Here is a 57671-nt window from a genome sequence, read left to right as displayed (position 1 = left end):
GGCGCGCAGGACGCGCGGGGTGCCCGGCGTACCGGCGGTTCCTGCCATGCGTGTCCACACCTGCCTCTCGACCGCTCAGCTTTTCAGGGGCGGTGGGACAAGTCCACCGCGTGGATCACGGGAAACGTTCCGGCGGACGCCTGTCAGGTGCGTCTGTTAGGAAAGTTTCCTGTTGGCTGGAGAACGTAGGCCCGCCCGCAAGGAGCCGTCAAGAGACCGCCCCCGAGGCAACGCAGTCGTTACCTCGGGGGCGGGAAGCGCACCGGGCGCGGGTTACTTGCTGGTGCTGGGCGGTGGAATGGGGGACGCCGCCATCGACTGCGGCGACACGGAGCTCGCGTACGCCGACGGCGCGGCGACGCCCGCCGCGGGGTCGGCGGCGGCCGGAGCGCCCTCCAGCGGGACGGTGGCGCCGCCGACGATCGCGATGCCGGCCGCGTCGAAGGCCCGCTTGATGCGCCAGCGCAGCTCGCGCTCGACGGTGAGCGACTTGCCGGGCATGGTCTTCGCGGACACCCGCACCACCATCGAGTCCAGCAGGACGGAATCCAGGCCGAGGGTCTCGATCGGCCCCCAGAGCATCTCGTTCCAGGGCTCTTCCTTGCTCATCCGCTCGCCGACCGCGGAGAGGGTCTCCTTCACCCTGTCCAGGTCCTCGTCGGAGCGGACGGTCACGTCCACGCCGGCCGTGGACCAGCCCTGGGAGAGGTTGCCGATGCGCTTGACCTCGCCGTTGCGGACGTACCAGATCTCGCCGTCGACGCCGCGCAGCTTGGTCACCCGCAGCCCGACCTCGATGACCTCGCCGGAGGCCACGCCCGCGTCGATGCTGTCGCCGACGCCGTACTGGTCCTCCAGGATCATGAAGACGCCGGACAGGAAGTCGGTGACCAGGTTGCGGGCGCCGAAGCCGATGGCGACGCCGGCGACACCGGCCGAGGCCAGCAGCGGGGCCAGGTTGATCTGGAAGGTGCCGAGCACCATCAGGGCCGCGGTGCCGAGGATGAGGAAGCTGGCCACCGAGCGCAGCACGGACCCGATGGCCTCGGAGCGCTGGCGGCGCCGCTCGGCGTTGACCAGCAGCCCGCTCAGCGCGGTGCCGGTCGACGAGCCGGTCCTGCGGTTCATCCGCTCTATGAGCTTGGTGATCGCCCGCCGCACCACGGCGCGCAGCACCAGCGCGATCACCACGATCAGCAGCACCCGGAGCCCGATCGCGAGCCACGTCGACCAGTTCTCCTCGACCCAGCCCGCGGCGTTGGTCGCGCTCTCGTGGGCCTCCTTCAGCGAGGGCACGGTCGGCGCCGTCGGGGACGGCGAGGGCGAGGGACCGGCGGCCAGCAGGGGCAGGACGGCGGCGGACAGGGACACGGCGGAAACCTCCAGGTGCGGCGGCCCGTCCTGCGCGGTCCGGTCCGAGGTCCGGTCCAAGGTCACGGAAAGGTCACCGGACGGGCAGATGCACCACACTAACGGGGCACCGGACGCGGTTCGGCCCGAAATGGGCGGGCGAGACACTGCTCACCCACGCCTGAACTGGTCACGCCCGCGACCACGGGCTCCGTGTGGTCGAAAACACTCCCAGCCCGTTACCGGGACATGGTGGCGCTACGACCAGGCATGAGGGGAGACTGAACCAGATCGTCCCGGCGCGAGCCACGCGCCGCCGACGCCCAAGGAGGCACCCGTGCCGCATGTCCTGGTCCTCAACGCGTCGTACGAGCCGCTCGGCGTCGTACCGCTCCGCCGCGCGCTCGTCCTCGTCCTGGAGAACAAGGCCGTGTGCCTCGAGGAGTCCGGCGCCTACCTGCACAGCGCGACCGTCACCGTGCCCGCACCCAGCGTGGTCCGGCTCAAGCGGTTCGTGCGGGTGCCCTACCGGGGCCCCGTCCCGCTCACCCGCCGTGCCCTGTTCGCCCGCGACGGAGGCCGCTGCATGTACTGCGGCGCCGTCGCCACCAGCGTCGACCACGTCATCCCGCGCAGTCGCGGGGGCCTGCACGCGTGGGACAACGTGGTGGCGTCCTGCCGCCGCTGCAACCACGTCAAGGCCGACCGCCACCTGGTCGAGCTGGGCTGGCGCCTGCGCCACAAACCGGCCCCGCCCACCGGTCTGGCCTGGCGCATCATCGGCACCGGCCATCGGGACCCGCGCTGGTTGCCGTACTTGCAGCCGTACGGCGCGGAGGACGCCATGGCCCGGATCGACGGCATTTCCGCCTGACGGTCCGGGCCTCCGCTTGCCCCCTGCGCCGGCTCCGGCTCAGCGCACCCAGTTCTTCAGCGGCTCGGTGGCCAGGGCGATCCCGACCGGCTCGGGCAGCGCGACCCCCTTGCCGAACGGCAGCGTCTGCACGGTCTCGTACCGGCCCCCGTCCGGACGGCTGTGCACCTTGACCTCACAGGTGTCCCGGTCGATCAGCAGATACACCGGGATCCCCGTCGCGGCGTAGGCCCGGGGCTTGTCGCCCTCAGCGTAGGGGGATCCGGCCCGTCAGGGGCGGCGCCAGGTGAGGGTGTAGCGCCAGAAGAGGCGTCGGCGCAGTCGGGCGCCGGGCAGCACCGTGCGGGCCGCCTCGGCGATGTCGGCGAACGGCATGTCGGCCGGGCGGGTCCGGGCGGTCATCGAGGTGGGCGGGGCGGCGGCCCGGCCCCTGTTCTTGAGCCACCCGAGGGCGGCATTGGGGAGGACGGCGGCCGCGCCGAGCAAGTGGTCCGTGGCGGTCCGCGGCCGATAGAGGCCGACGACGACCAGGGTGCCGCCGGGGGCCAGGTGCCCACGGAAGGTGTCGAGGGCCTCGGTGAACGGCAGGTGGTGGAGGGTGGCGACGCAGGTGATGACGTCGTGGGGTCCGGCGGGGAGGTCCGTCAGGGCGTCGGCGACGGTGAAGGAGGCCGCCGTCGACGTGGTGGTCAGGGCGCGTGCCCGTGCGGTGATCGCCGGATCCGAATCGACGCCGCGGACCTCGTCGGCCCGGGTGGCGAGCAGGCGGGCCAGGTCACCGGCGCCGGAACCGACGTCCAGCGCGCTGCCGAACCGGCGGGGGAGCTGCCGCAGGAGCCAGCGGTGGTAGTGGGCGTTGTGGTCCCAGGGGTGAGCGGCGTTGAACCGGTCGAGCGCCTGGAGGAGCCGATGCGGCAGTGACGTCATGTGTTCCTTCGACGATTCGTCCCCCGGGCACAGTTCCCGGGGTTGTGAATGCCCGTGCGTGGCCGGGCCCGGTGACCGGTTTGGGTGATCCGTGCCCGGGTTACGTGTTTTTTTGGCCGGGTCTGTAGGTATTCGGGAGGGGGTGGATGTGACCAGGGCCACGTTGGCGGTATTGGGGCGTCTGTCCTCGCGGGGACTGGGTAGGGGCTGCCGTAACTCGCCACAAGCGTGCTTGACACAACGCCCGACCCGGGGCCCGATGACGGGCCCGTTCCACCGTCCGACCCAGAGCCTGATCCAAAGGAGACCCCCGTGGCTGCACTGGCGCCCCTTCTGCTGCCGGCCCCCTCCAAACCCGTGGCGGAGCCGTCCACTCCCTGGGCGGAGCCCTCCGCCGCCTCCGAGACCCCGCACTACTGCGTCTTCGGCGCCACCGGCAGCTGCGCCGAGACCCCGCTGACCAGCGAACCGCCGCTGCCCGACGCCGAGCCCCTCACCAGTGAGTCGCCGTTCGCCGACGCCGTACCGCTGACCAGCGAGTCCTCGCCCGAACTCACGGCCGACGTGCCGGAGCAGGGCGGCCCCTCCTTCGCCGTCCCCGTTCCGGAACCCACGAGGTCGTAGAGGAAGCAGATGCCCGCAGCCCAGCCGGCCGAGCCGCCCACCGAGGACCTTCCCGAGGATCTGACCAGGCTCGCCGCCCTGCACGGCGTCGCCACCTCCTACCGCCCCTCCCCGGACCGCACCGTCCCGGCCTCGGCCACCGCCGTCACCCTCGCGCTGGCCGCCCTCGGCGTGGACGCGAGCACCCCCGGGGCCGTACGGGCCGCGCTCGCCGCCCGCGAGACCGAGCTGCGCGAACGGCTGCTGCCGCCCACCGTCGTCCGCTGGGGCGGCGGCACCCCGGCCGCGCTGGCCGCCCTGCCCTCCGGCACCCGGCTGCGCGTCGACACCGAGCAGGGCGAGCGCCGCGAGGGAGTCGAGGGGCTTGCGTACGGGGTCCACCGGCTGACCGCCAGCGCGCCCGACGGGCGCACCGCCGAGGCGCACCTGGTCGTCGCGCCCGCCCGGCTGCCCGCTCCCGCCGCCCGCTCCCACGGGCTTCTCGTCCAGCTCTACTCCCTCCTCTCCCGCCGCTCCTGGGGCATGGGCGACCTCGGCGACCTCGGTGAACTGGCCGCCTGGGCCGGTCGCTCCCTCGGCGCCGGATTCGTGCAGGTCAACCCGTTGCACGCGGCCGTACCCGGCGCCCCCACCGACCCGTCGCCGTACCGGCCGTCCTCGCGCCGCTTCCCCGACCCGGTGCACCTGCGGATCGAGGACGTGCCCGAGTTCGCGTACGTCACCGACCCCGAGCGCGCCCGGACGCTGCGGGAGCGGGCCGGGCGGCTGCGCGAGGGCGTCCTGGAAAAGGACGCCCTGATCGACCGGGACGCCGTGTGGGAGCTGAAGCGCGAGGCCCTGGGACTGCTCAACGAGGTCCCCCTGGGCCCCGGCCGCCGCGCCGCCTACTGCGACTACCTCGCCGAACAGGGCACCGCCCTGGAGGATCACGCCACCTGGTGCGCGCTCGCCGAGGTCCACGGCTCCGACTGGCACCGCTGGCCCGAGGGCCTGCGCGACCCCCGCTCGGCCGACACCGACCGGGCCCGCCGCGAGCTGATGGACCGCGTCGACTTCCACTCCCGGCTCACCTGGCTCACCGACACCCAGCTCACCGCCGCCCAGCGCACCGCCCGCGAGGCGGGCATGCCGGTCGGGATCGTCCACGACCTCGCCGTCGGCGTGCACCCGCGCGGCGCCGACTCCTGGGCCCAGCAGGAGTACTTCGCCGCCGGGATGTCGGTGGGAGCGCCGCCCGACGCCTTCAACTCCCGCGGCCAGGACTGGGGGCTGCCGCCCTGGCGCCCGGACCGCCTCGCCGCGTCCGGGTACGCGCCGTTCCGGGGGCTGCTGCGCGGCCTGTTCCGGTACGCCGGGGCCCTGCGCGTCGACCACGTCATGGGCCTGTCCCGGCTCTGGTGGGTGCCCGAGGGGCGGCCGCCCACCGAGGGCACCTACGTCCACCACGACGCCGAGGCCATGCTCGCCGTCCTGGTCCTGGAGGCCCACCGGGCCGGTGCCGTCGTCATCGGCGAGGACCTGGGCACCGTGGAGCCCGGGGTGCGCGAGGCGCTGCGCGAGCGCGGGGTGCTGGGCACCTCGGTGCTCTGGTTCGAACGGGACTGGACCGGTGACGGCCGCCCCCTGCCGCCCGAACGGTGGCGCGCCGACTGCCTGGCCACCGCCACCACCCACGACCTGCCGTCCACCGCCGCCCGCCTCACCGGCGAACACGTCGAACTGCGCGACCGGCTCGGCCTGCTCACCCGCCCCCTGGAGGAGGAGCGCGCCGGGGCCGCGGCGGACACCGCGGAGTGGCTCGACGTACTGACCCGGCTCGGGCTGCTGCACGGCACCGGCGGCGACACCGGAACGCCCGCCGAGGAGGCGGAGATCCAGGCCGTGCACCGCTTCCTGCTGCGCACCCCCGCCCGCATGGTCGGCCTCTGGCTTCCGGACGCCGTCGGCGACCGCCGCCCGCAGAACCTGCCCGGCACCTGGGACCAGTACCCGAACTGGCGGCTGCCCGTCGCCGACGCCGAGGGCCGCCCGGTGACGCTGGAGGACCTGGCCGCCTCGCCCCGGCTGCACGCCCTGATCGACGTCGTACGCGATGCCGCACGAGATGCAGTAGGAGATGGCGTACGGCAACGCGGTGGCGACCGGGACGGCTGAACGGGGGCGCGCCGGGCGCCCGCGGGCCCCGTACGGGCACCCCGGGCGCGCGGGCGCCCGGACCGTTCGCTAACTTTGCACCGTGGACAAGAAGAACGCCCTGCGCGCCGGCGCCCTGGCAGCCGGTACGACGCTGATGATGCTGCTCATGTCGTCCCCCGCGCTCGCGCTGACGCGCGACGACGGCGACGACCCCGGCACCGGCCTGAGCGTCGTCGAGACGCTGGGTCTCTACGTCCTGGCCCCGATCGCGCTGTTCGCGATCATCGCGGGTCTGGTCATGGTCCTGGACCGGTCCCACCCGGACCACCGGGTGTCGACTCCCGGTACGAAGAGCAAGGCCAAGGCCAAGGGCAAGGTCGCCGCGAAGGCCTGACCTCCCGCACCCCGCTTCACCGAGGGCGCCGCCCCCACCGCACGTACGCGGAGGGGACGGCGCCCTTCGGCGTGCGCGGGCGCCCCTACTTCTCCGTACCGGCGAGGAGGTCCCGCAGCAGGCCGGCCAGCTGACCGGCCCGTTCCGCGTCGAGGGAGGCCAGCGCCTCGGTCTGGGCGGCGAGGCCCGCGCCGACCGCCTCGTCGATCAGCTCGAGGCCCCGTTCGGTGAGCGTGACCTGCAGCCCCCGGCGGTCGTGCGGGTCGGGGGAGCGGCGCAGCAGTCCCGCCCGTTCCAGCTTGTCCAGCCGGCCGGTCATGCCGCCGGTGGTGAGCATCAGCGTGGCCGAGAGCTGACGGGGCGAGAGCGTGTACGGCTCGCCGGAGCGGCGCAGGGTGGCCAGGGCGTCGAACTCGCCGCGCGAGATGCCGAAGCGCGCGTACGCCTGCTCCATCCGGTCGCCCATGGCGCGCGCCAGCCGGAAGACCCGGCCGAAGACCTCCATGCCGGCCGTGTCCAGGTCGGGCCGGACCGCCGCCCACTGGCCGATGATCACGTCGACGGGGTCCTTGCGAGGTCCGGGCTGTGGGGGACGTTCAGTCATGGGACGAGTATCGAGGCGATTCCGCTCGGCCGCAAGAAAGTGGCTTGGCGAAAACTTGCTTAGAAGTAAGCTACTTTCCAACGAGCTTCATTCGTCTCCGAAGGGTGCCCTCATGGCCGCCACCCGCCCCGCCGTCATCGCGCTCACCGCCCTCGCCCCCGTCTCCTGGGGCAGCACCTACGCCGTGACCACCGAGCTCCTGCCGCCCGACCGGCCCCTGTTCACCGGGCTGATGCGCGCCCTGCCCGCCGGTCTGGTGCTGCTCGCCCTCGCCCGGGTGCTGCCGCGCGGCGCCTGGTGGGGGAAGGCCGCGGTGCTGGGCGTGCTGAACATCGGGGCCTTCTTCCCGCTGCTGTTCCTCGCCGCCTACCGGATGCCGGGCGGGATGGCCGCCGTCGTCGGCTCGCTCGGCCCGCTCCTCGTCGTCGGCCTCTCGGCCCTCCTGCTCGGGCAGCGGCCCACCGCCCGGTCCGTGCTCACCGGCGTCGTCGCCGCGTTCGGCGTGAGCCTGGTGGTGCTGGAGGCAGCCGGGGGACTGGACCCGCTCGGCGTGCTGGCGGCCGTCGCCTCCACCGCGTCCATGTCCACCGGCACCGTGCTCGCGGGGCGCTGGGGCCGCCCCGACGGAGTCGGCCCGCTCGCCCTCACCGCCTGGCAGCTGACCGCCGGCGGCCTGCTCCTCGCGCCGCTCGCCCTCCTGGTCGAGGGCGCCCCGCCCGCCCTGGACGGCCCGGCCGTCGGCGGCTACCTCTACCTGGCGCTGGCCAACACGGCGCTGGCGTACTGGCTCTGGTTCCGCGGCATCGGCCGGCTCTCCGCCACCCAGGTCACCTTCCTCGGCCCGCTCTCGCCGCTGACCGCCGCCGTGATCGGCTGGGCGGCCCTCGGCGAGGCACTCGGTCCGGTGCAGCTGATGGGCATGGCGCTGGCGTTCGGCGCGACCCTCGCGGGGCAGCGGGCGCCGCGCGGGCGGACGGTCGCGGCAGCCGAACCGTTCGGTTCTGCTTCAAAGAACGGTCGAAAAGATTCGATGGACCTGATGAGTCCGGCCCTGCGACGGTAGGCCCGCCAGACCCCCGACCAGGAAAGGACCTTCGTGGCCACAGCCGCCCACCGGAACCCGACCCAGAGCGTCACCTCCCGAGATACCACCCCGACGCGGCCGACGGCGCCCGTCGCCCTCGGGCTCGCGCTCGCCGTGCTCGCCACCCTCGTCTGGTCCGGCAGCTTCGTCACCTCGCGGGCCCTGGGTGACAGCGTGCCGCCCGTCCAGCACGCGTTCTGGCGCTGGGTGGTTGCCCTCGCCGTGGTCGCCCCCTTCGGCGCCCGGCGAGCCTGGCGGCAGCGCGCACTGATCCGGCGCCACCTCGGCTTCGTGGCCCTCGCCTCCCTGCTCGGCGTCACCGTCTACAACACCCTCGTCAACCAGGCCGGCGTCACCACCCCCGCCGCCAACATGGGCATGATCATGGCGGCGTCCCCGGTGCTCATGGCCCTCTACGAGCGGGCGGGCGGGGTGCGCCTCGGCGTCCGCCGGGTCGCCGGGCTGGCCGTCGCCTGCGCGGGCGTCCTGCTGCTCGTCGGAGGGGACGGCGCCTCCTTCTCGGCCGGCGACCTGTGGATGATCGCCGCGGCCTGCTGCTTCGGCTCGTACAGCGCGCTGCTGCGCCGCAGGCCCGAGGGGCTGGACGGCGCGGGCTTCCTGTTCACCACATTTCTCGTCGGCACCGTCCTGCTGCTGCCCGCGCAGGGCGTCAGCCTCGCCGTGCAGGGCGGCTTCCAGCCGACACCGGGTACCGTCTGGCCGCTCCTGTACGTCGGCGTCGCCTCCTCCGCCGTCGCCTTCTTCGCCTGGAACAAGGCGATCTCCCTGATCGGACCGTCCCGCGCCGGGGTCGTCTACTACCTCCAGCCGGTGTGCGTCGCCCTGCTGTCCTGGGCCCTGCTCGCCGAGCCGACCGGCTGGCCGCAGGCGGGCTGCATGGCGCTGATCCTCGGCGGCGTCGTCCTGGGCGCGGGGGCGCGCCGGTAGGTCGCGGGGCCCGCCGGTAGGTTGCCGCCATGGCCGACTGGGACATCCGCAAGCTGCAGATCCTGCGGACGCTGCGCGAGCGGGGCACGGTGACCGCGACGGCCGAGGCGCTGCACATGACACCGTCCGCCGTGTCCCAGCAGCTGACGAACCTCTCCAAACAGCTCGGCGTGGAGCTGCTCCAGGCGCACGGCAGAAGGGTCCGGCTGACGGACGCGGCCCGGCTGGTGCTGCGGCACGCCGAGGCGGTGTTCGAGCAACTGGAGCGCGCCGACGCCGAGTTGGCGTCCCACATCCGCGGAGAGGCGGGCGAGGTCCGGGTCGGCGCCTTCTCCACCGCAGTACCCGCCCTCGTCGTACCGGCCGTCACCGCGCTGCGCGCCACGCGCCCCGGCATCGCGGTGCGGGTGCGGGAGGCCGAGGCGCAGGAGGCGTACGAACTGCTGGCCGCCGGGGAAGTGGACCTCGCGCTGTCGCTGGCCGCGCAGGCGCCCAGCGCCGTCGACCCGCGCTTCACCCGCGTCCCGCTGCTCGCCGACCCGCTGGACGTCGCGCTGCCCGGGGACCACCCGCTGGCCCGCGCGGAGGGACTGCGGCTGGCCGACCTCGCCGCCGAGCCGTGGATCTTCGGCGGCAGCGGGCCCTGGTCCGACATCACGCGCGGCGCCTGCGAGGCGGCGGGGTTCCGGCCGCACCAGGGGCACGCGGCGGCCGGCTGGCCGGCGATCCTCGCCATGGTCGGGGCGGGCATGGGCGTCGCCCTGGTCCCCCGCATGGCGGCCGTGCCCCGGGACGGCGTGGTGATGCGCGAACTGCGCGCGGACCGCCCTGTCCGGCACGTGGTCGCGGCCGTGCGCAAGGGCGCGGAGGAGGGCGCCGCCGTCGCCACCGTACTCACGGCCCTGCGCACGGCGGCGGACGGACGCCCTTGAACACCGCCCCTGAACGTCTGCTCCTGATTCCCCCGCCCGAGCGCACGCGGGGGGCGCCCGGTGCGACACCGGGCGCCCCCTCGTCCGTACTGGACGTACTGACCGTACTGACCGCCTACTCGGCCGCCGCCGCGTCCGCCGCCTGGGCGCGCAGCGCGCGCTCGACGCCCGAGCGGGACTCCGAGACCAGCCGGCGCAGGGCCGCGTTCGGCTCGGCGGAGGACAGCCACGCATCTGTGCGGTCCAGGGTCTCCTCGGACACCTGCACCGCCGGGTACAGGCCGACCGCGATCTGCTGGGCCATCTCGTGCGAACGGGACTCCCAGACACCCTTCAGCGCCTCGAAGTACCGCTCCGTGTACGACGCCAGCAGCTCGCGCTGGTCGGTCTGGACGAAACCGGCGATGACCGCCTCCTGGACGGCGTTCGGCAGCTTGTCGGACTCCACGACCGACTCCCATGCCTCCGCCTTGGCCGCCTCGGTCGGGCGGGCGGCCCGCGCCGTGGCCGCGTGGCGCTCACCGGCGGCGGTCTTGTCCCGCTCGTACTCGGCCGCGATCTCCGACCCGCCGAACCGGCCCACGGCCGCCAGCCGCTGCACGAACGCCCAGCGCAGCTCGGTGTCGACGGCCAGGCCCTCGATCGTCTGCGTGCCGTCCAGCAGCGCGTCCAGCAGGTCCAGCTGCTCCGGCGTCCGCGCCGTCGCCGCGAACGCCCGCGCCCACGCCAGCTGGTGGTCGCTGCCCGCCTCGGCCGCCCGCAGGTGGGCCAGCGTGGCCTCGGTCCAGCGGGTCAGCAGCGCCTCGCGGGCGGTCGGGGCGGCGTACTGGTCGATGGCCAGCTTCACCTGGCGGTGCAGCGACTGCACGACACCGATGTCCGACTCCTTGCCGATGCCGGACAGCACCAGCGACAGGTAGTCCCGGGTCGCCAGCTCCGCGTCCCGGGTCATGTCCCACGCCGACGCCCAGCACAGGGCGCGGGGGAGGGACTCCGTGAAGTCGCCCAGGTGCTCGGTGACCACGGCGAGCGACTGCTCGTCCAGGCGGACCTTCGCGTACGACAGGTCGTCGTCGTTCAGCAGCAGCACCGCCGGGCGGGCCTTGCCGACCAGCTGCGGCACGGCCGTCAGCTCGCCGTCCACGTCCAGCTCGACGCGCTCCCCGCGCACCAGCTTGCCGGCGCCGTCGAGGCCGTAGGCGCCGATCGCGATGCGGTGCGGGCGCAGCGTCGGCTCGCCCTTGGCGCCGGCGGGCAGGGCCGGGGCCTCCTGGCGGATGGCGAAGGAGGTGATGACACCGTCGGCGTCGGTCTCGATCTCCGGGCGGAGCACGTTGATGCCGGCCGTCTCCAGCCACGCCTTCGACCAGGTCTTCAGGTCGCGCCCCGAGGTCTCCTCCAGCGCGCCCAGCAGGTCGGACAGGCGGGTGTTGCCGAACGCGTGCCGCTTGAAGTACGCCTGCACGCCCTGGAAGAACGCGTCCTCACCGACGTACGCGACCAGCTGCTTGAGGACGCTGGCGCCCTTGGCGTACGTGATGCCGTCGAAGTTGACGAGCACGTCGTCCAGGTCGCTGATGTCCGCCATGATCGGGTGCGTGGACGGCAGCTGGTCCTGCCGGTACGCCCAGGTCTTCATCTGGTTGGCGAACGTCGTCCACGAGTGCGGCCACTTCGAGCCCGGCGCGGCGGCCTGGCAGGCGGCCTCGGCGTAGGTGGCGAACGACTCGTTCAGCCACAGGTCGTTCCACCACTCCATGGTGACCAGGTCGCCGAACCACATGTGCGCCAGCTCGTGCAGGATCGTCGCCGCCCGCACCTCGTACGCGGCGTCCGTCACCTTCGAGCGGAAGACGTACTGGTCGCGGATGGTCACCGCGCCCGCGTTCTCCATCGCGCCCGCGTTGAACTCCGGCACGAAGAGCTGGTCGTACTTCTTGAACGGGTACCGGTAGTCGAACTTCTCCTGGAACCAGTCGAAGCCCTGCCGGGTGACCTCGAAGATGGCGTCCGCGTCCAGGTGCTCGGCCAGCGAGGGACGGCAGTAGATGCCGAGCGGGACGGACTGGCCGTCCTTCTCGTACGCGCTGTGCACCGAGTGGTACGGGCCGACGATCAGCGCCGTGATGTACGACGAGATGCGCGGGGTCGGCTCGAACTCCCAGACGTTGTCCTTCGGTTCGGGCGACGGCGAGTTGGAGACGACCGTCCAGCCCTCGGGGGCCTTCACGGTGAACTGGAACGTCGCCTTCAGGTCCGGCTGCTCGAAGCTCGCGAAGACGCGGCGCGCGTCCGGCACCTCGAACTGCGTGTACAGGTACGCCTGGTCGTCCACCGGGTCGACGAACCGGTGCAGACCCTCGCCGGTGTTGGTGTAGGCGCAGTCGGCGGCCACGCGCAGGATGTTGCGTCCCGGCAGCAGGCCCGGCAGGGCGATGCGGGAGTCCTGGAACACCTCGGCGGCGTCGAGGGCGTCGCCGTTCAGCGTCACCTCGTGGACCGTCGGCGCGACCAGGTCGATGAAGGACTCGCCGCCGCCCTCGGCGACGTCGAAGCGCACCGTGGTCACGGACCGGTAGGTGCCGCCCTCCTGCGCGCCGGTGAGGTCGAGATCGATCTCGTACGAGTCAACGGTCAGCAGCGTCGCCCGCTGCCGCGCCTCTTCGCGAGTCAGGTTTGTGCCAGGCACGCGGTCATCTCCTCGTTATGTGTGGGTTGCGCCATCCTTCCACGTGGCCGGGACGGAACGCGATGTCCATTTCCCGCCGGTGCGCGGCGCGCCCGCGCGCGAGCCTGGACCCATGAACGGCCACACCGCACACCCCATCCCGCCGGGCGTCCTCGAGGAACTGCGCACCACCGACGACGCGGGCCGCGTCCCCGCTCCCGTGACCGACGACGAGGGCGGCGCCCCGCTGCGCTGCTGCCTGCGCCGCAGCCGCGCCGGTGAGCACATCGCGCTGGTCTCCTACGCCCCGCTGCGCCGCTGGGCGGCGGCGACGGGCGCCGACCCGGGCGCCTACGACGAGCAGGGGCCGGTCTTCGTCCACGCCGAGAAGTGCGCGGGGCCGGAGACGGACGGCCTCCCCTTCACCAACTCGCACCGCACCCTGCGCCGCTACTCGTCCGGCGGGCGGATCCTGGGCGGGCGGCTGGTCGAGGGCGCCGACGCCTTCGCTCCCGCCCTCCGAGAAGCGTTCGACGACCCGGCCGTGGCGTTCGTCCACGTCCGGGCCGTCGAGTACGGCTGCTTTCTCTACGAGGTGCGCCGAAACTGAGCCCCGCCGGCTCAGCCGCCCACCCCGAGCCGCCAGGGGCCGTCGGCCTCGATCCGCAGGAGGCCGGGCGCCCGGACGGGGGCCAGGACGTCGAGGCGGCCGACCTCGTTGACGAGGAGGTCCTCCTCGTCTCCCTGCCACTCGGGGTCGTCCGAGGCGAAGTAGTGCCAGACGACGAAGTTGCTCCGGCCCTGGTGGGCGAAGGACAGCACGCCCGGCGGCCCGTCGTACACCAGCAGGTCCGGACCCCGCCCGTCGAGGCTGTGCTCCAGGCGCCGGGCGTGGGCGAGCGGCAGCACCCGCAGCGTCCAGGGCGTGTCGGCGCGCACCACCAGGGACAGCGGGCGGTCCTGGGGGACGGTGGCGAACGTACGGGCGTACACCTCGTCCTCGTACGTGGACAGCAGGTCCTGGTCGGCGCGGCCGTACGCGTCGCAGGAGTCGATGTTCACCGAGATGCTGTCCCTGCACTCGATCTCGACCACCACACGGGCGCCGGGCGGCAGGTTCGGCGGGCAGGTGACGCGCTCCTTGCCCGCGGCGCGGTGCGTGAACGGCGGGAAGGAGAGCGCCAGCTCCGCCGCCAGGCGGTCGGCGGGCGGGAAGACGGAGGCGGGCGGGGCTACGGCTGCGAGCGGCAGGGGAGCAGGGGGCGGCGGGGCCGGGGCCGCGGGCACCGGCTGCGGTTCCTCGGCGACCGAGATGCCGAAGTCCGTGGCGAGCCCGGCGAGACCCGAGGCGTACCCCTGCCCCACCGCGCGGAACTTCCAGCCGCCGTTCCTGCGGTAGAACTCGCCGAAGACGAAGGCGGTCTCCGTCGAGGCGTCCCCGATCGTGAAGGACGCGACCTGCCGCCCGTCCGGCAGCGCGACCCGGACGTCCAGGGAGGGCACCTGCCCGAACGTTCCGCCGTCGGCGGACGCGGCCACCACGACCCGGTCCGTGCCGGGCGCGACGGCCGCGAGGTCCAGCCACAGCCAGTCGGCGCCGGTGCCGTCGGCCCCCTGGCCCTTGCCCAGGTGGCGCACGGCGCCCGACGGGTGGGCCGGCTGGTTGTAGAAGACGAGGTCGGCGTCCGAGCGGACCCGGCTCGTCGCGTCGAGCAGCAGGGCCGAAACGTCCACGTCCGGTACGTGAACGCCCTGCCGCCAGGTCACCGCCACCTGGAGGGCGGCCCCGGGAACGGGCAGGTTGCCGCCCTTCGTCATCTGCGTCATGGCGTGATCTTCACACGATCAGCACGACTGGTGGGGCGGATTGTCACACTCCGCATCGAGCGGGCGGGACACCTGAGGGGCGGCCACCCGTACCGGGTGACCGCCCCTGGAAAGCGGTGGACTACTTGGCGGCGGACAGCTCCGCCGCCACCAGCTCCGCGATCTGCACCGCGTTCAGGGCCGCGCCCTTGCGCAGGTTGTCGTTGGAGACGAACAGGGCGAGGCCGTTGTCCACGGTCTCGTCCCGGCGGATCCGGCCCACGTACGACGGGTCCTGGCCGGCCGCCTCCAGCGGCGTCGGCACCTCGGTGAGCGCCACGCCGGGGGCGCCGGCCAGCAGCTCCTTGGCCCGCTCCACGCTGATCGGGCGGGCGAAACGGGCGTTGATCTGCAGGGAGTGGCCGCTGAAGACGGGCACGCGCACGCAGGTGCCGGACACCTTCAGCTCCGGGATCTCCAGGATCTTGCGGGACTCGTTGCGGAGCTTCTGCTCCTCGTCCGTCTCGTGCAGGCCGTCGTCCACGATGGAACCGGCCAGCGGCAGCACGTTGTACGCGATGGGCGCCACGTACTTGTCCGGCTTCGGGAACTCGACCGCCGAACCGTCGTGGGTCAGCTTGGGGGCGTCCGAGCCGACCTTCTGGACCTGCTCGAACAGCTCGTCCACGCCGGCCAGGCCGGAGCCGGACACCGCCTGGTAGGTAGCGACGACGACGGCCTCCAGGCCCGCCTCCGCGTGCAGCGGACGCAGCACCGGCATCGCGGCCATCGTGGTGCAGTTCGGGTTGGCGATGATGCCCTTGGGACGGTCGGTGATCGCGTGCGGGTTCACCTCGGACACCACCAGCGGCACCTCGGGGTCGCGGCGCCAGGCGGAGGAGTTGTCGATCACGACGGGGCCCTGCGAGGCGACCTTTTCGGCCAGCGCCTTCGAGGTCGCGCCGCCCGCCGAGAACAGCACGATGTCGAGCCCGGAGTAGTCGGCGGTGGCCGCGTCCTCCACCGTCACGCCGTCCAGCTCCTTGCCGGCGCTGCGCGCCGAGGCGAACAGGCGCAGCTCGGTGACCGGGAAGTCGCGCTCCGTGAGGATCCTGCGCATGACCGTGCCCACCTGACCGGTGGCTCCGACGATTCCGACCCTCACGGTGACTCCTTCTCCGTTCGTGCGCGTGTCTTCACGCGCGCTTTGCTCGGCCGAGACTTTTCCATCATGGGGCGAAGCCCGGCCCGCCTGTCCAATCCTTTGCGCGATGTGCCCGCGCCTTGGGACGCCGAGGCTCGGTCCGCCCCTGCCCATCCCTTCCCGCCCCACACGACGATGTGACGTATGCCTCGCGCCGAAAGGCGACCGGGCGGGCGAACGTTTCGGGCGCCTCGTGCGTCCTAGGGGAAACGTGGCCGGGGGAGGAAATGGCTTTGCTGCGCAGAAGGGCCCGCCGCGGCCAGGGGGACGACGTACGCGACGACCCCCTGGACGCGGCACAGGAACGCCGGGTGCGGGCGGTGCTCGCGCTGGGCGGGGTGCCGCAGGCGGACCTGCCGGACGGGGTGCAGCAGGTCCGGCTGCGGCTGCTGGAACGGACGGCCAGTGGCCACGAGGCGCCGCGCGACGTGTCCGCCTGGGCGGCGGTCGTCGCCTCCAACCTGGCCATGGACTGGCACCGGGCCAGGCGCCGCCAGGACCGGCTCGGGGAACGCCTGGCCGCGCTGCGCCAGACGGAGCACCCCGGCGACGAGGACGCCAGCGTGCTGTCCCTCGCCGTCGCGCAGGGCCTGGACGAGCTGCCGGACGCCCAGCGCCAGGTCCTCGTCCTGCGCTTCTACGCCGACCTGCCGGTTCGCGGCATCGCCGAGGAGCTGGGCATCCCCGAGGGCACGGTCAAGAGCAGGCTGCACACGGCGGTACGGGCCCTGCGCGCCCGCCTGCACGAGGACGAGGTGGTGTGAGATGGCCGCCGAACAGCACCCCGGTGGGTACGACGGCGGGTACGACGCGCTGATGGCCGCGATCAGCGGTGAGCCGCTGGCGCCGGACGCGGGGCCGGACGCCCGCGGCGAGTACCGGTCGGCGACGGCCGACGTGGCGCTGCTGCGGGAGCAGCTGCACCTGCTCGGCGACGCCCTGGGCGAGCCCGTCGTGCGAGAGCGCCCGAAACCGGCGGCGGCACCACCACCCCGGCGCCGCCGCCCCTTCCGCCTCGCCGTGGGCGTCCTCGCGGCGGCCTGCGCGGGGGTGCTGGTCACGGGCCTGGGCTGGCTGGTCGTGCAGGGCGGCAGCGGTGCCTCCGACGACGCGGCGAGCGGCAGCGCGGCCGACAAGTCCGCGGTGCGGCCGGAGAGCCCGGCCGCGGGCCAGGAGGCCGCCGTGGTCTTCGGCACCCCCCGCTACCTCGCCTGCGCCCGGCTGGTCGCCGAGGGCACGGTGACCGCCGCCGATCGGGTGCCGGGCGCCGCACGGCACCGGATCACGCTCCGCGTGACGCGGGCCTACGCGCCGGAGGAGAGCACCGGGACGGCGACGACGTTCGTCCTGGACGACACCCTCGCCCGCCTCGCCCCCGGCGACCGGGTGCTGGTCGGTGCCCTGCGGGACCGGCCCACCGCGGACACGGTGATCACCGGCGAGCGGAACATCGCCACCGCCCGCACCTGGATCACCGCCTCCCTCCCGGAGTCCCGCACCCTCACCTGCGACTGACGTCCGGCCGGGGGAACGCGAAAGGGCGGGCGCCCGAACCGGCGCGCCCGCCCCGGGGCCTGCGGCAGGCCCCGCCCGTACCGCACCGGACTACGGCACGACCTTCCCGATCCGTACGCTGCCCAGGCCCGCGACCGTGCCGTGGGCGTTGACCAGCTGGACCCGGCCGAAGAACTCGCGGCCCTCGGGCGCGGCGGCCAGGGCCGTGACGCTGCCGGAGACCGTCGCCGAGTCGCCCGTGCCGAGCTTCACCGGCGCCGAGCCGTCCACGGTGACCGAGCCGAGGGTGTCGGCGAAGTACACGTCCCGGTAGTCGTACTCCGTGCTGCCCGAGGGCACCGAGTAGCCCGCGACCTCGACGGTGTACGTACCGGCGGCCGGCTTCGCGAGGGAGACCGACTCCTCGGAGTCGCCGTCGGCGGACTGGGCGACGACGGCGCCGTCCTCGCCGTAGACCGTCAGGTCCAGGTCGGCGGCCGCGTCGGAGACGCCCCCGATGGCGACGTCCAGCGACTCGGCGCCCTCGGGCACCTCGACCGTGGAGGTGGCCGTCTCGCCCTGCTTGATCGTCGGGCGGGAGGTCTCGGACGAGCCGAGCGGGCCGCCGACCAGCTTGCCTTCCAGGGCGGCGTACTGGTTGGTCACCGTCCAGGAGGCGTCGGCCGGGGTGCCGGCCTTCGCCTCGGGCACGGTGACGACCTCCGGGTCGAAGGCCGCGCCGAGCACGGTGACGTCCAGCTCGTAGGGGTTGTCGAGCAGCGGCGAGGTGCGCCGGGCCTCGACCTCGACCTCCCAGACGCCGGGCTGCGGGTCGGCGTACGCGCGCACGTCGGGGCGGCAGCCGTTGCCGTCGAGGTAGTTGTTGTAGCAGTACGGCGTGGAGGTGTTGTCGGACGGGACGCCGTACGGGTGGATGGAGATGAACCGGGTCTGGCTCTCGCCCTTGAGCCCGCCGATCGCCACCTCCAGCGACTTCGCGCCCTCGGGGACGGTCACGAAGTACGACGTGGTGTCGTTGCGCTGCACCGAGCCCTTCGCGGAGAAGTCGTACTTCAGCGGGGCGGAGACGACGACCGTGGTCAGGACCTGCTGGTCGACGCCCTCGGTGCGCGGGTCGTCGACCTCCAGGATCGCGCTCTTGAGACCGGCGGAACCGGGCCGCGCCTCGACCTTGACGGTGACCGGCTCGTTCAGCGGCAGGTACACCTCGTCCCGTCCGACGATCCGGAAGGTGTGCCCCGCGTTGTTCTCGAAGTCCAGCTCGTGCCGGACCGGCCGGTCGGCGCCGGTGGTGCGGGTGAGCGTGATCTCGTACGTCTTCTTCTGCCCGGCCTTCAGACCGCCCTCGCGGTCGTAGAGGCCGGTGCCGTAGCCCGGGGTCTCGAGGAACTGGTCGATCGCGGTGTCGACCGGTGCCTTCACCGTGTACTCGTGTGCGGTGGCGCCGCGCCGGATCGACTTCCAGGCGTCGGGGATGTCGATCAGGCCCGCGCCCTCCTCGTACGCCTGCACGCCCTTGATGTGGTCGGCGGTGGAGGTCAGCGCGGTGCGCAGCTTCGCCGGGGTGAGGTCGATGCGGGCCTGCTTGGCCGCCGACAGGAGCAGCGCGGAGGCGCCGGCGGCCTGCGGGGACGCCATCGAGGTGCCCTGGAGCATGCCGTAGCCGGCGGGCAGGTCGTAGCCCGCCTCGGGGACCGGCGCGCCCGGCATCCAGGTCTGGATGGAGTTGACCGCGGCGCCGGGCGCGGTCAGCGTCGGCGTGAAGCCGCCGTCCTCACGCGGGCCGCGCGAGGAGAACGGCATCATCTGGTACTTGGTCTTCACCGCGGAGCCGTAGTTGGCGGCCCAGGTCTCGCGGGAGATGGAGGCGCCGACCGAGATCACCTTGTCGGCGAGGCCGGGGTCGCCGATGGTGTTGGCGCCGGGGCCGGAGTTGCCCGCGGAGATGACCAGCTGGACGCCGTAGGTGTCGATGAGGCGGGTGTACAGCTCGGCGCGGGCGTTGTTGCCGTCGTTGAGGGCGGGCAGACCGCCGATCGACATGTTGACGATGTCGACGCCGCGGTTGACCACGAGGTCGATCATGCCCTCGGTGAGCGCGACGTTGGTGCAGCCGCCGCTCCACGTGCACGCACGGGACGACACGATCTTCGCGCCGGGCGCGGCACCGTCCATCCGCCCGCCGAACAGCCCGTTGGCGGCCGCGAGTCCGGCGACGTGCGTGCCGTGCTCGGACTCGATGACGCCGATGTTGACGAAGTCCGTCTTGGCGCCCGCGGAGTTGTAGACGACGTCCTTGCGGATCTCGACGACGAAGGGCTGGCGCTCGGCCACGTCCGTCTTCGGGTCGTCGGTGCCGAAGTACCCGACCTGGAAGCCGTCCTTGTAGGGCTTCATCGGGGTGTCGTCGGAGAAGTCGTGGTTGTTGTTCAGGTCGACGCGGACCGTGCCGGCCTCGGCGTCGTACAGGACGCCCCAGGAGTCGGTGGTGTCGCCGTCCCGGTTGGCGTCGCCCGCCGCGTCACCGCCGGTGGTGTACGACTCCAGGAAGGTGCTGACCCGGTACGAGCCCGCGGGTGCGGTCCAGGTCTCGCCGCCGTAGGTGAAGGTGGGGCCGGAGACCGAGGCGGTCATCGGGCGCCAGGTGCGGTCGCCGTCGACGACCGGGTCGGTGGCGGTGACCCAGTCGACGATCTTGCGTTCGCCGGTGGTGGTCTTCTGCAGTGCCGGGTGGCCGAGGTCGACGCCGGAGTCGAGGATGCCGATGGTGACGCCGCGGCCGTCCGACCTCGGGTACTTCTTCACGAAGTCGACGGCGCCCGTCTCGAAGGACGGGTTGTACGGGTTCTCGGCCGGGGTCCAGCGGTTCGGCGCCGGGTAGGAACGGCCCTTGTGCGCGGCGCCCTTGGCCATGTCGGCGCTCGGCGTCGGGTCGTCCAGTGGAATCTCGTCGCGCAGGTCGATGCCGTGCACGGAGGAGAGCTTCGCGGCGGCCGCGATCGCCGAGTCCGCCTTGGCGGTGGGGACGGTGGCGCGTACGTAGCCCAGCTCGTCGTAGGTGCGGCCGACGGTGCCGCCGGCGATCCCGTCCAGCTCCTTCGCCACCTGCTCGGTCCGGCCCGGCGCGGTGGCGACCATCATCGTGACGTTCTTCTCGCCGTCGGCCTTCGCCTGGGCGAGCAGGTCCGCGTCGTCGGAACCGAGCTTGTCGTGGGCGGACTTGACCGAGGCGTCGACGGGAGGCGCGGTTGTCGCGGGTCCGTCGGCGGCGAGGGCCGCGGGCACCGGCCCGACCGCGGCGAGCGCGGCGGCGAGGCCCGTGGCCACGGCCAGGCGGGCCGCGCGTCTCGCGCCCGGTATCGGTTCACGCTGGGGGCTGTTGGTCATCGGCATCCCTTGGGGTGAAGGAACGAGCGGTAACGGCCAAGACCGATCGGCCCTGGCCGAGACAGTCCGGAATCCGATCCCGGACGACCGCTCAGCTTTACTCAAGGGATCATTGATTGGGGAGAGTTGTCCGGGGCGGGAAGAAGGCATGGCGTACTTCCGCCATACGCCATCGGGGACACAAGGGGCGGCCCGGGACAATCCCGCGGACCCCGCGGCACCACCCGCACGACACTGCCCGGCACCCCACGGCACCGGTGCGGGTGAAAAGGGGCCGAAACACGTTCAACCGTCCCGGACCACGGCAACCCTCTTGCGGTCGGTGCGGTCTCTCCCGGGACCGAGCAGTACCGAGGATGGGGGAAGACATGACCGTACGTGTACGAGCCGCCCTGCTCGCGGCCACCGCCGTGGCCCTGTCGGCGGCCGTCGCGGGGCCCGCCGTGGCCGTGCCCGCCGCCACCGGCGGCCACGACGCGACCCGCCGGGCTCTCCGGGCGGCCGTCGAGGACGGCGTGCCCGGAGTCACGGCGACCGCCCGCGACCGGCGCGGCACCTGGTCCGCAACCGCCGGAGTGGGCGATCTGCGCACCGGCGAGCCGCGCTCCGAGCAGGACCGCTACCGGGTCGGCAGCATCACCAAGACCTTCGTCGCCACCGTACTGCTCCAACTGGAGGCCGAGGGACGGCTCTCCCTCGACGACACGGTGGACCAGTGGCTGCCGGGGGTGGTCACGGGCCACGGCCACGACGGCGCCCGGATCACCCTGCGCCAGCTCCTCAACCACACCAGCGGCGTCCACAACTACACGGAGGACGACGGATTCGCCCGCGACTACTTCCTCAAGGACGGCTTCTTCGAGCACCGCTACGACGCGGTGACCCCGCGCGAGCTGGTCGCCATCGCCATGACCCACGAACCGTACTTCGCGCCCGGCGCCTCCTGGGCCTACTCCAACACCAACTACGTCCTGGCCGGCCTGGTGATCGAGGAGGCCACCGGCCGCCCGTACGGAGAGGAGGTGCGCCGCCGGATCATCGAGCCGCTGCAGCTGCGCGCCACCTCCTTCCCCGGCACCCGCACCTCCCTGCCCCGCCCCAGCAGCCGGGCCTACTCCAAGCTGGCCGCGACGGCGACCGGCCCGACGTACGACGTCACCCGGCTCAACCCGGCCATCGCCGGCGCGTCGGGCGAGGCGGTCTCCAGCTCTGCCGACCTGAACCGCTTCTACACCGCCCTGCTCCGCGGCAGGCTGCTGCCCGCGAAGCAGCTGACCGAGATGACGACCACCGTCTCCGCGCGGGACGGCGCCGAGTACGGCCTCGGACTGATCAAGCGGGAACTGGACTGCGGGGTGACGGTCTGGGGGCACGCCGGCGGCATCCACGGCTCCTCCTCGGAGGCGGTGGCGACCCGGGACGGCCGGCACGCGCTCGCCTTCAACTTCAACGGCGACTGGTCCGGCGACGGCGAGGCGGTCATCGAGGCCGAGTTCTGCACCGGGCGACCGTGATCTAGCGGGGCAGCACCACGACGTACGCCGCGGGCTCCCGGTCCCCGGCCGCCATCAGTGCCGTGCGCACGACGGTCGCCTGGTGGTCCGGGCAGTCCCGCAGCTTGCGGGGCGTGACGTGCACGACGGTGATCCCCAGCCGCTCCAGGTGCTCGCGCTTGCGGGCGTGCTCCGCCCAGTCGGCGTCGTCCTCCTGCTGCCGGTGCGCCCGGGTGTCCAGCTCCAGCGCCACCGCGTGCTCGGGCCAGAAGGCGTCCACGCCGCCCAGGTGGGGGCCGCCGGGCAGACGCAGGTCGACGTTCCAGACCGGCTCCGGCAGACCGTGCTCGCGCACCATCCGGTACAGCCGCTGCTCGGCCAGCGCCCGCCCCTCGGCGACCAGCGAGTCCACGGCGTCCACCACGTGCGGGCGGCTGAGCAGCCGGGCCCGGTTCAGCTCCCGCACCACCGCGGCCGGTTCGCAGTGCCCGCCGCGCACCGCCTCCGTCAGCAGCCGGCGGACCGTGGCCGGGTCGGTCAACTCCGCCACCGCGTCCGCCAGGGCCCGCGCCACCGGCGCCACCGGAACCCCGGTCACCTCCACCGCGGTCGGCAGCGCGGCCGTGCGGACGACGCGCGCACAACCCGTCGTGCGCAGCCGGCGCAGCCGCGGGACCAGGACGTCGATGAGGTCCAGGGACGACAGCGGGGGAGCGGCGGAGAAGCCGTGCAGCGTCAGCGCGGCCAGGCCGGTGATCATCGCCTCCGCGTACGCGGGCACCGGTGGCTGCTCCCCGCCCGGCTGGAGGGGCACGGAGGCACTCACGCCGGGTGCCGTGCCGGAGGTGCGATCCCGTGCCGCGTAGAGCAGCACCGCGTGCAGCCGCTCGTCGCTGGTCGGTGGGCCGGGGTGCAGCAGGACGACGTTCGGCAGGAGCTGCTGCCAGGAGCCGCCGGGCCGGCACTGCTCGTTGGTCTCCGCGGCGGAGACACCGTGTGCCCGCAGCTGGCCTGACGTCATCAGCCGGCGTCGGCCGTCGGCCAGTTCGTGGAGCGGGCGGGGGCGGGGGGAGAGCGGGGTGTTGTGCGTCATGACCGGCAATTTCCCGCGCCCGATCCGCCCCTTAACCCCTGTTACACGCCCATCGCCGAACCGGGACAAGGCCGAACTAAAGGACGGGTGTTCGGATGCCGAAACCCCTGGTCCGAAAGGGTGGGACCAGGGGTTACGGCTGCTATTGCCCGAATTCCGTAACGACGACGGAACGCTCAATCATTGGCCAGGACTCATCGATGCGGGGCAGGACAACGCCCCAAGGGGCGCGGGGAACTGCGCGACAAGCCACAGCGCACCCGCACCCGGCGAACAACTGAACCCGAGAACTCACCGACCGCCGGAGGCCCTGTCGCAAGCCTGCGCCCGCAGAGCCCGCGCCAGATCGTCCCGCGCCTCCAGCACCAGCCGGCGCAGCGCCGGCGCCGCGTCCTCGTGCGCCGCCAGCCACGCGTCGGTCGCGTCCAGGGTGTCCTGGGAGTCCCGCAGCGACGGGAACAGGCCCCGGACCACGTCCATCCCGATCTGGATGGACCGCTCGGCCCACACCCGCTCGATCGCCGCGAAGTACTTCTCGGTGTACGGCGCGAGCAGGTCCCGCCGCGAGGGCTGCGCGAACCCGGCGATGGTCGCCTCCACCAGCGCGTTCGACAACGCGTCGGACTCCACGACCTGCGCCCACGCCTGCGCCTTCACCGCGGCCGACGGACGCGAGGCCAGGCAGCGCACCTGGTGGCGCTTGCCGGAGGCCGTGTCGTCACGGGCCAGCTCGGCGGCCAGGACGCCCTCGTCGGCCTCGCCGTGGGCCGCCAGCGGGGCGAGGAAGACCCAGCGCAGCTCCTGGTCCACGTCCAGGCCGTCGATCTTCTCGGTGCCCTCCAGCAGCCCCCGGAGCAGCGCCAGGTCCGCCCGGTCGGACGCCACCGACGCGAAGAACCGCGCCCACGCCAGCTGCTGCTCGCTGCCCGGCGCCGCGTCCCGCAGCTCGCGCAGCGCGCCCTCGCCGAGCAGCCGGCCGCCGGTCTCCCGCCAGTCGGGCGCCGCGTAGTGCACCAGCGCCGAGTCGGTCCAGGCGTGCAGCATCTGCAGGACGCCGATGTCGGACTCGCGCCCCGCGAACCGCAGCACCAGCTGAGCGAAGTCCCGGGTGGGCAGCAGCGCGTCCCGCGTCATGTTCCACAGCGCCGACCAGCACAGGGCACGGGCCAGCGGGTCGGTCAGGGACCCCAGGTGCTCGCGCAGCGTCGCCAGCGAGGTGGCGTCGAACCGCGTCTTGCAGTACGTGAGGTCGTCGTCGTTGACCAGGACCAGCTCGGGCGCCTCGGCACCGGCCAGCTCCGCCACCACCGTGCGCGGCCCCTCGACGTCCACCTCGGCGCGCGCGTACCGCTCGAGCGCGCCCTCGGCCGTACGCCGGTACAGGCCCACGGCGACGCGGTGCGGGCGAAGTTCGGGGTGGGACTCCGCCGCCTCCTGCACCACGGCCAGCTCGTCGACGGTGCCCGCCGCGCTCAGCAGCACCTGCGGGGTGAGCGAGTTGACGCCGGCCGTCTGCAGCCAGGAGCGCGCCCAGGCCGCCATGTCCCGCCCGCTGGTCTCCTCCAGGACCGACAGCAGATCGCCCAGCCGCGTGTTGCCGTACGCGTGCCGCTTGAAGTAGCGCCTGGCACCCTCCATGAAGGCGTCCTGCCCGACGTACGCCACCAGCTGCTTGAGCACCGAGGCGCCCTTGGCGTAGGTGATGCCGTCGAAGTTGAGCTTGGCGTCCTCCAGGTCACGGATGTCGGCCGTGATCGGGTGCGTGGAGGGGAGCTGGTCGGCGCGGTAGGCCCACGCCTTGCGGCGGTTGGCGAAGGTGATCCAGGCGTCCTTGAAGCGGGTCGCGCCGACGTTCGCGAACGCGCCCATGAAGTCGGCGAAGGACTCCTTCAGCCACAGGTCGTCCCACCACTCCATGGTGACCAGGTCGCCGAACCACATGTGCGCCATCTCGTGCAGGATCGTGTTGGCGCGGCCCTCGTACGACGCCCGCGTCACCTTCCCGCGGAAGATGTACTCCTCCCGGAAGGTCACCATCCCCGGGTTCTCCATCGCGCCGAGGTTGTACTCGGGCACGAACGCCTGGTCGTACTTCCCGAAGGGGTACGGGTAGTCGAAGTGGTCGTGGAAGAAGTCCAGCCCCTGCTTGGTGATCAGGAAGACGTCGTCCGCGTCGAAGTGCGGGGCGAGCCCCTTGCGGCACAGGGCGCCGAGCGGGATCTCCAGCCGGGTGCCGTCCTCGAAGGTCCGCTCGTAGGAGTCCGTCACGTAGTGGTACGGGCCGGCCACCACACACGTGATGTACGTCGAGATCGGCTTCGTCTCCGCGAACCGCCACACCCCGTCGACGCGCTCGCCCGCGCCGTTGGACCACACCGTCCACTCCTCGGGCGCGCGCACCTCGAAGCGGAAGGGGGCCTTGAGGTCCGGCTGCTCGAAGTTCGCGAAGACCCGGCGGGAGTCGGCCGGCTCGTACTGGGTGTACAGGTACACCTCGCCGTCCTCGGGGTCGACGAAGCGGTGCATTCCCTCGCCGGTGCGGGAGTAGGCGCACTGGGCGTCGACCACCAGTTCGTTGTCGGCGGCCAGGTCCTCCAGGGCGATCCGGGAGCCGTCGAAGACCTCGCTCGGGTCGAGGTCGCGGCCGTTCAGGGAGACGGCGGTGACGCTCGGGGCGATCAGGTCGGCGAAGCTGCTCGCGCCGGGCTCGTTGCAGCGGAAGCGGATCGTGGTGACGGACCGGAACGTGCGCGGCCCCTCGCCCTGCGCGTCTCCGACGGCCGAGCGCACGTCGAGGGACACGTCGTACCCGTCGACGGACAGCAGGGCGGCCCGCTCCCGGGCCTCGTCGCGGGACAGATTCTCACCGGGCACGGGCGGCACTCCCTCGGATGGTGTTCGGTATCGGTATACGTGGTGTCACGTGGTGTTCAGTATGCGGACAGCACCGATCCTGCCATGCGCCCCTGACGCACGGCAGCCGGGAATGAGAGGACCGGACGGCCGGTTGCCCCGGGAAACGCTCGTCCGCACCGCCTCATGAGGAGAGACATGTCGGAGAAGACGCCCGTCGACTTCTGGTTCGACCCCCTGTGCCCCTGGGCCTGGATGACCTCGCGCTGGGTCCTGGAGGTGGAGAAGGTCAGGGACATCGAGGTCCACTGGCACCTGATGAGCCTGGCCGTCCTCAACGAGGACAAGCTCGACGAGCTGCCCGCGGACTACCGCGAGATGCTGGAGGTCAAGGCATGGGGCCCGGTCCGCGTCGTCATCGCGGCCCAGGAGGAGCACGGCCGCGAGGTGCTCGGCGACCTCTACACGGCGCTCGGCACCCGCATCCACAACCGGGAGGAGGGCCCCGGCCGGGACACCGTCGCCGCGGCCCTGAAGGATGTCGGCCTGCCCGAGTCCCTCATGGACCACTGGGACGACACCCCCTACGAGCCCCAGTTGCGCGCCTCCCACAAGGAGGGCATCGACAAGGTCGGCCAGGAGGTCGGCACCCCGGTCATCGCCGTGCCCGGCGCCGACGGCGAGCAGCTCGCCTTCTTCGGCCCGGTCGTCACCCCCGCCCCCAAGGGCGAGGACGCCGCCAAGCTCTGGGACGGCACGCTGGCCGTGGCCTCCGTGCCGGGCTTCTACGAGATCAAGCGCACCCGCACCAAGGGCCCCGACTTCAGCAACCTCTGAGCAGGGCACGCGTGTCCCCGCGCCCCCTCCTCGGGGACGCGGGGTCACGGGGCGGGCGGTCAGTCCTCCTCGGGCAGCGTCGCGCCGACCCACCACCGGTCCTTGCGCTGGATCCGGCGGCAGCCGTTGTACGTGCAGCGGTGGTAGGCCTTGGCGACGAAGACCTCCCCGGCCGGCAGTTCGCCGAGCGCCCGCCGCGCCGCCGCCTTCTCCTCGTCCCCCTCCAGGTCGCGGAACTCGTGCATCGTGTCGCCGCAGTTCGGACACCGTACGTACGCCATGAGCGCCTCCTCGGGTGAACGGTGAGTCATTTCCCCCCGAGGAGGCGCCCTACCCCTGCGCTCGCAGGTGCCGGGTCCCGACCGCCGTTACGCGGCGACCGGGGTGTAGTGCGAGGCGTCCCCCTCGATCGAGTAGCTCTCCTTGCCCTCGATGCCCACCGGCACGGGGCCGGCCAGCGTCACCCGGTGCAGCCGGCGCGGCCGGCCGTCGTAGTTGTCGACGGCGTAGTGCTGGGTGATCCGGTTGTCGAACAGCACCAGCTGGTTCTCCGACCAGCGGTGCCGCAGCACGTTCTCCGGGCGGGTGACGTATGACTGGAGCAGTTCGAGCAGCTTGCGCGACTCGCCCACCGACAGGCCCACGATCCGCTGCGCGAACCCGCCGATGAACAGTCCGCGCTCACCGGTCAGCGGGTGGACCCGCACCACCGGGTGGGCCGTGCGGTACTTGATCGAGGTGAACCGGGACCGCTGCGCGGCCTTCTCCGCGTCGATGTCCTCGTCCGCCACCGCGTAGTCGTAGTCGTTGGTGTGCTCCGCCCACAGGCCGTCGGCCAGCCGCCGCAGCGGCTCGGGCAGGTCCCGGTAGGCGCCCGCCGAGGACGCGATCAGCGTCTCGCCGCCGTACGGCGGGACCGTCAGGCTGCGCAGCGAGGTGGCCTGCGGCGGATTGAGGACGAAGGTGACGTCGGTGTGCCAGTGGTTGGCACGGCCCCGCTCGCTGTCCACCGGCAGCACGTTCGGGGCGCCGTCCACGGCGCCGACCGTCGGGTGGGCGGTGGTCAGGTCCCCGAAGGCGCGCACGAAGGCCTGCTGGCCCTCGTCGTCGAGGTCCACGTCGTCGAAGACCAGCGCCTTGTGCTCGGCCAGGGCGGCACCCAGCGCGGTGACGGTGGCCGCGGCCGGCGGCCGGGCGATGTCGACGCCGGACACCTTCGCGCCGATACGGGAGGTGATCTTGGTGATCCGCAGATCGCTCATGGCGGGTTCCTCTCTCAGATACGGGTGAGTGCGGCCGGCGCCCCGGCCGTGGCCGAGCCGGGGAGTTCGGCGACGTCGCTGACGTACTGGTTGCGGGGCCGGGGCAGCCCGTAGCGCTCGCGCAGGGTCTGCCGTGGCCCGTACGCGGTGCGCAGCAGGCCGCGCTCGCGCAGGATCGGGACGACGTGGTCCACGAAAGTCTCCAGGCCCGAGGGCAGCACCGGCGGCATGATGTTGAAGCCGTCGGCCGCACCCCGGGTGAACCACGTCTCGATCTCGTCGGCCACCTGCTCCGGGGTCCCGGTGAAGGTGAGGTGGCCGCGCCCGCCGCCGAGCCGCCCGATCAGCTGCCGCACGGTCAGGCTCTCGCGCCGGGCCAGCTCCACGATCAGTGTGTAGCGGCTCTTGGCGCCCTCGATGGCGCTCTCCGGCGGCAGGTCGTCCGGCAGCGGACCGTCCAGGTCCAGGGTGCCGGGCTGCAGCCGCAGCAGGTCCTCCAGGCGCCGCACGCCGTGCGTGTGCACGATGTGGTCCTCCAGGACCTGCTCCGCGGCGCGTGCCTCCGCCTCGGTGGACCCGATCACCGGGACGATGCCCGGCAGCACCTTGAGGTGCTCCGGATCACGCCCCGCGAGCCGGGTGCGGCTCTTGACGTCGGCGTAGAAGGACCGCGCGTCCTCGAGCGTCTGCTGCGCGGTGAACACCGCCTCCGCGTACCGGGCCGCGAACACCTTGCCGTCCGTCGAGGACCCGGCCTGCACCAGCAGCGGGTAGCCCTGCGGGGTGCGGGGCACGTTGAGCGCGCCCTCGACGCCGAAGTACGTCCCCCGGTGGCGCGGCGGGTGGATGCGGCTGTCGTCGCCCCACACGCCGGCCGCCTTGTCGGCGAGGATCGCGTCGTCCTCCCAGCTGTCCCACAGCTTCAGCGCCACGTCCACGAACTCGGCGGCGCGTGCGTAGCGTTCGGCGTGCGCGGGCTCGGCGTCCAGACCGAAGTTGCGGGCCGCCTCGGCCCCCGCGGTGGTGACGATGTTCCAGCCCGCCCGGCCGCCGCTGACGATGTCCAGCGAGGCGAACCTGCGGGCCAGGTTGTAGGGCGAGTTGTAGGAGGTGGAGGCCGTGGCGATGAGACCGATGTGCTCGGTCGCCGTGGCCAGCGCGGTCAGCAGGGTGAGCGGTTCCAGCGCGCCGGCCGGCCGCTGCGCGAGGTTGCTCCACAGCTGCGGTCCGTCGGCGAGGAACAGCGAGTCGAACGTGCCGCGCTCGGCGGTCCGGGCCAGGTCCACGTAGTGCGCGAGGCTCACATGGGCGTACGGGTCGCTCTCCGGCAGCCGCCAGGACGCCTCGTGGTGACCGGTGTTCATCAGGAACGCGTTCAGGTGCAGCCGGCGGGTCATCAGTGGTCCTCCGTCACGCCCAGGGCGGCCAGCAGCCGCTCCCGGTACTCGCCCAGCTTCGGCTCCCGGTAGGAGCGCGGATGGGGGCGGTCGATGGTCAGGTCGAGGCCGATACGGCCGTTCTCCAGCACCAGCACCCGGTCGGCGAGCACGATCGCCTCGTCGACGTCGTGGGTGACCAGCAGCACCGATGGCCGGTGGCGCTTCCACAGCTCCCGCAGCAGGTTGTGCATCCTGATCCGGGTCAGGGCGTCCAGCGCGCCGAACGGCTCGTCGGCGAGGAGCAGTTGCGGCTCCCGCACCAGGGCCCGGGCCAGCGCCGCCCGCTGTGCCTCGCCGCCGGACAGCTCCCCGGGCCAGGCCCGTTCGCGTCCCGCGAGACCGACCTCGGCCAGGGCGGCCCGGCCGCGCTCGGCGGCCTCCTTGCCCTCCGCGCCCAGCAGCACGTTGTCCAGCACCCGGGACCAGGGCAGCAGCCGGGAGTCCTGGAAGACCACCGACCCCCGCTCCGGCGCCGACAGCCGCCCCTCGCCCTCGACGCCGTGGTCCAGTCCGGCCACGGCCCGCAGCAGCGTGCTCTTGCCGGACCCGCTGTGCCCCAGCAGCGCGGTGAACTGGCCCGCGGGCAGTTCGAGGTCGATGCCGTCGAGCACCGTACGGCCCTGGAAGGACCTGGTCAGGCCGTGCAGCCGGACGGCCGGACGGGTCAGCTGCTCAGTGTGCGTCGCCACGACAGCACCCTCCGCTCGATCAGACGGACCACGCTGTCGGAGACCAGGCCGAAGACGCCGTAGATCAGCAGGCCGACGAGGATCACGTCCGTCTGGCCGTAGTTCTGGGCCTGGAACATCATGTAGCCGAGGCCGCTGGTGGCGTTGATCTGCTCCAGCACCACCAGGCCCAGCCAGGAACCGGTGACACTGAGCCGGAGCCCCACGAAGAAGCCGGGCAGCGAACCGGGGATCACCACCTGGCGGATGAACCGCAGCCGGGACAGCCCCTGCACCTCGGCCAGTTCGACGTAGCGGCTGTCGATGCCGGACAGCGCGGCGTGCGTGTTCAGGTACATCGGGATGTACACGACGATCGCGATGATGGCGATCTTGAAGGTCTCCCCGATGCCCAGCCACAGAATGAACAGCGGGATCAGGCCCAGCGTCGGAACGGCCCGGTTGAGCTGCACCGTCCCGTCGATCAGGGCGTCGCCCACCCGGCTGAGCCCGGCGGCCAGCGCCAGCAGCACCCCGGCGCCCAGCCCGATCGAGAACCCGATCGCCGCCCGGCGCAGCGAGGTGACGACGTCGGTGGCGAGCGTCCCGTCCGACCACAGCCGGCCGGCCGTCTCCGCCACCGTCCAGGGCGCCGGGATCGCGCCGGGATCCAGCGTGCCGGCGGCGGAGGCGGCCGTCCACAGGACGACCACCAGCAGCGGTCCGGCGAGCCGGGCGGCCGGCCACTGCTTCCCGGGCGAGAGGCGGCGGCGCCTGCGCACCTGGTGGGCGTCCTCGGCGACGGTGACCGCGCTCTCGGCGGTCGCGAGGGTGGTGGTCACGGCGCTCACCTCCGGTACTCCGCCGTCGCGGCCCGTGCCGCGATGGCCTCGAAGCGGCGGTCGAAGAGCTGTGTCACGTCGAACTCCTTCACGAAGCCGCCCTCCGCCAGCAGGTCCGCCGTCTCCTGCTCCCAGGCGATCGCCTCGTCCCAGCTCGGCGGGAACAGCGGCTTGTTGGCCAGGTCGGTGACGGCCTGAGCCTGCGCGAGGGTCAGGTTCTGCGTCTTGACGTAGTACTCCCTGTTCCACTGGTCCGGGTGCTCCCACGTCCAGACGAGCCCCTTGACCCACTGCGGGATGTAGGCGGCGACGGCGGCGGCCTTCGCGCGGTCGTTCAGTACGGACTGCGGTGCCCACAGCAGGCTGAGCAGGTCGACCACGTCGGTCTCGATGGTGTGCGCGCCCTTGGACCCGTACTGGTTCAGATAGGCGGGCGCCTGGCTGTTGGCGAGCGGTGCGATGTCCACCTGGCCGGACTGGAGCGCGGTCAGGAACTGGTTGCTGGTCAGCGGCACCAGTTCCACCTGGTCGTAGGCGAGCCCGGCCTTCTTCAGCGCCCGCAGCAGCACGACGCCCTGCGCCTGCCCCTGGGAGAAGGCCAGCTTCCGGCCCTCGAAGTCGGCCGGGGTGCGGATGTCGCTGCCGGGTTTCGTGGCGAACAGGTAGTTCGGTTTACGAGTGACGTTGATTGCGACGATCTTCGCCTTGAAACCCTGGTAATGGGCCTGGATCGGTGGAATTCCCGCGTTGTTGGCGAGGTCCAGGGAGTTCGCCCGGAAGGCGTTGATGACGTCGGGTCCCGCCCCGATGTTCAGCCAGTCCGACACCTCGAACGGAACCTTCAGCCGGGCCAGTTCGAACTGGATCTGCTGGGTGTTCTGATAGGAGGAGATCTTCAGACTGGTGCCCTCGGGCACCTTGTCGGCCAGCGGAGCGGTGGAGGCGCCCTTCGTCTCGGCGGCGGCACTGCCGTCGGCGCAGCCGCCGAGCCCGGCGACGGCTGCCGAGGCACCGATCAGCGAGGTGAGGAAGAGGCGGCGGTCGAGGCCTGTGGCAGGTGGAGGGGGCATGGGAGGACTCCCTGATTCATACGGACGGGGCACGGCGGGGCACGACGGCAGCCGGGAAGACGGAAATCGGCACAGCAAGGTGGTGCCGGGCAGTGAGGCATGCGGAATTCCGGCGACGGAAAAGGGAATTCACGCAGCGGGATACGCGCACCGGGCGCGCCGGGGCGTCAGCAACAGAGGGTGCGACAGCTCATGGGGTGAATGCTTCCGGTCCTCGGTGATCCGTGTCAACATTCCGCGTTTCTGAATTAATTGGCCTCGGCCGAAGCGCCCAGCGGATCCCGGTAGAGCACGTCCAGAACGACCGAGCCGCCGGCGACGGCCAGCACGGAATCGGGAAAACTCGTGGCGAAGACGTCCGCCGCGCGTTCCGTGCCGACCGCCTCCCGCAGCGCGGCCAGGCAGTCCTCCCGGTGCATGGCGCCGATCTCGGTCACCACCACCGTCTCCGGGTTGAGGACGTCCGTCAGCAGCCCCACCGCCCGGCCGGTCGCCCGCGACCTCTCCAGCAGCAGCGCGGCCGCCACCGGGTCGCCCGCGTTCGCCGCGGCGAGCACGTGTCGCGGATTGACCCCGTCGCTGATCCCGGCCGCGCGGGCCCGGCGGCACAGGGTCCGCTCGCCCAACTCCGCCTGGAGGCAGCCGGTACCGCCGCACGGGCACGGCTCGTCGCCGCCCGGCACCGGCAGGTGCGCGATCGTGCCCGCCTGCGAACGCGGCCCGTGGTGCACCTCGTCGTGGGTGGCGAACGCCGCGTCCACCACGTTGCCGACGAAGAGGTGCAGCACGCTCCCGCTGCCCCGGGCCCGCCCGAAGAGCCGCTCGCCGTTGACCAACGCCCGTGCGTGGCCGTCGACATGGACCGGCAGCCCGGTGCGGGCGCCGAGCATCTCCCGCACCGGCACGTCGCGCCAGCCCAGCAGCCCGTGCTCGACGACCACGCCGGAGTCCCGGTCGACCCAGCCGCCGGCCGCCACCCCCACCCCGAGCGGGCGGACGTCCCGGACCTCGGCCAGCATCGCCGCCAGCGCCCGCGCCGCGCGGTCCAGCACCCACGGCGGGTCGGTCCGCCCGTGCTTCAGTTCCCGCTGCCGCACCACCCGGCCGCGCAGATCGAGCAGCGCGACCGTGGTGTACGGGACGGCCACGTGCACCCCGCCGACCACGAACCGCGAGTCGTCGAGGTCCAGCGGCACGTGCGGGCGGCCCGCCCCCTTCGCGCGCCGCGGCGGCTCGGCCTCGCGGACCAGTCCGAGCCGGGTGAAGTGCGCGCAGTAGTCCGTCACGGACGCCGGGGACAGCCCGGTCAGCCGGGCGATGGTGCTGCGCGCCACCGGCCCGTGCTCCAGCACGGAGCGCAGGACGACGCCGGCGGTGGCCCGCCGCCGGCCGTGGCCCGCGCCGCGCGGCACGGGGGAAGCGGTCAGGGTTGCCGCGGTACGGGGCATGGGTGGTTCTCCTCCGGAACGGTCCGACACTGCGCCGTCTGATCGGTCGGAGGCGCGCCGGTTCCACCCCGCCCGCCTCACGGATCTGCTGACTCGTGCGACGGGTGCACCCGGGTGTGGTGCCCCGTCAGCTCACGCGAGGACGGCGACAGGTGGCGGTGCCCTGGCGTCGCAGGTCGACATAGCGACGCGACGTGAAGTTCCGGGCCTGGGCAACCATGTGTTCGAAGCTAGCAAAGCGGCACCGCCCTGCCCAGACGGCGACCGACGGGCGAGACGGGAAGGACCACCGGGGGAGACGGCAAGGACCGTCGGGGAGACGGAGAGCCCCCGCGAGTCACGTCCTCGCGGGGGCTCTCCTCATTCCGCCTGCCCGGTGAAGGTTGAGAAGACGATCACGAGGCAGGGCGATCGGGGGCCGGCTCTCAGGGGGCCAGCAGCAGGGTGTTGGTGCGGGACTTGGCGGCCTCGTAGCGCCTGGCCACGTCCTGCCAGTTGACGACGGCCCACATGGCGTCGATGAAGTCGACCTTCTGGTTCTTGTACTGCAGGTAGAAGGCGTGCTCCCAGGCGTCGAAGACCAGGATCGGGGTGGAGCCCTGACCGACGTTGCCCTGGTGGTCGTAGATCTGCTCGACGATCAGCCGGCCGCTCAGCGGCTCGTACGCCAGCACGCCCCAGCCCGAACCCTGGGTGGTCGCGGCGGCCTTGGTCAGCTGCGCCTTGAATCCGGCGAAGGAGCCGAAGGACTCGGCGATCGCGTCGGCGAGGTCACCGACACCGTCGGCGGCCAGGGGCTCGCCGCCGCCGTCGCCGGTCATGTTGTGCCAGTAGATCGAGTGCAGGATGTGGCCGGAGAGGTGGAAGGCCAGGTTCTTCTCCAGGCCGTTGATCGAGCCCCACGTCTCCTTGTCCCGCGCCTCGGCGAGCTGCTCGAGTGTGTCGTTGGCGCCCTTGACGTAGGCCGCGTGGTGCTTGTCGTGGTGCAGCTCGATGATCTCGGGGCTGATCACGGGCGCCAGCGCGGAGTAGTCGTACGGCAGTTCAGGAAGCGTGTAGACGGACATGGCGGATCCCCTCAGACCTCTTATTGCAAAAGGCTTGCAACTGCACGCTAGCAGCAAGAGGTCCCGAAGGCGTGGAGGGGCGGTCCGACGCAGACGAAAGGGCCCCCGCACGTGTCCGTGCGGGGGCCCTCGGGAGAAGTCTGGACGCCGGGACCGGGGCGGGCCCTGACGGTGGCCTGACGTCGGGCTAGCGCCGGGCCGCTCCCCGCCGCTGCCGGGCGTAGCCGACGGCCGCCAGGGCCAGCGTCATCCCGCCCGTCGAGTACAGCTGCACCCGGGTGTCCGGCTCGCGGGCCATCAGCACGAACACCGCGGCCATGCCCGCCAGCGCCACCCAGGTCAGCCACGGGAAGCCCCACATGCGCACGACCAGCTTCTCGGGCGCCTCCCGCTCCAGACGGCGCCGCAGCCGCAGCTGCGCGGCGGCGATGAAGATCCAGACGACCAGGATGACCGCGCCGATCATGTTCAGCAGCCAGGAGAAGACGTCGTCCGGCCGCCAGTAGCTGAGCAGCACGCAGCCGAAGCCGAAGAGGGAGGAGACCAGCACCGCGACCCGCGGCACCCCGCCCGACACCCGGCCCAGCGCCTTCGGGCCCTGGCCGCGCTCGACCAGCGAGTAACCGATGCGTGAGGCGCCGTAGATGTTGGCGTTCATCGCGCTCAGCAGCGCGACCAGGACCACGACGTTCATGAGCTGGCCCGCACCCGGGATGCCCAGCTCGTCGAGGGCCGCGACGTACGGGCCCTTCTCGACGACCTCGGGGGAGTCCCACGGGACCAGGGTCACGATGACCGCCATCGAGCCGATGTAGAACAGCGCGATGCGCCACATCGCCGTCCGCACGGCACTCGCCACGCCCTTGACCGGGTTCTCCGACTCGGCGGCCGCGATGGTCACCGTCTCCAGGCCGCCGTAGGCGAACACCGAGGCGAGCAGGCCGATGATCAGACCGTTGCCGCCGTTGGGCAGGAAGTCGCCCAGGTGGGAGGTGCCGGGGGAGTCGCTGCCCGGCAGGACGCCGCAGATCGCCAGCACGCCCAGCACCAGGAAGAGCGAGATCGCGCCGACCTTGAGGGCGGCGAACCAGAACTCGAACTCGCCGAAGTTCTTCACGGCGGCCAGGTTCGTGCCGCAGAACACCACCATGAACAGCGCCACCCAAGCCCACTCGGGCGTGCCCGGCAGCCAGCCGTGCACGATCTGGGCGGCACCGATGCCCTCCAGGCCGACGGCCGTGCACAGCAGCACCCAGAACGCCCAGCCCGCGGTGAAGCCGGCCCACGGGCCGATCGCCCGCTCGGCATGGGCGGAGAAGGAACCGGAGGACGGATACGCGGCGGACATCTCGCCCAGCATCCGCATCACCAGCATCACGAGGAGACCGGAGAGCGTGTAGGCGACGACGATCGAGGGCCCGGCGGCGGCGATACCGGCGCCCGAGCCGACGAACAGCCCGGCGCCGATCACCCCGCCGAGGGCGATCATCGACAGGTGGCGCTGCTTGAGGCCGTGGGAGAGGGAGGAGTCCACCGGCTGCTGGGGCGCCTCGGTGGTGGTGCTGTTGGACATCGAGCGGCTCGTCCAATGCGTGGGGGGCTTGGGGCAGGGCAAAAGCGCCCACAGTTTCGGGTCTCGTGCCGCCCGGCGACAGCGGCTGCCCACGATACGGACGTCCCGGATACGGAATGTGATCATCCGAATGCAATATTCCGCTTACTGGTGACGCCCGCCTCGTCCCCTCGGTGACCGGTGTCACCCGAGTTCGCGTGTATCCCGCGCCCTTTGTCGGGAGCCCACCAAGCCCACGCGTGGGCCTTTGTCGAGCGCTGCTGGTGATCGGCCCCGGACGCTGGGATAGCGTCGCGGTGTCCCGACATGTCCACACCACCGCGGAGTCCCCATGAGCACCGCTGCCGTATCCGCCCGCCGCTCCGGGCAGGTCCTCGCCGACCTCATCCCCTCCTCCCGAGTCCGGGACGTCGCGCTCGTGGCGGGCGGCGCCGTACTCACCGGCGTCGCGGCCCAGATCGCGGTGCCCGTGCCCGGCTCCCCGGTGCCGGTGACCGGCCAGACCTTCGCGGCCCTGCTCGTCGGCACCGCGCTCGGCGCCCGCCGCGGCCTGCTCTCCCTCGCGCTGTACGCCCTGGTCGGCATGGCGGGCATGCCGTGGTTCGCGGAGGGCGGCTCCGGCACCGCCGCCCCCTCCCTCGGCTACGTCTTCGGCATGCTGCTCGCCGTCACGGTCGTGGGCGCCCTGGCCCGCCGCGGCGCCGACCGCTCGGTGCTGCGCACGGCCGGCACGATGCTGCTCGGCGAGGCGATCATCTACGCCGTCGGTGTGCCCTACCTGGCCCTCGCCGCCGACATGTCCCTCACCGCCGCGATCGCGGCCGGCCTCACCCCGTTCCTGATCGGCGACGCGCTCAAGGCCGCGCTGGCGATGGGCGTCCTGCCCACCGCCTGGAAGCTGGTCGACAAGCGGTAGCGGGCCGCAGGCCCACGAGAGAGGGGCCCGCCGGATCGCAGCAGCGATCCGGCGGGCCCCTCTCTCGTCCAGGAGCGCTTAGCCCTTCTCGGCGGCGGCCCCGCGCGCGGCGATCCGGCGCTTGGCGATCCGCTGCTTGACGAAGGCGACGACGAGGACCAGCGCGGCGACCAGCAGCGACAGCAGCACCGTGGTGCGCCCGTCGTGCTCGGTGTCGGTCAGCATGTAGCCCAGCACGAAGACGATCAGGGCGGCGGCGGCCCAGGTCAGATAGGGGAACAGCCACATCCGCACCACCAGCCTCTCCGGCGCCTCGGCCTGGATGATCCGGCGCATCCGCAGCTGCGAGAAGCAGATCACCAGCCACACGAAGAGGGCCACGGCGCCGGAGGAGTTGACCAGGAAGAGGAAGACGGAGTCCGGGAACTCGTAGTTGAAGAAGACGGCGACGAAGCCGAACACCACCGACACCAGGATCGCCGTCCGCGGCACCCCGCGCCGGGTGGTGCGGGCGAAGGCGCGCGGCGCGTCACCGCGCTCACCCAGCGAGAAGGCCATGCGGGAAGCGGTGTAGAGCCCGGAGTTCAGACAGGACAGCACGGACGTCAGCACGATGAAGTTCATGATCTGACCGGCGTTCGCGATGCCGAGCGAGTCCAGCGCGGCGACGTACGAGCCCTTGTCGACGATCGACTGCGAGTCCCAGGGCAGCAGCGCGATCACCACGAAGATGGAGCCGAGGTAGAAGACGGCGATGCGCCAGATGATGCTGTTGGTCGCCTTGGTGACGGCCCGCTGCGGGTCCTCGGACTCACCGGCGGCGAGGGTGGGGATCTCGCTGCCCATGAACGAGAACACCACGAGCAGCACACCGGTGAGGATGGCCCCGGCCCCGTTCGGCAGGAACCCGCCGTGCTCGGTCAGATTCCCCAGCCCCGCCTGCTCGCTGTCCACACCGGGCAGTACGCCGAAGACGGCCAGCCCGCCGACCACGATGAACGCGGCGATGGCGACGACCTTGATCCCGGCGAACCAGAACTCGAACTCGCCGTAGGAGCCGACGGAGGCGAGGTTGGTGGCGGTCAGCACGACCATCACGATCAGCGCCCACCCCCACTGCGGCACGGCGGGGATCCACCCTTCCAGGATCTTCGCCCCGGCCGTCGCCTCCACGGCCAGCACCACGACCCAGAAGAACCAGTAGAGCCAGCCGATGGAGAACCCGGCCCAGGGCCCGAGCGCCCGGTCGGCATGGGCGGAGAACGACCCGGAGGTCGGATTGGCGGCCGACATCTCCCCGAGCATCCGCATCACCAGCACCACGAGCGTGCCGACGAGGGCGTACGAGAGGAGGATGCCGGGTCCCGCGGTGGCGATCCCGGAGCTGGAGCCCACGAACAGCCCGGCCCCGATGACGCCGCCGATGGCGATCATCGAGAGGTGGCGGTTCTTGAGCCCGGCCTGGAGCCCGGACCCGGGTCCTGAGGAGCCCGCGGGCCCCTCCTCGGGCTTGGTCAAGGTCGGCTGCGAAGTCATGGGGGGAGGTTTCCTTTGCGCCGGTCGAGCACTTTCCCGTACGAGCGGTGTACGAGCCGGACCAGTGAAACGGAGGTGAACGGATTCGGGAACCTTTGAATCCGGATCGTTACTTGAGCTTTCCCTGAGCTTCCATAGTTTCACGAGCCTTTCTCATGGCCGCCACCCGAAGCGTCCGCGCCTTGGTCCGCGTGTCACACTCGACGCATGCGCGTGTATCTCGGCTCGGACCATGCGGGCTTCGAACTCAAGAACCATCTCGTCGAATGGCTCAAGACGGCGGGGCACGAGCCCGTCGACTGCGGCCCGCACATCTACGACGCCCAGGACGACTACCCGCCCTTCTGCCTGCGCGCCGCCGAGCGCACGGCCGCGGACCAGGGCGCCCTCGGCATCGTGATCGGCGGCTCCGGCAACGGCGAGCAGATCGCGGCGAACAAGGTGAAGGGCGTGCGCGCGGCGCTGGCCTGGAGCGAGGAGACGGCGTCGCTGGGCCGCCAGCACAACAACGCCAACGTCGTCGCGGTCGGCGCCCGCATGCACACGCAGGACGAGGCGACGAAGTTCGTCGAGACCTTCCTCGCCACCCCGTTCTCCGGCGACGAACGCCACATCCGCCGCATCGACATGCTCACGTCCTACGAAACGACGGGCGACCTCCCGCCGATCCCGCCCCACCACCCCCAGCAGTAAGGACCCCGGCCGCCTCCCTCGGGAGCGGCCCGCCGGCCGGCCCGCGAACCTGCCGGGCGACGGTGCCCGCCGTGCACACCGCGCAGCGGGGACGCGAACCTGCCGGGTGGCGACGCCTGTCCGTCGTGCAGGCGGCGCGGCGGGGACGCGATCGCACCGGGCGGTCACGCCTCCCCGCCATGTACGCCGCCCGGCAGGGACACGAACCTGCCGGGTGGCGACGCCCGCCCGCCGTGCACGCGGCGGGGACGCGAACGCACCGGGCGGCCACGCCTCCCCGCCATGCACGCGGCGCGGCAGGGGCGCGAACTTGCCGGGTGGCCACGTCTGCCCGCCGTGCACGCGGCGCGGCAGGGGCGCGAACTTGCCGGGCGGTCACGCCTCTCCGCCGGGCAAGTCGCCCGGCGGGGACGCGAACCCACCGGGTCGGGAAACGGGCCCGCAGGGGTGCAGGGGACGGAGTCCCCGCCGGGGTGCGGGGCGGAGCCCCGCGGCAAGTCGAGCCTCTCGACCCACCGAGTCGGGTGGGCGGGTGGGCAAAGGCAAGGAAAAGACCCGGCGGAGCACCCCGCAAGGAAAGGACAGACCCGTGCCAGAGGGCCACACGATTCACCGACTGGCCGAGGACTACACCGCCGCCTTCGCCCGGACGGCAGTCCACGTCACCAGCCCCCAGGGCAAGTTCGCCGACTCCGCCGCCCTCCTCGACCGCACCGTCCTGACCACCGCCGACGCCCACGGCAAGCACCTCTTCCTGGGCTTCGGCGCAGCCGAGCAGGCAGCCGAGCACGCCGCCGAGGACGCCGCCAAGGACACGGCGGAAAGCCCCGCCTGGGTCCACATCCACCTCGGCCTCTTCGGCAAGGTCACCTTCGGCCCGGCCCCCGCGCCCCCGCCCACGGACACCGTCCGCCTCCGCCTCGCGAACGACACCGCGTACGTCGACCTCCGCGGCCCCACCACCTGCGCCCTGATCACGGCCCCGGAGAAGCAGGCGATACACGACCGCCTCGGCCCCGACCCCCTGCGCCCGGACGCCGACCCGGAGGCCGCCCGCCGCCGGATCTCCCGCAGCCGCACCACCGTCGCCGCCCTGCTCATGGACCAGAAGGTCATCGCCGGCGTCGGAAACGTCTACCGCGCCGAGGTCCTCTTCCGCCACGGCATCGACCCGTACCGCCCCGGCAAGGACCTCACCCGCGCCGAGTGGGACGCGATCTGGCAGGACCTCACCGCCCTCATGCGCGAGGGCGTGCGGAACAACCGCATCGACACCGTCCGCCCCGAGCACACCCCCGAGGCCATGGGCCGCCCGCCCCGCGTCGACGACCACGGCGGCGAGGTCTACGTCTACCGCCGGGCGAACCAGCCCTGCCACCTCTGCGGCAGCCCGGTCCGCACCGCCGACCTCGCCGCCCGCAACCTCTTCTGGTGCCCCACCTGTCAGAAACGGTAGGAGCCCGCGCTCAGAACCCGTGCGGCAGCCACGGCGCCACGTCCGACCCGAACCCCACCGACGCCGCCGCCAGCGCACCGGCCCGCACCTCGCGCACCCGCCCGGCCGCCCCCAGCGAACCCAGACTCACACCCCCGAGGTACGCCGACCCCAACTCCCGTACGGAAAGCGCGAGTTCGGCCGGGTCCGACGTACGCTCGCACGACGCCCCCTTCGCGTCGCCGCTGAGCCGCCAACGCCCCGCGTTCCAGGGGCAGAACGCGTCCTCGATCTCGAACACCACGTCCACCGGCGCCTGGTAGGTCCGCGCCGCGAGCGCCGCCCCCACGTCCACCAGCCGTACGTACAGCGCGTCCCGCAGCTCCGGCCGGCACCGCCGGACGTCCGAGACCTGGTACTGCCACGCCTCGTCGACCGGCCGCCCCCGCAACGCCAGCGTGGAGGTCAGGTCGATGCCGAATAGGAAGCGCCAGAGCGCCGCCTCGGTCGCCGGGTCGAGTCCGGCCAGGTCGTCGAGGACCACCGTGCCCTTGGGACCCTCCGACCCCCAGGCCGGCCGCACCCGGAACCGCGCGTACCCGGTGACCTCGCCGCCCCGCCGGGCGAGCACGCACTGCAGGGGCGAGGCGCCGTCCCGACCGCTCTCCGGGTCCAGCAGCGCCAGCCGCTCCCAGCCGGGCTGCCGGGCCAGCATCCCCGGCCGCCCCGGCACCAGCCGCGCGTACACCTCCTCGCACGCGTCGAGGACGTCCGCGGGCGCCTCGTACCGCAGCCGTACGTCATCCGTGCCGGCCGGCACGGACAGCCGGACCCGGCTCGTGTCGATCTCCGCGTTGAGCACGAAGGTCGCGGCGCCGTACCCGAACCGGCCGTAGATCGCCGGCTCCGAGGCCGTCAGTACGGCCAGCGGCTCGCCCCAGGCCCGTACGTCGTCCAGCTGCCGCCGCATCATCGACGTCAGGACACCCCGGCGCCGGTGCGTGGCGGCGACGCTCACCATCGTGACGCCCGCCGTGGGCACCCGCGCACCGCCCGGCACGGTCATCCCGAAGGCGTAGGCCCCCGCCGTCCCGACGCACTCGCCGCCCTCGCCGTCGCCCCCACCCTCGCCTTCCCAGATCCCGATCGACCGGTCGACCCGCGTCAGCTCCCGGAACAGCTCCACCTCCTCGGCCGGCTCCGGAATACCGCCGAAGGCACGGATCAGCGTCCCGTACCACGTGTCCCACTCGTCGCGCCGCAGCACCCTCGGCTCCGCCGTCACACCGCTGTCCTCACTCGTGGGCCGTTCCATGCGTTCCATGCAGCATGCGTACCAGGGCCGCACGAGACCGGCGAGGCAATTTCCGCGGGGTTGCGGCGCGGAGGCCGTTCGTGAAGTTCACTGTGAAGTCCGGCCTCGGACGGGGGACAAGTAGGACCTCCCGTGCCAAGCGGCCGGTTCGATGGATAGGGTCCCGAACTAATGGCAGCAGGACGACAGCGGCGCGCGGAGGCCGAGACGTTCGCGGCCCGGTGGAAGAAGCAGTGGCACCGGGCCCGCGTCGGCGTGCGCCGAGCCGCCGTCGACTACTTCCGCGGCGACGGTTCGGACTGGATCGCGCTGGCCGGACTGCTGCTGACGATCCCCGTCATCGCGGCCACCACGATGGCCAACTCCGTGTGGTGCTCGCCCTCCGCGCTCGTCATCCCGATCGTCGCCGGCGGCCTGCTGCTGCGCCCGGCGAGCCTGCTCGGCCTGTACGCCGCGGCGGCCACCGCGCTGATCGTGGAGTCCGTGCAACTGGGCCCGTACACCGAGGGCCCGTCCCGGGTCACCCCCGGCGTGGTCCTGGTGGTCGCGGCCTGCGGCTTCTTCGGACTCCTCGTCGCCCAGTTCCGCAGCCGGGTCGGCGTGCCCTGGCGGCGCGGCGGCACCATGCTCTTCGACCTGCGTGAACGCATCCGCGTCCAGAGCAAGCTGCCCCAGCTGCCGAAGGGCTGGCACCGCGAGATGGCGCTGCGCCCGGCGGGCGGGCAGTCCTTCTCCGGCGACTTCGTCGTCGCGGCCCGCACCAACGGCGGCCGGACGCTGGAGGTCGTCCTCACCGACGTCTCCGGCAAGGGCATGGACGCGGCCTCGCGCGCCCTGCTGCTGTCCGGGGCCTTCGGCGGACTGCTGGGCAGCCTGCCCCCGCACGCCTTCCTGCCGGCCGCCAACGGCTATCTGCTGCGCCAGGACTGGGACGAGGGCTTCGCCACCTCCATCCACCTCGTCCTGGACCTCGACTCCGGTGACTACGAGCTGTACTCGGCCGGACATCCGCCGGGCCTCCAGCTCAGCGCGGGCACCGGCCGCTGGGAGGAGAAGTCGGCCGAGGGCCCGCTGCTCGGTGTCTACGACGGCGCGCAGTTCGACCAGGTGAAGGGCTCGCTGCGGCCCGGTGACGTGCTGATGCTGTTCACGGACGGCCTGGTGGAGACCTCCGACCGGGACATCGCCGAGGGCATCGACCGCCTCACCGGCGAGGCCGACCGCTATGTCGCGGGCGGCTTCCACGGCGCGGCCTGGCACCTGATCGAGGCTGTGGCCAAGGACGTCAACGACGACCGGGCGCTGCTGCTGATCTGCCGGGAGGGCCCGACCGCCCAGTCCGCGCCGGCCACGGACTGAGGCCCGCGCCGCATACTGGGCCCATGCCGCCCATGCCGCCCCTGCCCCACGACTCCGGACCGCCCGCCCCGCCGCTCTCCCTGGCCGAGGTCGAGGCCACCGCCCGCGCCGCCCACGCCGGACAGACCGACAAGGCGGGCCGGCCGTACGCCGAACACCTGCGGGCCGTCGCCGAGGGCGTGCGGCGGCGCGGCGGCGACGAGGAGCAGATCGCGGCCGCCTGGCTGCACGACGCCGTGGAGGACGACGCGCTGACCGAGGGCTGGCTGGACGAGGCGCCGCTGAGCCGCCGGACCAAGGACATCGTCCTGGCCCTCACCAAGCGGGCGGGGGAGCCGCCCGAGGCGTACGCCGCGCGGATCCTGGCCACCCCCGGCGCGCGCCTGGTGAAGGAGGCGGACCTGGCGCACAACGCCGACCCCGCGCGGCTGGCCGTCCTCGACGCGGCCACCCGCACACGACTGACCGAGAAGTACACGCGGATGCGCGCACTTCTCGGTCAGGGGTGACCCACCGGTTTCAGACGGAGACCTTCTCGCCGCCGGCGTTCGACGCGGCGGGCTCGGGGGACGTCTCGCGTGCCCCGGTACCGGCCGGGTCGCGCTTCTCACGGCCCCGGGCGGCGTCACCGGGATCCCGCTTGAAGGCCCAGTCCATCCTCGGCTCGACCACGTACCGCAGCACCCGCTGTACGGGCTTGGTGCACAGCAGGGTGATGACGGTGGCGCCGAGGACGGTGAGTCCGATCTCACCGAGCGGCGTGTCCAGGAAGGAGTGCTGGAACCAGCCGGTGTAGCTGCCCTCCTTCACCAGGAAGCCGTGCAGCAGGTAGCCGTAGATCGTGCCGGCCCCGAGGGCCGTGAACCACATGCGCCGACCGGGCACCCAGGCGAAGAAGCACGCGGACAGCACCACGGAGCAGCCGAAGAGCGCGAGCGTCAGGACGGGCCCGGACCACCAGGGGGCGCCCGTGTCCTGCATGGCGGCGTTGCGGTAGAACCAGCCGGTCTCCATGCGCGGCACCGACCACCAGCCGATCACCAGGGCCGCCGCGACCACCGGCACGGACAGGATCCGCACCGAGCGGCGCCGCACCAGCTGGAAGTGCTCGGGGCGCAGCACCAGACCCAGCACGAAGCACGGCAGGAACTGCAGCACCCGCTGCATGTTCAGGTCGTTGCCGACGCTGGGCGTCACGGAGGCCAGCGCGGCGATGGCGAGCGAGATCGGGAGCGGCCAACGGACCGTCTGCCAGATCGGGGTGGTCAGCCGCCAGACGAACAGCGCGCACAGGAACCACAGGAGGTAGGTGGGGTCCAGCAGGCTGAAGTCGGCCTGCGGGTCCTCGCTGACGCGCCGGTGCAGCGTGTAGGCGATCTCGAAGACGAGGTACGGGACGGCGACGCCGGTGATCAGTCGCTTGACCCGCTTGGGGCTCAGGTCGAAACTGCGTGAGAAGTAGCCGGAGACGATGATGAACGCCGGCATGTGGAACGTGTACAGGACCCGGTAGAGGGTCTCCACGGTCCGGTTGCCGTCCAGGATCTGTCCCCAGGCGTGGCCCACGCCGACCAGCACGATCGCCAGGTACTTGGCGTTGTCGAAGAACGCGTCGCGCTGCCGGCTCGGCGGGGAGGGCGGGGACGGCGACTTCCGGTCGCCGTGAGGAAGCAGCGAGCTAGTCATGCAACCCCCCGCCGGGAACTCGGCGAGTGGTCGCAGGACCTCGCTGCTCTGGTGGGGGACGAGGCAGCGTAGAACATCTGAGGCACCCTAGCGTTCTCCGTGTGATTCCGTAAAACCCTCGACGTCATTCCTGTATTTCGGGTCTTGGGTACGGTGTGAGTACCGTTCGAGTACCCCCGCATTAGGGGAACTCGGCCTCTCCGGAGGCGTGACGACTCCCACACTGCCGGGCGCCGCGGTGTGCCCAAGCTCCGTCCGAAGCAGCCCACTTGTCACGACACATCACGACTAAACAGCGCATAAGACCGGCGGGCGACTCCGCTGGAATGTCCGCTTCAATGCCCTTACGGGCTTCCTGGGTGATCCTGTGATCTCCCTGTGATGACCCTGTCGGGTGTGTCCGCCACGACAATTCGAAATACCTGCGAACGAGTTGTGTGGACATGGAAACCAAGCACCTCGAATTCCCCGTACGGGTGCCCCGTCGAAATTCTGTACGGGGCGCGGTGATGGCGTGTGTCCGCGTGCGCGGGGCAGCACACCACCCACAGAACCGGCCGGACGATCTGTCACCTGCCGCATGACGGGGCCCGGTTGGTGGCACGATGGTTCTGGCGGGGGTGTGCGGTGCCGCACCTCCGGGCGGGAGCGCGGACCGACCGAGGGTGTGATCAGTTGTGGCCATTTCACTGTCAGTGGTGCTGCTGTTGGGGATCATCCTCGTGGTGCTGCTGCGGGGAGGCTCGATCAAGGCGGGGCCGGCGGTCGTCGCGGTCCTCTTCGGCTTCTTCCTGGCCTCGACAGGCATGGCCGACGACATCCAACGCTTCCTGGACTCGATAGCCGAGACGATCAACTCGATCCAGTTCTAGGGCCGCACAAAGGCCTCCGGCCCGATCCCTGGGGGACCGGGCCGGAGGCCTCTCGGAGCGGGCGACGGGAATCGAACCCGCGTAGCCAGTTTGGAAGACTGGGGCTCTACCATTGAGCTACGCCCGCACGGCTGGCGCCGCAGGTCGGTGACCGCGGCACTGCACGCATCGTAGCGGGTCGTCGCCCCTCGACGCACACCCCTTCCGGTCCGCGCCGGACCTTCACGGACGCTCGGGAAACTCTGCGGTCCCCGGTGCCTGGCGGCATGTACCCTACGTGTCGCACCAGACGGGGTGTGGCGCAGCTTGGTAGCGCGTCCGCTTTGGGAGCGGAAGGCCGTGGGTTCAAATCCCGCCACCCCGACCACCGACCGACCAGCGGCCGACCACCGAGTGATCGCCGAGTGGTCGCCTTTTGGGCCGTGTAGTCGCTGCCGTTACTATGCAAGCTGCACGCCCGTGTGTCATCAGCGTCTGAAGTCTCCGGGCGGCGTAATTTGCCGGACACTCTCTGGTTCCGGCAGAACCCAAGAAGTCAGCCACCAAGGAGACCGAACCGTGAAGAGCGCCGTGGAGACCCTGAACCCGACCCGGGTTCGGCTCACTGTCGAGGTGCCCTTCGAGGAGCTCAAGGACAGCCTCGACGCGGCGTACAAGAAGATCAACCAGCAGGTCACGGTGAAGGGCTTCCGCAAGGGCAAGATCCCGGCCCGGGTCATCGACCAGCGGTTCGGCCGCGGTGCGGTGCTGGAGGAGGCGGTCAACGACGCGCTTCCCAAGTTCTACACCGACGCGGTCAACGAGGCCGAGCTGAACCCGCTCGGCCAGCCCGAGGTCGACATCACGGAGCTGAAGGACGGCGAGACGCTGAACTTCACGGCCGAGGTCGACATCCGCCCCTCCATCGAGATCCCGGACTACTCCGGCATCGAGGTCGAGGTCGACGCCGTCGAGGTCACCGACGAGGACGTCGAGAAGTCGGTGGAGCAGCTGCGCGAGCGCTTCGCCTCCACCTCCCCGGTCGAGCGCGCCGCCGAGGACGGCGACGTGATCACCATCGACCTGCAGGCCAAGGTCGACGGCGAGGTCCTCGAGGACGGCGTCGCCGACGGCGTCTCCTACACCATCGGTTCCGGTGAGCTGCTGGACGGCATCGACGACGCCGTGAAGGGCCTGGAGGCCGGTGGCGAGGCCACCTTCACCTCCGAGCTCAAGGGCGGCTCGGCGACCGGCAAGGAGGCCGAGGTCACCGTCAAGGTCACCCAGGTCGCCGCGCGCGAGCTGCCCGAGCTGGACGACGACTTCGCGCAGCTCGCGTCGGAGTTCGACACCCTGGAGGAGCTGCAGGCCGACAGCCGCAAGCGCCTCGCCAACATGAAGCAGTACGACCAGGCCACGCAGGCCCAGGAGCGCGTCCTGGACAAGCTGCTCGAGCTGGTCGAGGTCCCGGTCCCCGAGAAGCTGCTCGAGGACGAGATCAACACCCGCAAGCACAACCTCGAGCACCACCAGCTCGGCCAGATGGGCCTCGACCTCGAGAAGTACCTCGAGCTGCAGGGCAAGACCGCCGAGGAGTTCGAGACCGAGACCCGCGAGGCCGCGGTCAAGGGCATCAAGACCCAGTTCGTCCTCGACGAGCTGGTCAAGCAGGAGAAGCTCAACGTCAGCCAGGAAGAGCTGACCGAGCACCTCATGCGCCGTGCCGCCTCCTCCGGCATGTCCCCTGACCAGTTCGCCCAGGCCGTCGTCGAGCAGGGCCAGGTCCCGCTCCTCGTCGGCGAGGTCGCCCGCGGCAAGGCCCTGGCCGCCGTGGTCGAGAAGGCCACGGTCAAGGACACCAACGGCGAGATCGTCGACCTGGACGACGAGGAGGACGAGGAGACGGAGGCCGCCGAGGCCGCCGCCACCGAGCCCACCGACGCCGAGAAGGCCGACGACAAGGCCGAGGAGAAGACCGAGGGCTGATCCCTCGCGTCTCCCCAGACGGACGCAGAACGGGCCCCGGACACATCAGTGCCGGGGCCCGTTCCGCATACGGCTGGACAGCGCCGCAAGGGGCGCGGGGAACTGCGCGACCAGCCACCCACGGACCCGCACTCGGCAATGAACAGGCACCGTCACGGCGCTACGCCCGAGGCGAACACCCGCAGAACCGGGATGGCACCGGAGGGCCACCGCGTTAGGGTCCATGAATACGAGGGCAGGGGAGTCCCCGAAAGCGGCTCCAGCCCCGCAGGGAAACGTGAGACGGCCCGGCGCCGTCGTAAGACGAGCAGGTGGATACGTGACGAATCTGATGCCCTCAGCCGCCGGCGAGCCCTCCATCGGTGGCGGCCTCGGCGACCAGGTCTACAACCGACTGCTCGGCGAGCGGATCATCTTCCTCGGCCAGCCGGTCGACGACGACATCGCCAACAAGATCACCGCACAGCTGCTGCTCCTTGCCTCCGACCCGGACAAGGACATCTTCCTGTACATCAACAGCCCGGGCGGTTCGATCACGGCCGGCATGGCGATCTACGACACCATGCAGTACATCAAGAACGACGTGGTGACGATCGCGATGGGTCTCGCGGCCTCCATGGGACAGTTCCTGCTCAGCGCGGGCACCCCCGGCAAGCGCTTTGCGCTGCCGAACGCCGAGATCCTCATCCACCAGCCCTCCGCCGGCCTGGCCGGTTCGGCCTCGGACATCAAGATCCACGCCGAGCGGCTGCTGCACACCAAGCGGCGCATGGCCGAGCTGACCTCCCAGCACACCGGCCAGACGATCGAGCAGATCACCCGCGACTCGGACCGCGACCGCTGGTTCGACGCCTTCGAGGCCAAGGAGTACGGCCTCATCGACGACGTCATCGCCACGGCCGCCGGCATGCCGGGCGGCGGCGGCACGGGCGCCTGAGCCATCCTCCGCCCCGAGCCGACCGCCTCAGCCCCTTTACAGGAGACACTGTGAACGACTTCCCCGGCAGCGGCCTGTACGACCGCGCGAACGCCACGCAGGACATGCGCGCCGCCGCCTCCCAGGGCCGCTACACCGGCCCGCAGGCCGAGTCCCGCTACGTCATCCCGCGCTTCGTCGAGCGCACCTCGCAGGGCGTGCGCGAGTACGACCCGTACGCGAAGCTCTTCGAGGAGCGGGTGATCTTCCTCGGCGTCCAGATCGACGACGCCTCCGCCAACGACGTCATGGCGCAGCTGCTGTGCCTGGAGTCGATGGACCCCGACCGGGACATCTCGGTCTACATCAACAGCCCGGGCGGCTCCTTCACCGCGCTCACGGCCATCTACGACACGATGCAGTACGTGAAGCCGGACATCCAGACGGTCTGCATGGGCCAGGCCGCCTCCGCCGCCGCCGTCCTGCTGGCCGCAGGCACGCCGGGCAAGCGCATGGCGCTGCCGAACGCCCGCGTCCTGATCCACCAGCCGTACAGCGAGACCGGCCGCGGCCAGGTCTCCGACCTGGAGATCGCCGCCAACGAGATCCTCCGGATGCGCTCGCAGCTGGAGGAAATGCTGGCCAAGCACTCCACCACGCCGGTCGAGAAGATCCGCGAGGACATCGAGCGCGACAAGATCCTCACGGCCGAGGACGCGCTGAGCTACGGCCTGATCGACCAGATCATCACCACCCGGAAGATGGACAACTCCTCTCTCCGCTAGGCGGGAGGCTGTATCGTCTGCCGCTCCTTGGCACGGTTTGACGCGATTCACGTCAAAGCGAACCGTGCCAAGGGGGGCCCGGACGAGGGGCCCGGCAAGGTACCGTCGGACATAAGGCAGCACCAGGAGTCCGCCCGCCGTTGACGTGACGTCGACGTCCGGGAGTCTCCCAGGCGAAGGGGAAGCACACCGTGGCACGCATCGGTGACGGCGGCGATCTGCTCAAGTGCTCGTTCTGCGGGAAGAGCCAGAAGCAGGTCAAGAAGCTCATCGCAGGGCCCGGTGTGTACATCTGCGACGAGTGCATCGACCTCTGCAACGAGATCATCGAGGAGGAGCTGGCCGAGACCAGCGAGGTGCGCTGGGAGGAGCTCCCCAAGCCCCGCGAGATCTACGAGTTCCTCGAGAGCTACGTGGTCGGCCAGGAAGCGGCCAAGAAGGCCCTCTCCGTCGCGGTGTACAACCACTACAAGCGGGTCCAGGCCGGCGAGAACGGCGGCGCCCAAGGCCGCGAGGACGCCATCGAGTTGGCGAAGTCCAACATCCTCCTGCTGGGCCCCACGGGCTCCGGCAAGACCCTCCTCGCCCAGACCCTCGCCCGCATGTTGAACGTCCCCTTCGCGATCGCCGACGCCACGGCGCTCACCGAGGCGGGGTACGTCGGCGAGGACGTCGAGAACATCCTGCTGAAGCTGATCCAGGCCGCCGACTACGACGTCAAGAAGGCCGAGACCGGGATCATCTACATCGACGAGATCGACAAGGTCGCGCGGAAGAGTGAGAACCCCTCCATCACGCGCGACGTATCCGGCGAGGGCGTCCAGCAGGCCCTGCTGAAGATCCTGGAGGGCACCACCGCCTCCGTCCCGCCGCAGGGCGGCCGCAAGCACCCGCACCAGGAGTTCATCCAGATCGACACGACGAACGTCCTGTTCATCGTGGGCGGCGCCTTCGCGGGCCTGGAGAAGATCATCGAGGGCCGGGCCGGCGCCAAGGGCATCGGCTTCGGCGCGCAGATCCGCTCCAAGCGGGAGATCGAGTCCAAGGACCAGTTCGAGCAGGTCATGCCGGAGGACCTGGTCAAGTTCGGCATGATCCCCGAGTTCATCGGCCGACTGCCCGTCATCACCTCCGTCCACAACCTCGACCGCGAGGCGCTCCTCCAGATCCTGGTCGAGCCGCGCAACGCCCTCGTCAAGCAGTACGAGCGCCTCTTCGAACTCGACGGTGTGGAGCTGGACTTCGAGCGCGAGGCCCTGGAGGCCATCGCCGACCAGGCCATCCTCCGCCAGACCGGCGCCCGCGGCCTGCGCGCCATCATGGAGGAGGTCCTCCAGGGCGTGATGTACGAGGTCCCGTCCCGCAAGGACGTCGCCCGGGTCGTCATCACGGCGGACGTGGTCCTCTCCAACGTCAACCCGACGCTGATCCCCCGCGATTCGCGGGGGCGGGGCCCGGGCGAGCAGAAGACGGCGTAGCCGGTCACGCACTGCGCAACAGACACGCGGGAGGGGCCCGGTCGAATCGACCGGGCCCCTCCCGCGTTGCCGTCGGTGGCGCGTCAGGACTTGACGCGGACCTCGTCCCGCAGCTTCGACGTGATGTCGATCGCCTTCTCCTTGCCGACCCCGGTACCGGTGTTGTCGCCCGGGGAGACCATGGCGATCGTGCTGTAGTCGGCCCAGGCGCAGAACCAGTCGGTCGACTCCTTCTTGGTGAGCGCGTTGGTGGCCTTGGTCGACTGGCACTTGGCGACGGTGCCGTCGATCTCGACCTCCTCGGGCTCGCCGACCAGCTCGGCGTTCTGCATGCCGCCGGTGTCGCTGGTGGAGCTGTCCTTGACTTCCTTCTGGATGTTCGCGAAGAACTTGTCCAGGGTCGCCTGGGGGTCGTCGATCTTGCCGTAACCGCCCACCATCGTGAAGCCCTTGGCGGTCAGCAGCTCCGACTGGTCGGGGATGGTGGAGGGGTCCTGGGGGTCGTAGCCGCTGAAGTCGGCGGTCGACCACTGCCCGATGACGGCGGTGCCTTCCTTGACGCCGCTCTTCTCCATGTCCTTGGCGGTGTCGGAGTCGCCGCTCTCCTGGCCCTGGACCTTCGTGTACTCGCCGAGGGCCTTCGCCGGCGTCGTCAGCTTGTGCGCGCCGTCGTCCTCCAGGCCGCCGCCGGCGCCACCGCCCGTGCCGAACACGAAGTACGCGCCCACGCCGATCGCCGCCACGACGGCGACCGCGCCGATGATCAGGCCGGTCTTCTTCTTGCCGCCGCCCGGCGCCGGGGGCTGGGGCATGCCGTAGGGCTGCTGACCGTAGGGCGGCTGCTGGCCGTACGGCGGCTGCTGGCCGTAGCCGGGCTGCTGGCCGTACGGCGGAGTCTGCGGCGGGACGCCGCCCTGCTGGGGCTGCTGCGGGTAGCCGTAACCCGGCTGCTGCGGCGGAGGCGTCTGCTGGGGGTAGCCGTAACCGGGCTGGGGGGCCTGCGGCGGCTGCTGGCCGTACGGGCCCGGCTGGCCGTACGGTCCGGGCTGCTGGGGCTGCCCGCCGTACGGGCCCGGCTGGTTGTGACTCATTTCTGGGTTCCCCCTCGGATGCTTTACGTGGTGCTGACATCCTGACTCAGACCTGGCGTGCGCAGGTCACCGGGGGCCGCACCGTTACAAACGAAACGCGTTTCGGGACAGCGCCGTGACGCCCGTAAACTGACCCCCGTGACCGAGAACTCTCAGCAGCCGCAGCCCGCACCCAGCACCGAACTGCCGACCCAGTACACGCCGGCCGAGGTAGAGGGGCAGCTGTACGAGCGCTGGGTAGAACGGGGTTACTTCGAGGCCGACGCGAAGAGCGACAAGCCGCCGTACACCGTCGTCATCCCGCCGCCGAACGTCACGGGCAGCCTGCACCTCGGGCACGCCTTCGAGCACACGCTCATCGACGCCCTGACCCGCCGCAAGCGCATGCAGGGCTACGAGACGCTGTGGCAGCCCGGCATGGACCACGCCGGCATCGCCACGCAGAACGTCGTCGAGCGCGAGCTGGCCAAGGAGGGCAAGTCCCGGCACGACCTCGGCCGGGAGGCGTTCGTCGAGCGTGTCTGGCAGTGGAAGAGCGAGTCCGGCGGGCAGATTTCCGGCCAGATGCGCCGCCTCGGCGACGCCGTCGCCTGGTCCCGTGAGCGCTTCACGATGGACGAGGGCCTGTCCCAGGCCGTCCAGACCATCTTCAAGCGGCTCTACGACGACGAGCTGATCTACCGCGCCGAGCGCATCATCAACTGGTGCCCGCGCTGCCTGACCGCGATCTCCGACATCGAGGTCGAGTACCAGGACGACGACGGCGAGCTGGTCTCCATGAAGTACGGGGAGGGCGACGAGACCATCGTCGTCGCCACCACCCGCGCGGAGACGATGCTCGGCGACACCGCCGTCGCCGTCCACCCCGAGGACGAGCGCTACAAGCACCTGGTCGGCAAGCTCATCAAGCTGCCGCTGACCGACCGCTCCATCCCGGTCGTCGCCGACGAGCACGTCGACCCCGAGTTCGGCACCGGTGCCGTCAAGGTGACGCCCGCCCACGACCCGAACGACTTCGAGATCGGCCAGCGGCACGGCCTGCCCGCCATCGCCGTGATGGACGAGCACGCCGTCATCACCGCCCACGGCCCCTTCCAGGGCCTGGACCGCCTGGAGGCCCGTTCCGCCATCGTCGCCGCGCTGCGCGCCGAGGGCCGGATCGTCGCCGAGAAGCGGCCCTACGTCCACAGCGTCGGCCACTGCTCGCGCTGCAAGACCACCATCGAGCCGCGCCTGTCCATGCAGTGGTGGGTCAAGGTCGGCCCGCTCGCCAAGGCCGCCGGTGACGCGGTCCGCGACGGCAAGGTCAAGATCCACCCGCAGGAGATGGAGAAGCGGTACTTCGACTGGGTCGACAACCTCCACGACTGGTGCATCTCGCGCCAGCTGTGGTGGGGCCACCGCATCCCCGTCTGGTACGGCCCCGAGGGCGAGGTCGTCTGCGTGGCGAGGGCTGGTACCAGGACTCCGACGTCCTGGACACCTGGTTCTCCTCCGGCCTGTGGCCCTTCTCCACGCTCGGCTGGCCCGAGCAGACCGAGTCGCTCGCGAAGTTCTACCCGAACTCGGTCCTGGTCACCGGCTACGACATCCTCTTCTTCTGGGTCGCCCGGATGATGATGTTCGGCCTCTACGCGATGGACGGCACCCCGCCGTTCCACACCATCGCCCTGCACGGCATGGTCCGTGACCAGAACGGCAAGAAGATGTCCAAGTCCTTCGGGAACGTGGTCAACCCGCTGGACTGGATGGACAAGTACGGCTCCGACGCCCTGCGCTTCACCCTCGCGCGCGGCGCCAACCCGGGCGTCGACGTCCCGATCGGCGAGGACTGGGTCCAGGGCTCCCGGAACTTCGCCAACAAGATCTGGAACGCCACCCGCTTCGCGCTGATGAACGGCGCGACGGTCGAGGGCCCGCTGCCCGACGCCTCGCGGATGTCGTCGACGGACCGCTGGATCCTCTCCCGCCTGAACTCGGTCGTCGCCGAGGTCGACGCGTACTACGAGGACTACCAGTTCGCGAAGCTCTCGGACGCGCTGTTCCACTTCGCCTGGGACGAGGTCTTCGACTGGTACGTCGAGCTGTCCAAGACCACCTTCCAGGCGGGTGGCGAGGCGGCCGAGGTCTCCAAGCGCGTCCTGGGCGAGGTCCTGGACGTCACGCTGCGTCTCCTCCACCCGATCGTGCCCTTCGTCACCGAGACGCTGTGGACGACGCTCACGGGCGGCGAGTCGGTCGTCATCGCCTCCTGGCCGTCCGCTGTGTTTGTTCCTGGGGCTGACGCCCCGGGCGGCTTCCGGGACGCCGACGCCGAGCGGGAGATCGGGACCGTCCAGTCCGTCATCACCGAGGTCCGGCGCTTCCGTGCCGACCAGGGGCTCCAGCCCGGCCAGCGGGTCCCGGCCCGGCTCACCCTCGCGGGCAGCGCGCTCGCGGCCCACGAGGCGGCCGTCCGGCAGCTGCTGCGGCTCCAGCCGGAGGGTGACGGTTTCGCCGCGACGGCGACGCTGCCGGTCGCCGGGGTCGAGGTCGCCCTCGACCTCTCCGGCGTCATCGACTTCGCCGCCGAGCGCAAGCGGCTGGCGAAGGACCTCGCCTCGGCGGAGAAGGAGAAGGCCCAGGCGAACGCCAAGCTCGGCAACGAGGCGTTCCTCGCCAAGGCGCCGGACCAGGTGGTGGACAAGATCCGCGGCCGCCTGGCCAAGGCGGACGAGGACATCACCCGCATCACCGCCCAGCTGGAGAAGCTGCCGGAGGCGTAGCCAACCCAGGGGCGCGGGGAACTGCGCGACCAGCCACGACGGTGCTGCACTCGCCGTTGAACCCAAGCAGCCCCTCTCCGTGGGCGGCCAAGGGGCGGGTCGCGCAGCCCGGCGCTGCCGGGGTGCCGCCCGCGCCCACCCGTGCCGCCCCAGCGGCACGACTGCCCGCGGCTGGGGGGGGGCGCGACTGCCCGCGGTTACTGGGCGGCGGGTACGTAGACTGGTGCCCGTGAGCGACATCCCCGGCGAGAACGACCAGCCCGACCCCTCCGACCCCCTCGACTCCTTCGACGAGATCATCGACGCGGAGACCACCCGCGACCCCGACCTCGCCGTCATCGAGGCCGGCAGCCGCACCCTGCGCACCCAGGGCGGTCCCCCGGAGGCCGACGTCCCCGGGCGCCCGGAGGACCCCGAGGTGGACGCGGCCCTGCGCGGTGTCGAGACGGAGCTGGCCACCCGCTGGGGCGAGACCAAGCTGGAGCCGTCCGTCACCCGGATCGCCGCGCTGATGGACGTACTGGGCGAGCCGCAGCGCTCGTACCCCTCCATCCACATCACCGGGACCAACGGCAAGACCTCCACCGCCCGCATGATCGAGGCCCTGCTCGGCGCCTTCGAGCTGCGCACCGGGCGGTACACCTCGCCGCACGTGCAGTCGATCACCGAGCGGATCAGCCTGGACGGGGCGCCGATCTCCGCCGAGCGGTTCGTCGAGACCTACGACGACGTCAAGCCGTACGTCGAGATGGTCGACGCGCAGCAGGAGTACCGGCTGTCCTTCTTCGAGGTGCTGACCGGCATGGCGTACGCCGCCTTCGCCGACGCGCCCGTGGACGTGGCCGTCGTCGAGGTCGGGATGGGCGGCTCCTGGGACGCCACCAACGTCATCGACGGGGACGTGGCCGTCGTCACCCCCATCGACCTGGACCACACCGACCGGCTCGGCGGCACCCCCGGCGAGATCGCGGTCGAGAAGTCCGGGATCATCAAGCAGGACGCCACCGTCATCCTGGCCCAGCAGCCGGTGGACGCGGCGCAGGTGATGCTGAAGAAGGCCGTCGACGTCAACGCCACCGTGGCCCGCGAGGGGCTGGAGTTCGGCGTCGTGGCCCGCGAGGTCGCCGTCGGCGGACAGCTGGTCACCCTGCGTGGCCTCGGCGGCGAGTACACCGAGGTCTACCTGCCGCTGCACGGCGCCCACCAGGCGCACAACGCGGCGGTCGCGCTGGCCGCCGTCGAGGCGTTCTTCGGTGTCGGCGCGCAGCGCCCCGAGCCGCTGGACGTCGACACCGTGCGCAAGGCATTCGCCTCCGTCGCCTCGCCGGGGCGGATGGAGGTGGTGCGGCGCTCGCCGACCGTGGTCCTCGACGCCGCGCACAATCCGGCCGGGGCCCGGGTCACCGCCGAGGCGGTGGGGGAGGCATTCCAGTTCAGCCGGCTCATCGGGGTGGTCGGCGCCAGCGCCGACAAGAACGTGCGGGGGCTCCTCGAAGCCTTCGAGCCGGTCTTCGCCGAGGTCGTCGTCACCCAGAACTCCAGCCACCGCGCGATGGACGCCGACGAGCTGGCCGCGATCGCCGTCGAGGTGTTCGGCGACGACCGGGTCCAGGTCGAGCCCCGGCTGCCGGACGCCCTGGAGGCGGCGATCACGCTGGCCGAGGAGGAGGGCGAGTTCGCGGGCGGCGGTGTGCTCGTCACCGGTTCCGTCATCACCGTCGGCGAGGCCCGACTGCTCCTGAGGAGGGGCTGAGTAACCGTGCGTACGCTCTGTGCTTCGACGCTGATCGGCGAGTTCTTCGTGATCGGCTTCGCCGGACTGGTCGCCATGAAGGACCCGGACCTGTCGGTGGGGACGGTGTGGACGGTCAGCGGCATCGCGATGGTCCTCAGCGTGCTGCTGTGCGGGGTCATCACCCGGCCCGGCGGCGTCGCCCTCGGCTGGGCGCTGCAGGTCGCGCTGATCGCCTCGGGCTTCGTCGTGCCGACCATGTTCTTCCTCGGCGCGATCTTCGCCGCCCTGTGGTGGGCCTCCGTGCACTACGGGCGGAAGATCGACGAGGCGAAGGCGAGGTTCGCCGCCCAGGCCGAGGCATCCGCGCCCGACCTCGCCTGACACGGGCCCCCGGCCCCGCCCGCCACGGGCCCCCGGCCCCGCCCGACGCGGCCGTCGGTGCCGACGTACCCGGTATGCCTGACGCTGCGTGACATCGGTCGCGACACGCCCGGTAACCTCATTCATCACCCGCACGACCGCACATCTCGAACCTTCCCAAGGGAGCCCTCGTGACCCAGCGCAGCCTCGTCCTCCTCAAGCCCGACGCCGTCCGTCGTGGCCTGACCGGCGAGATCATCAGCCGTATCGAGCGCAAGGCCGGCTGGCAGATCACCGCGCTGGAACTGCGCACCCTGGACACCGACACGCTCGAGCAGCACTACGGCGAGCACAAGGGCAAGCCCTTCTACGAGCCGCTGGTCGAGTTCATGGCGTCCGGCCCGGTCGTGGCCATGATCGTCGAGGGCGAGCGGGTCATCGAGGGCGTGCGCGCGCTGGCCGGCCCCACCGACCCGATCGCCGCCGCGCCCGGCTCCATCCGCGGGGACTACGGCGTGATCGTCCGCGAGAACCTGATCCACGCCTCCGACTCCGAGGAGTCCGCCGAGCGCGAGCTGAAGATCTTCTTCCCCGGCCGGGTCTGATCCCCCTTCGGGACACGCCGGGAGCACCCTTTTTTCTGACGACACGTCAGCCGAATGGACC

Annotated in this window: 48 protein-coding genes, 2 tRNA genes and 2 pseudogenes (1 of these 52 running past the window's edge); 27 read left to right on the top strand and 25 right to left on the bottom strand. The window is 71.8% G+C overall.

The annotated features are described in order from the left end of the window. A protein-coding gene (locus tag IE258_RS10240) for an ROK family transcriptional regulator (RefSeq protein WP_189741865.1) crosses the window boundary here: on the bottom strand, positions 1–48 show its 5' portion. Its footprint begins 1170 nt before the window's first position; 48 of the gene's 1218 nt are visible here — the first part of the coding sequence; its start codon is at positions 46–48; the stop codon falls past the left edge of the window. A 225-nt stretch (positions 49–273) separates the two neighbouring features. After that, positions 274–1371, bottom strand: a complete 1098-nt coding sequence (locus IE258_RS10235) for a mechanosensitive ion channel family protein (RefSeq protein WP_506417433.1) — start codon at positions 1369–1371, stop codon at positions 274–276. A gap of 316 nt (positions 1372–1687) precedes the next feature. Between IE258_RS10235 and IE258_RS10230 the strand changes: the two genes are divergently transcribed. Beyond that, positions 1688–2224, top strand: a complete 537-nt coding sequence (locus IE258_RS10230; RefSeq protein ID WP_061444733.1) for an HNH endonuclease — start codon at positions 1688–1690, stop codon at positions 2222–2224. A 39-nt stretch (positions 2225–2263) separates the two neighbouring features. Here IE258_RS10230 and IE258_RS10225 read toward each other — a convergent pair. Further along, positions 2264–2467: pseudogene (locus tag IE258_RS10225) on the bottom strand (Uma2 family endonuclease); the annotation flags it as partial. 27 nt (positions 2468–2494) lie between these two features. Next, complete coding sequence (locus tag IE258_RS10220) at positions 2495–3151, bottom strand: class I SAM-dependent methyltransferase (protein WP_189741862.1); 657 nt, start codon at positions 3149–3151, stop codon at positions 2495–2497. Positions 3152–3463: 312 nt separating this feature from the next. Here IE258_RS10220 and IE258_RS10215 point away from each other — a divergent pair, with 312 nt between their 5' ends. The 3 genes from IE258_RS10215 to IE258_RS10205 all read left to right on the top strand — a co-directional run bounded on the left by IE258_RS10215 (position 3464) and on the right by IE258_RS10205 (position 6305). Further along, complete coding sequence (locus IE258_RS10215; protein ID WP_061444727.1) at positions 3464–3775, top strand: hypothetical protein; 312 nt, start codon at positions 3464–3466, stop codon at positions 3773–3775. Between the two features lie 9 nt (positions 3776–3784). Continuing rightward, complete coding sequence (malQ, locus tag IE258_RS10210; protein ID WP_189741859.1) at positions 3785–5929, top strand: 4-alpha-glucanotransferase; 2145 nt, start codon at positions 3785–3787, stop codon at positions 5927–5929. Positions 5930–6011: 82 nt separating this feature from the next. Continuing rightward, a complete protein-coding gene (locus IE258_RS10205) occupies positions 6012–6305 on the top strand; it encodes a hypothetical protein (RefSeq protein WP_189741856.1) in 294 nt (97 codons plus the stop codon). Positions 6306–6390: 85 nt separating this feature from the next. On the opposite strand, the gene IE258_RS10200 is transcribed toward IE258_RS10205, so the two are convergent. Further along, positions 6391–6909 (bottom strand): MarR family winged helix-turn-helix transcriptional regulator, encoded by a 519-nt coding sequence (locus IE258_RS10200; RefSeq protein WP_189741852.1) that lies wholly within the window; start codon positions 6907–6909, stop codon positions 6391–6393. Positions 6910–7021: 112 nt separating this feature from the next. Between IE258_RS10200 and IE258_RS10195 the strand changes: the two genes are divergently transcribed. The 3 genes from IE258_RS10195 to IE258_RS10185 are packed head-to-tail and all read left to right on the top strand — an operon-like array spanning position 7022 to position 9873. After that, the gene (locus IE258_RS10195; RefSeq protein WP_189741849.1) at positions 7022–7972 is read left to right on the top strand and encodes an EamA family transporter; all 951 of its coding nucleotides are present in this window, start codon (positions 7022–7024) and stop codon (positions 7970–7972) included. A gap of 33 nt (positions 7973–8005) precedes the next feature. Next, a complete protein-coding gene (locus tag IE258_RS10190) occupies positions 8006–8941 on the top strand; it encodes a DMT family transporter (protein ID WP_189741846.1) in 936 nt (311 codons plus the stop codon). 29 nt (positions 8942–8970) lie between these two features. Then, positions 8971–9873: a LysR family transcriptional regulator gene (locus IE258_RS10185; protein ID WP_189741843.1), complete on the top strand. Its 903-nt coding sequence runs from the start codon at positions 8971–8973 to the stop codon at positions 9871–9873. A gap of 115 nt (positions 9874–9988) precedes the next feature. Here the strand turns inward: IE258_RS10185 and pepN (IE258_RS10180) are convergent, their stop codons facing one another. Then, positions 9989–12562: an aminopeptidase N gene (gene pepN / locus IE258_RS10180; RefSeq protein WP_189741840.1), complete on the bottom strand. Its 2574-nt coding sequence runs from the start codon at positions 12560–12562 to the stop codon at positions 9989–9991. A gap of 112 nt (positions 12563–12674) precedes the next feature. Here pepN (IE258_RS10180) and IE258_RS10175 point away from each other — a divergent pair, with 112 nt between their 5' ends. Then, positions 12675–13151 carry a DUF1203 domain-containing protein gene (locus IE258_RS10175; protein WP_189741837.1) on the top strand — a complete coding sequence of 159 codons (477 nt, stop codon included), beginning with the start codon at positions 12675–12677 and terminating at the stop codon, positions 13149–13151. 11 nt (positions 13152–13162) lie between these two features. Here IE258_RS10175 and IE258_RS10170 read toward each other — a convergent pair whose 3' ends face one another. After that, positions 13163–14368: a TerD family protein gene (locus tag IE258_RS10170; protein ID WP_189741834.1), complete on the bottom strand. Its 1206-nt coding sequence runs from the start codon at positions 14366–14368 to the stop codon at positions 13163–13165. Between the two features lie 121 nt (positions 14369–14489). Beyond that, positions 14490–15512, bottom strand: a complete 1023-nt coding sequence (locus IE258_RS10165; protein ID WP_189741831.1) for an aspartate-semialdehyde dehydrogenase — start codon at positions 15510–15512, stop codon at positions 14490–14492. A gap of 266 nt (positions 15513–15778) precedes the next feature. Here IE258_RS10165 and IE258_RS10160 point away from each other — a divergent pair, with 266 nt between their 5' ends. Then, positions 15779–16315 (top strand): RNA polymerase sigma factor, encoded by a 537-nt coding sequence (locus IE258_RS10160; protein WP_189741822.1) that lies wholly within the window; start codon positions 15779–15781, stop codon positions 16313–16315. A gap of 1 nt (position 16316) precedes the next feature. Continuing rightward, a complete protein-coding gene (locus IE258_RS10155; protein ID WP_189741819.1) occupies positions 16317–17066 on the top strand; it encodes a hypothetical protein in 750 nt (249 codons plus the stop codon). 90 nt (positions 17067–17156) lie between these two features. Here the strand turns inward: IE258_RS10155 and IE258_RS10150 are convergent, their stop codons facing one another. Continuing rightward, entirely contained in the window at positions 17157–20453 is a 3297-nt protein-coding gene (locus tag IE258_RS10150) for a S8 family serine peptidase (protein ID WP_189741816.1), read from the bottom strand. 368 nt (positions 20454–20821) lie between these two features. On the opposite strand from IE258_RS10150, the gene IE258_RS10145 reads away from it, so the two are divergent. Next, positions 20822–21967 carry a serine hydrolase domain-containing protein gene (locus tag IE258_RS10145; protein ID WP_189741813.1) on the top strand — a complete coding sequence of 382 codons (1146 nt, stop codon included), beginning with the start codon at positions 20822–20824 and terminating at the stop codon, positions 21965–21967. Between the two features lies 1 nt (position 21968). Here IE258_RS10145 and IE258_RS10140 read toward each other — a convergent pair whose 3' ends face one another. Then, the gene (locus tag IE258_RS10140; RefSeq protein WP_189741810.1) at positions 21969–23039 is read right to left on the bottom strand and encodes a hypothetical protein; all 1071 of its coding nucleotides are present in this window, start codon (positions 23037–23039) and stop codon (positions 21969–21971) included. 291 nt (positions 23040–23330) lie between these two features. Then, complete coding sequence (gene pepN / locus IE258_RS10135; protein ID WP_189741806.1) at positions 23331–25913, bottom strand: aminopeptidase N; 2583 nt, start codon at positions 25911–25913, stop codon at positions 23331–23333. 177 nt (positions 25914–26090) lie between these two features. Here pepN (IE258_RS10135) and IE258_RS10130 point away from each other — a divergent pair, with 177 nt between their 5' ends. After that, a complete protein-coding gene (locus tag IE258_RS10130; RefSeq protein WP_164458178.1) occupies positions 26091–26729 on the top strand; it encodes a mycothiol-dependent nitroreductase Rv2466c family protein in 639 nt (212 codons plus the stop codon). Positions 26730–26788: 59 nt separating this feature from the next. On the opposite strand, the gene IE258_RS10125 is transcribed toward IE258_RS10130, so the two are convergent. From IE258_RS10125 to IE258_RS10085, 9 genes are all read right to left on the bottom strand, one after another. After that, on the bottom strand, positions 26789–27010 hold the full coding sequence (locus IE258_RS10125; protein WP_087809332.1) for a hypothetical protein: 222 nt from the start codon (positions 27008–27010) through the stop codon (positions 26789–26791). 87 nt (positions 27011–27097) lie between these two features. Continuing rightward, positions 27098–27991: a TauD/TfdA dioxygenase family protein gene (locus IE258_RS10120; protein WP_189741803.1), complete on the bottom strand. Its 894-nt coding sequence runs from the start codon at positions 27989–27991 to the stop codon at positions 27098–27100. Positions 27992–28005: 14 nt separating this feature from the next. Next, positions 28006–29388 carry an LLM class flavin-dependent oxidoreductase gene (locus tag IE258_RS10115; RefSeq protein WP_189741800.1) on the bottom strand — a complete coding sequence of 461 codons (1383 nt, stop codon included), beginning with the start codon at positions 29386–29388 and terminating at the stop codon, positions 28006–28008. After that, positions 29388–30119, bottom strand: coding sequence for an ABC transporter ATP-binding protein (locus tag IE258_RS10110; protein WP_189741797.1), 732 nt, complete (start codon positions 30117–30119; stop codon positions 29388–29390). The genes IE258_RS10115 and IE258_RS10110 overlap by 1 nt, the downstream gene beginning before the upstream one ends. Continuing rightward, positions 30095–30949 (bottom strand): ABC transporter permease, encoded by an 855-nt coding sequence (locus IE258_RS10105; protein WP_189741794.1) that lies wholly within the window; start codon positions 30947–30949, stop codon positions 30095–30097. Before IE258_RS10105 ends, IE258_RS10110 begins: the two co-directional genes overlap by 25 nt. Further along, entirely contained in the window at positions 30946–32010 is a 1065-nt protein-coding gene (locus tag IE258_RS10100; protein WP_189741790.1) for an ABC transporter substrate-binding protein, read from the bottom strand. The genes IE258_RS10105 and IE258_RS10100 overlap by 4 nt, the downstream gene beginning before the upstream one ends. A gap of 248 nt (positions 32011–32258) precedes the next feature. Then, a complete protein-coding gene (locus IE258_RS10095) occupies positions 32259–33458 on the bottom strand; it encodes an ROK family protein (protein WP_189741787.1) in 1200 nt (399 codons plus the stop codon). 425 nt (positions 33459–33883) lie between these two features. After that, a complete protein-coding gene (locus IE258_RS10090) occupies positions 33884–34525 on the bottom strand; it encodes a superoxide dismutase (RefSeq protein ID WP_189741784.1) in 642 nt (213 codons plus the stop codon). Positions 34526–34712: 187 nt separating this feature from the next. After that, a complete protein-coding gene (locus tag IE258_RS10085; RefSeq protein ID WP_189741781.1) occupies positions 34713–36098 on the bottom strand; it encodes an amino acid permease in 1386 nt (461 codons plus the stop codon). Between the two features lie 331 nt (positions 36099–36429). Between IE258_RS10085 and IE258_RS10080 the strand changes: the two genes are divergently transcribed. Continuing rightward, complete coding sequence (locus IE258_RS10080) at positions 36430–37014, top strand: biotin transporter BioY (protein WP_127896287.1); 585 nt, start codon at positions 36430–36432, stop codon at positions 37012–37014. 78 nt (positions 37015–37092) lie between these two features. Here the strand turns inward: IE258_RS10080 and IE258_RS10075 are convergent, their stop codons facing one another. After that, a complete protein-coding gene (locus IE258_RS10075; RefSeq protein WP_189741778.1) occupies positions 37093–38550 on the bottom strand; it encodes an amino acid permease in 1458 nt (485 codons plus the stop codon). A 207-nt stretch (positions 38551–38757) separates the two neighbouring features. Between IE258_RS10075 and IE258_RS10070 the strand changes: the two genes are divergently transcribed. Further along, positions 38758–39243, top strand: a complete 486-nt coding sequence (locus IE258_RS10070; RefSeq protein WP_159329542.1) for a ribose-5-phosphate isomerase — start codon at positions 38758–38760, stop codon at positions 39241–39243. A gap of 589 nt (positions 39244–39832) precedes the next feature. Further along, entirely contained in the window at positions 39833–40699 is an 867-nt protein-coding gene (locus IE258_RS10065) for an Fpg/Nei family DNA glycosylase (protein WP_189741773.1), read from the top strand. A 10-nt stretch (positions 40700–40709) separates the two neighbouring features. On the opposite strand, the gene IE258_RS10060 is transcribed toward IE258_RS10065, so the two are convergent. After that, positions 40710–41993: a GNAT family N-acetyltransferase gene (locus tag IE258_RS10060; protein WP_189742631.1), complete on the bottom strand. Its 1284-nt coding sequence runs from the start codon at positions 41991–41993 to the stop codon at positions 40710–40712. A 171-nt stretch (positions 41994–42164) separates the two neighbouring features. Between IE258_RS10060 and IE258_RS10055 the strand changes: the two genes are divergently transcribed. After that, positions 42165–43352: a PP2C family protein-serine/threonine phosphatase gene (locus IE258_RS10055; RefSeq protein WP_189741769.1), complete on the top strand. Its 1188-nt coding sequence runs from the start codon at positions 42165–42167 to the stop codon at positions 43350–43352. A gap of 32 nt (positions 43353–43384) precedes the next feature. Continuing rightward, complete coding sequence (locus tag IE258_RS10050) at positions 43385–43861, top strand: HD domain-containing protein (RefSeq protein WP_189742629.1); 477 nt, start codon at positions 43385–43387, stop codon at positions 43859–43861. 10 nt (positions 43862–43871) lie between these two features. Here IE258_RS10050 and IE258_RS10045 read toward each other — a convergent pair whose 3' ends face one another. Continuing rightward, the gene (locus IE258_RS10045) at positions 43872–45038 is read right to left on the bottom strand and encodes an acyltransferase family protein (RefSeq protein WP_189741766.1); all 1167 of its coding nucleotides are present in this window, start codon (positions 45036–45038) and stop codon (positions 43872–43874) included. A 677-nt stretch (positions 45039–45715) separates the two neighbouring features. Between IE258_RS10045 and IE258_RS10040 the strand changes: the two genes are divergently transcribed. Continuing rightward, on the top strand, positions 45716–45910 hold the full coding sequence (locus IE258_RS10040; protein ID WP_052838144.1) for a hypothetical protein: 195 nt from the start codon (positions 45716–45718) through the stop codon (positions 45908–45910). A gap of 56 nt (positions 45911–45966) precedes the next feature. On the opposite strand, the gene IE258_RS10035 is transcribed toward IE258_RS10040, so the two are convergent. Beyond that, positions 45967–46037 (bottom strand) — tRNA-Gly (locus IE258_RS10035). Between the two features lie 163 nt (positions 46038–46200). Between IE258_RS10035 and IE258_RS10030 the strand changes: the two genes are divergently transcribed. The 5 genes from IE258_RS10030 to clpX all read left to right on the top strand — a co-directional run bounded on the left by IE258_RS10030 (position 46201) and on the right by clpX (position 51054). Beyond that, positions 46201–46277, top strand: a tRNA-Pro gene (locus IE258_RS10030). Positions 46278–46468: 191 nt separating this feature from the next. After that, positions 46469–47875 carry a trigger factor gene (gene tig / locus IE258_RS10025; protein ID WP_189741764.1) on the top strand — a complete coding sequence of 469 codons (1407 nt, stop codon included), beginning with the start codon at positions 46469–46471 and terminating at the stop codon, positions 47873–47875. Between the two features lie 331 nt (positions 47876–48206). After that, on the top strand, positions 48207–48812 hold the full coding sequence (locus IE258_RS10020) for an ATP-dependent Clp protease proteolytic subunit (protein WP_030186848.1): 606 nt from the start codon (positions 48207–48209) through the stop codon (positions 48810–48812). Between the two features lie 50 nt (positions 48813–48862). Then, entirely contained in the window at positions 48863–49576 is a 714-nt protein-coding gene (locus IE258_RS10015; protein WP_308434147.1) for an ATP-dependent Clp protease proteolytic subunit, read from the top strand. Positions 49577–49767: 191 nt separating this feature from the next. Next, positions 49768–51054 carry an ATP-dependent Clp protease ATP-binding subunit ClpX gene (gene clpX, locus IE258_RS10010; protein ID WP_003976182.1) on the top strand — a complete coding sequence of 429 codons (1287 nt, stop codon included), beginning with the start codon at positions 49768–49770 and terminating at the stop codon, positions 51052–51054. Positions 51055–51137: 83 nt separating this feature from the next. Here clpX and IE258_RS10005 read toward each other — a convergent pair whose 3' ends face one another. Next, the gene (locus IE258_RS10005) at positions 51138–52145 is read right to left on the bottom strand and encodes a hypothetical protein (protein WP_189741761.1); all 1008 of its coding nucleotides are present in this window, start codon (positions 52143–52145) and stop codon (positions 51138–51140) included. Positions 52146–52283: 138 nt separating this feature from the next. Between IE258_RS10005 and IE258_RS10000 the strand changes: the two are divergent. The 4 genes and pseudogenes from IE258_RS10000 to ndk all read left to right on the top strand — a co-directional run bounded on the left by IE258_RS10000 (position 52284) and on the right by ndk (position 57610). Further along, a pseudogene (locus IE258_RS10000) lies at positions 52284–54910 on the top strand (valine--tRNA ligase). Between the two features lie 229 nt (positions 54911–55139). Beyond that, positions 55140–56663, top strand: a complete 1524-nt coding sequence (folC, locus tag IE258_RS09995; RefSeq protein WP_159329533.1) for a bifunctional tetrahydrofolate synthase/dihydrofolate synthase — start codon at positions 55140–55142, stop codon at positions 56661–56663. Between the two features lie 6 nt (positions 56664–56669). Then, complete coding sequence (locus IE258_RS09990) at positions 56670–57026, top strand: DUF4233 domain-containing protein (protein WP_189741758.1); 357 nt, start codon at positions 56670–56672, stop codon at positions 57024–57026. 170 nt (positions 57027–57196) lie between these two features. Then, positions 57197–57610: a nucleoside-diphosphate kinase gene (gene ndk / locus IE258_RS09985; RefSeq protein WP_159329531.1), complete on the top strand. Its 414-nt coding sequence runs from the start codon at positions 57197–57199 to the stop codon at positions 57608–57610. The last annotated feature ends 61 nt before the right edge of the window (positions 57611–57671 follow it).

Origin of the sequence: Streptomyces tendae (assembly GCF_014650435.1) — a bacterium.
GTDB lineage: Bacteria > Actinomycetota > Actinomycetes > Streptomycetales > Streptomycetaceae > Streptomyces > Streptomyces tendae.
The sequence above is the reverse complement of the archived record's forward strand: the minus strand, read 5'-3'. Positions and strand labels throughout refer to the sequence as shown.

What these genes read in the sequence shown, in the direction of transcription:
- IE258_RS10220 (WP_189741862.1), bottom strand. Translation starts at nt 3,151, where the DNA reads ATGACGTCACTGCCGCATCGGCTCCTCCAGGCGCTCGACCGGTTCAAC.
- malQ (WP_189741859.1), top strand. Translation starts at nt 3,785, where the DNA reads ATGCCCGCAGCCCAGCCGGCCGAGCCGCCCACCGAGGACCTTCCCGAG.
- IE258_RS10200 (WP_189741852.1), bottom strand. Translation starts at nt 6,909, where the DNA reads ATGACTGAACGTCCCCCACAGCCCGGACCTCGCAAGGACCCCGTCGAC.
- IE258_RS10195 (WP_189741849.1), top strand. Translation starts at nt 7,022, where the DNA reads ATGGCCGCCACCCGCCCCGCCGTCATCGCGCTCACCGCCCTCGCCCCC.
- IE258_RS10185 (WP_189741843.1), top strand. Translation starts at nt 8,971, where the DNA reads ATGGCCGACTGGGACATCCGCAAGCTGCAGATCCTGCGGACGCTGCGC.
- IE258_RS10175 (WP_189741837.1), top strand. Translation starts at nt 12,675, where the DNA reads ATGAACGGCCACACCGCACACCCCATCCCGCCGGGCGTCCTCGAGGAA.
- IE258_RS10170 (WP_189741834.1), bottom strand. Translation starts at nt 14,368, where the DNA reads ATGACGCAGATGACGAAGGGCGGCAACCTGCCCGTTCCCGGGGCCGCC.
- IE258_RS10160 (WP_189741822.1), top strand. Translation starts at nt 15,779, where the DNA reads ATGGCTTTGCTGCGCAGAAGGGCCCGCCGCGGCCAGGGGGACGACGTA.
- IE258_RS10155 (WP_189741819.1), top strand. Translation starts at nt 16,317, where the DNA reads ATGGCCGCCGAACAGCACCCCGGTGGGTACGACGGCGGGTACGACGCG.
- IE258_RS10150 (WP_189741816.1), bottom strand. Translation starts at nt 20,453, where the DNA reads ATGACCAACAGCCCCCAGCGTGAACCGATACCGGGCGCGAGACGCGCG.
- IE258_RS10145 (WP_189741813.1), top strand. Translation starts at nt 20,822, where the DNA reads ATGACCGTACGTGTACGAGCCGCCCTGCTCGCGGCCACCGCCGTGGCC.
- IE258_RS10140 (WP_189741810.1), bottom strand. Translation starts at nt 23,039, where the DNA reads ATGACGCACAACACCCCGCTCTCCCCCCGCCCCCGCCCGCTCCACGAA.
- IE258_RS10130 (WP_164458178.1), top strand. Translation starts at nt 26,091, where the DNA reads ATGTCGGAGAAGACGCCCGTCGACTTCTGGTTCGACCCCCTGTGCCCC.
- IE258_RS10125 (WP_087809332.1), bottom strand. Translation starts at nt 27,010, where the DNA reads ATGGCGTACGTACGGTGTCCGAACTGCGGCGACACGATGCACGAGTTC.
- IE258_RS10120 (WP_189741803.1), bottom strand. Translation starts at nt 27,991, where the DNA reads ATGAGCGATCTGCGGATCACCAAGATCACCTCCCGTATCGGCGCGAAG.
- IE258_RS10115 (WP_189741800.1), bottom strand. Translation starts at nt 29,388, where the DNA reads ATGACCCGCCGGCTGCACCTGAACGCGTTCCTGATGAACACCGGTCAC.
- IE258_RS10100 (WP_189741790.1), bottom strand. Translation starts at nt 32,010, where the DNA reads ATGCCCCCTCCACCTGCCACAGGCCTCGACCGCCGCCTCTTCCTCACC.
- IE258_RS10095 (WP_189741787.1), bottom strand. Translation starts at nt 33,458, where the DNA reads ATGCCCCGTACCGCGGCAACCCTGACCGCTTCCCCCGTGCCGCGCGGC.
- IE258_RS10090 (WP_189741784.1), bottom strand. Translation starts at nt 34,525, where the DNA reads ATGTCCGTCTACACGCTTCCTGAACTGCCGTACGACTACTCCGCGCTG.
- IE258_RS10085 (WP_189741781.1), bottom strand. Translation starts at nt 36,098, where the DNA reads ATGTCCAACAGCACCACCACCGAGGCGCCCCAGCAGCCGGTGGACTCC.
- IE258_RS10080 (WP_127896287.1), top strand. Translation starts at nt 36,430, where the DNA reads ATGAGCACCGCTGCCGTATCCGCCCGCCGCTCCGGGCAGGTCCTCGCC.
- IE258_RS10075 (WP_189741778.1), bottom strand. Translation starts at nt 38,550, where the DNA reads ATGACTTCGCAGCCGACCTTGACCAAGCCCGAGGAGGGGCCCGCGGGC.
- IE258_RS10070 (WP_159329542.1), top strand. Translation starts at nt 38,758, where the DNA reads ATGCGCGTGTATCTCGGCTCGGACCATGCGGGCTTCGAACTCAAGAAC.
- IE258_RS10060 (WP_189742631.1), bottom strand. Translation starts at nt 41,993, where the DNA reads ATGGAACGGCCCACGAGTGAGGACAGCGGTGTGACGGCGGAGCCGAGG.
- IE258_RS10055 (WP_189741769.1), top strand. Translation starts at nt 42,165, where the DNA reads ATGGCAGCAGGACGACAGCGGCGCGCGGAGGCCGAGACGTTCGCGGCC.
- IE258_RS10050 (WP_189742629.1), top strand. Translation starts at nt 43,385, where the DNA reads ATGCCGCCCCTGCCCCACGACTCCGGACCGCCCGCCCCGCCGCTCTCC.
- IE258_RS10045 (WP_189741766.1), bottom strand. Translation starts at nt 45,038, where the DNA reads ATGACTAGCTCGCTGCTTCCTCACGGCGACCGGAAGTCGCCGTCCCCG.
- IE258_RS10020 (WP_030186848.1), top strand. Translation starts at nt 48,207, where the DNA reads ATGCCCTCAGCCGCCGGCGAGCCCTCCATCGGTGGCGGCCTCGGCGAC.
- IE258_RS10005 (WP_189741761.1), bottom strand. Translation starts at nt 52,145, where the DNA reads ATGAGTCACAACCAGCCGGGCCCGTACGGCGGGCAGCCCCAGCAGCCC.